This window comes from Bradyrhizobium sp. WSM1743 (assembly GCF_000473065.1).
Taxonomy (GTDB): Bacteria; Pseudomonadota; Alphaproteobacteria; order Rhizobiales; family Xanthobacteraceae; genus Bradyrhizobium.
The window spans coordinates 1-55,110 of sequence record NZ_AXAZ01000039.1; the positions used below are offsets into that span (position 1 = coordinate 1).

Sequence of the window (55,110 nt, forward strand, 5' to 3'; positions counted from 1 at the left end):
GACATCGTCATTCTCGATAATCTTGGAAGCCACAAGTCGAAAACTGTCAGGCAAATGATCCAGGCTGCTGGCGCCAGGCTGTGGTACCTGCCGCCATACTCGCCCGACCTCAACCCGATCGAACAGGCATTCTCCAAGATCAAACACTGGATGCGGCAAGCTCAGAAGCGCACCATCGAGGACACTTGGCGCCACATCGGTCACCTCATCCAGGACATCCAGCCTCGCGAATGCGCCAACTACTTCGCCAACGCCGGTTATGCTTCCGTCAAAATGTGAAACGCTCTAGGCCATGCGATAGTTCATACGGGCTGTGTCCCGGTTGTGCACCGGTCAGCGGCTCAATTCCCTACAATTTGAGCTATTTCGACCACTTGGGTCGGGGATGGTGCCCAGGAAAGGACTCGAACCTTCACGGCCGTTAAGCCACTGGCACCTGAAGCCAGCGCGTCTACCAATTCCACCACCTGGGCATGCCGTTTGGGGCACGGAGGCGGTTACTACGGTTCGGTGACGCCGTTGTCAATTCATGCTTGAGGCCCGTTTCGGGATGCCGATTGCGCATCGCAAACCGGCCCGATAAAAACCTGACAAGACGCACTCTTTTCCGCAGGATATGGACCCCCATGGCATCGAATCTGGACACGCTCGTCACGGTTTTCGGCGGATCGGGGTTTTTGGGCCGCAGCGTCGTCCGCGCGCTGTGCAAGCGGGATTACCGGGTCCGGGTCGCCGTGCGGCGGCCGGAACTCGCCGGATATCTGCAGCCGCTCGGCCGGGTCGGGCAGGTCCACACCGTGCAGGCGAATCTGCGCTATCCGGCCTCGGTCGAGGCGGCGCTGCGTGATTCGCATGTCGTGATCAACCTCGTCGGCGTGCTCACCGAGGGCGGTCAGCAGACTTTTGATGCCGTCCAGGCCAAGGGCGCCGAGACCGTCGCCAAGGCGGCGGCCGCCGCCGGCGCCCAGCTGGTGCATGTCTCCGCGATCGGAGCCGACTCCGAATCGCCCTCGCGCTACGCCAGGGCCAAGGCGGCCGGCGAAGCCGCGGTCCTGGCGGCGGTTCCCTCCGCCACGATCTTCCGCCCCTCCGTGATGTTCGGCCCCGAGGACCAGTTCACCAACCGCTTTGCCGCGCTGGCCCGGATGTCGCCGGTGCTGCCGCTGATCGGCGGGAGTACCCGGATGCAGCCGGTCTATGTCGGCGACGTCGCCACCGCGATCGCAGATGCTGCCGACGGCAAGGCCAAGGTGGGCGCGACCTACGAACTCGGCGGGCCGGAGGTGCTGACGATGCGCGAGATCATCCAGACCATCCTCGACATCACCGACCGGCAACGGATGCTGATCCCGCTGCCGTTCGGCCTCGCCCGCTTCCAGGCCAACTTCCTGCAATTCGCGCCGGGCGCGTTCAAGCTAACGCCGGACCAGGTCACGCTGCTCGAGCGCGACAATGTCGTGTCGGAGTCGGCGAAGGCCGCCGGCCTGACGCTGGAAGGCCTCGGCATCACGCCCGATTCGCTGGAAGCGATCGCCCCGCAATATCTCTGGCGCTTCCGCGCGGCCGGCCAGTTCCAGCGCATGAGCGTGTGAGGGTCTTCCTTCACCCGCGGCCCCTCTCACCTCTCCCGCTTGCAAGCGGGGGAGGGAGCGCACCGGCACCGCGGTTACAGCGCAAATCTCAGCTTCGTATCGAAGATCAGTGGCGTCGCCCGGCTGGAGCTTACTGTCCCAGCGCCAGCGCGATCAGGCCGAGCGTGCCGACGATGACGCGCCACCAGGCGAACAGCACGAAGCCGTGGCGGGTGACGTAGGTCAAAAACGTCTTCACCACGATGACCGCGGTGATGAACGAGACCACGAAGCCGATCGCAACGATGTTCATGTGGTCCATCGTCATCTCGGCACGGTTCTTGTAGAAATCGTAGGCGAACGCACCGATCATGGTGGGGATGGCAAGGAAGAACGAGAACTCCGCCGCCGCGCGCTTGTCAGCCCCCAGAAGCATCGCAGCGACGATGCTGGCGCCGGAGCGCGACACGCCCGGGATCATCGCCACGCACTGCGCGATGCCGATATAGAGATACATCAGCAGCGGAAACTTGGTGGCGTCGTGCTCGCGCGGCTTGAGATTGAGCTTGTCGACCCAGAGCAGGATGGCACCGCCGACGATCAGCGTGAAGCAGACGACCCAGGGATTGAACAGCAGGCTCTTGATGTACTTGCCGGCAACGAGGCCGACGATCACGGCCGGCAGGAACGCCACCAGCACGCCGATCACGAAGCGGCGCGCATAGGCATCGCCCGTGAACAGGCCGATCACGACGTCCCACAACTTCCTGAAATACAGCCCGACGATCGCGAGGATCGCGCCGAGCTGGATCAGAACCGTAAACGAATCCCAGAACGCGCCTTCGCCGAGATGAAAGAAGCGCTCCGCGAGCAAGAGGTGGCCGGTCGAGGATACGGGAAGGAACTCGGTCACACCCTCGATGATGCCGAGGATCACTGCCCGTATTGCATCTGACATATTTACGGTCCATTTCGGCTGGAAAAGCGGGGGCTCTTCTCGCCTATTCCCCTCCATGCCGCAATCGCAAAATGCGAAATCACGCCCTTGCTTCGCGGTTTTGAGGGACTAGTGTGGCGCCGCACAAACATTGATGGATTCTTAAGCACCATCAAATAGTCAAAGGCTTCATGTTTACGCTGTTTCATCATCCGTTCTGTCCGCATTCGCGCTTCATCCGCCTGATCGCGGGCGAATACGGGCTCGACCTGAAGCTGGTCGAGGAGCGCAGCTGGGAGCGGCGCGAGGCGTTTCTGCTGCTCAATGCGGCGGGCACGACGCCTGTCATGGTGGACGACGAGCAGCCGCCGATCCCGGGCGCGGCCATCATCGCTGAATATCTCGACGAGGCCTATGGCGGCGGGATGGGCGTGAAGCGCCTGATGCCGGAGACGCTTGCCGAGCGCATCGAGGTGCGCCGGCTGATGGCCTGGTTCAACGAAAAATTCTTCGAGGAGGTCTCGCATCCCCTCGTCACCGAACGCATTTACAAGCGTTTCATGAGCGAGGAGAACGGCGGCGGCCCCCCTTCGGCCGACGTGATGCGCGCAGCGAAAGCCAATGTGCGCTATCATCTGGCCTATATCGGCTGGCTGGCGCAGACGCGCAATTTCCTCGCCGGCGACCGGCTCACTTACGCGGATCTCGCCGCCGCGGCGCATCTCTCGGCGATCGACTATCTGGGCGACGTGCCATGGAGCGAGGACGACGCAGCAAAGGCGTGGTACGCGCGGGTGAAGTCCCGCCCGTCGTTCCGTCCGCTGCTGAGCGAATGGCTGGCGGGCGTGCCGGCGTCGCGGACCTATGTGGACCTGGATTTCTGAGCTCCGATCCGACTAAACTGAAGGCGGCGCTTGCGCGCGAAGCGCGCGCACTCGGCTTCGATTGCATCGGCATCACCGCACCCGGCACGATCGAGAGCGCCGGAAAGCACTTCCTCGAGTTCATCGCCTCCGGCGGATATGGCGACATGGATTGGCTCGCGGCGCAGCCGGAGCGCAGGGTCGATCCGCGCGGGTTGTGGCGCGACGTGCGCAGCGTGATCATGCTCGGCGTCAATTACGGCCCCGACTCCGATCCGCTCGCGATCCTGAAAGAGCGCACCCGTGCGGCGATCTCGGTCTATGCGCAGGGCGACGACTATCACGACCTCATCAAGAAGCGGCTGAAGGCGCTGGCGCGCTGGCTGGTTGCAACCGCGCCGTCGGCTGTGAAAGTGTTCGTCGACACCGCGGCCGTGATGGAAAAGCCGCTGGCGCAGGCCGCGCATCTGGGCTGGCAGGGCAAGCACACCAATCTGGTCTCGCGCGAGTTCGGCTCGTGGCTGTTCCTCGGCGCGATCTACACCACGCTCGATCTGCCGCGCGACGCTGCCGAAATCGACCATTGCGGCTCGTGCCGGGCATGTCTCGACATCTGTCCGACCGCAGCGTTCCCCGCGCCCTACAAGCTCGATGCGCGGCGCTGCATCTCGTATCTCACCATCGAGAACAAGGGGCCGATCCCGCACGAGTTCCGCAAGAGCATCGGCAACCGCATCTATGGCTGCGATGATTGCCTTGCCGCGTGCCCCTGGAACAAGTTTGCGCAAGAGGGACGCGAGGCAAAGCTCGCCGCGCGTGACGAATTACGCGCGCCTGCTCTTGCGGAGCTCGCACGACTCGACGACGCCGCGTTCCGCGCGCTGTTCACGAAGTCCCCGGTCAAGCGCATCGGCCGCGACCGGTTCTTGCGCAATGTGCTGATTGCGATCGGTAACTCGGGCGAGGTGGCGCTGGCGGAAGAGGCGCGGCGATTGCTGAATGACGAGAGCGCACTGGTGCGTGGGGCGGCGGTGTGGGCGCTGGGGCAGCTGATGTCACGGGAAGAGTTCGAGGCAATGAGGACGAGTGCCATCGCGCGCGAGCACGACGAGAGTGTTCGTGAGGAGTGGCGCGCCGCCTCCTAACTCGCGGCGTCATGCCCCGGCTTGACCGGGGCATCCAGTACGCTGCGGCCTATCGATCAAACCACAGCTGTCTGGGCGTAGTGGTGGTGCCGTAGTAGCGTTCGTTGTCATTCCGGGCATCGCGCAGCGATGAACCCGGAATCTCGAGATTCCGGATTCGATGCTTCGCATCGCCCCGGAAAGACAAGGTGGCGAGAGCTACGCCAGATGCCGCTGCATCTCCGGCCGCGCCTTCAGCTCGGCGCCCTGCCTGGCGACGATCTTCGCGATACGTTCCGGCGCGAACTTCAGGTCGACGAACGCCGGCGCGGTGTTGGCGACCTCGTGATAGCTCGCGATCTTGCCGCCCTTCAGCGTCATGATCGCCACGCCCTCGAACATCGCCCGCGCGCCGTTCGCTTCCGGCAGGGTCGATTTGTAGCTGAAGGTGTAGCGTGCATAGAGCGTGGCGCCGTCAGACACGGGATCGTGCATGTCCCAGCGGAAATCGGTCGCCGTGCGGTAGAACCAGTCGTCGATCATCGCGGCGAGCTTCTCGCGGCCTGCGAAGGCACCGTAGAACACGTCGTGATAAATACCGTCCTCGGTGAACAGCTCGGCGAAGGCACGGCCGTTGCGCTGCTCGACGGCGTCGCAGAAGGCGCGCAGCATGGCGGTGGTGGTCATTGGCGTTGCTCCTTCCCCGTTCTCCGTCATGCCCCGGCTAGACCGGGGCATCCAGTACGCCGCGGCTTCACAGCTCAAGCACGGCCGTCTCTGGAATACTGGATCGTCCGCCTTCGCGGACGATGACACCGAGTGCTGGGTGAGGATTTCACCCGATCTCCGCGACCGCGGCAAGAATGCGCGCGATGTCTTGCGGACGCGACAGGCGGTGGTCGCCGTCCTGGATCATGGTCAGGACGACGTCGTCGGCCGGCAGGCGGTGGGTCAGCGCAAATGCGTGCTGCCAAGGCACGTCGGGATCCTGCGCGCCCTGCAGGATGCGGACAGGGCAGCCGAGATCGATGGCGCTGCCGAGCACGAGATGATTGCGTCCCTCCTCGATCAGCTTCCGCGTGATCGGATAGGGCGAGCCGTCGCCATATTCCGATGGCCGCAGCCAGAAGCCTTTGGTCTCGATCTCCTCCTTCACCGCGGGCGAGAAATTCTTCCACATCAGTTCCTCGGTGAAGTCGGGCGCCGGCGCGATCAGCACGAGTCCGGCCAGCGACCCCTTGCTGCTCCGCTTCTTGATCTCGCGCGCGAGCAGCAGCGCCATCCAGCCGCCCATGGAGGAGCCGATCAGGACTTGCGGGCCATCGCAGAACCGCTCGAACACGGCGACGCTGTCCTCAAGCCAGCTTCCGATGGTTCCGTCGGCGAAATCGCCGCTGGATTCGCCGTGGCCGGAATAGTCGAACCGGACCACCGCGCGGCCGTTGTCTCTGGCCCAGGCGTCCAGCGCCACGGCCTTGCCGCCCTGCATGTCCGATTTGAAGCCACCGAGCCAGACGAGGCCGGGACCCTTGCCGGCGCGGTGGCGCACCGCGATCCGGCGCGCGGATGCGCCTTCGCCCAATTCGATGAACTCGAGCACGGCATCAGAAATTGCATCGGTCATGGAACGTTTACTCTGGCTGTGCGGTTTGAGCTGTCCGGGCTTATTCCGAAAGCACGCCTGATATCGGCATTGTCCCTTTGGGACGCTTGCGGAACAGAAGCAAGGTGTCTATGTCGAGCACCGTGCCGTCGGGCGTGACCAAAATGCCTCGCATTTGAGGGTTTTTCGCGTTTCGCACGAGCGACTTGCTTGCCGGCAAACGCATCTTCCTTCAAAATGGCCGCTTCCTTCACAACTTTGGAGAACCACCCATTCGCCGTCCTAATAAAGCTCCGCCCGCTGCCAGCAAAGACGGGCCACGCATCAATGATGATATCCGCAATGCGCAGATCCAGCTGATCGACCAAACCGGTGAGAACAAAGGCACGGTCGAGACCGTCGTCGCCATCCGGATGGCTCAGGAAGTCGGCATGGATCTGGTCGAGATTTCGCCGAATACCAGCCCTCCCGTCTGCAAGATCATGGACTACGGGAAGTACAAGTATTCCGCGCAGAAGAAAGCCGCGGAAGCCCGTAAGCGGCAGAAGACCGTCGAGATCAAGGAGATCAAGCTCCGCCCGATGATCGACGATCACGATTACGACGTGAAGATGCGCGCGATGCAGCGGTTCTTCGAAGAGGGCGACAAGGTCAAGATCACGCTGCGCTATCGCGGCCGCGAAATGGCGCACCAGGAGATCGGCACCAAGCTTTTGGACAAGATCAAGACCGACGTCGCCGAGCTCGCCAAGGTCGAGCAGGACGCGCGGTTCGAAGGTCGCCAGGTGGTGATGGTGCTGGCGCCGCGCTGACCCCGGCTCATTAGGACTAATAGTTCAACGGCCCGTCCGGATCTCCGGCGGGCCGTTTTGTTTTGGTGGAGGTGCAAGCCGCGAGCTCCGCTGCACCCTCGCCCGCTTGCGGGAGAGGGTGGCGCGAAGCGCCGGGAGAGGGCTATCTCCTCTCGGGGGTTCTCGCTTGCGGCGACACCCTCTCCCCAACCCTCCCCCGCAAGCGGGGGAGGGAGCGCACTGCCATCGTGGAGATGGCTCGCTCGAATTACGTCCTTATCGCCTGCCAGGTGCCGCTGCACTGGTCGCCGGAGATGATGCCCTTCCAAGAGCCGACGCCGTTCACGCCGGCGAGCCGGCCGCCGCCGCTGGCGTGGGAGGCGCCGACCGAGACCTGGACGGCGACGGCACCGGAGCGGTTGACCCGGCCGGAGACCCGGCCGCCGCCCGCGGACGAGACGCGGCTGCCTGTTACGGTGAAGGGAACGCTGTAGCCCGAGCTGCAATTGCCGCGGGTGGTGGCGAAGGTGACGTTCCAGATGCCGTCATAGCCGCCGGCGCGGGCGTCGGCGGCCTGTGGCAGCGCAGCCGTGGCGAGCACGGTGAGCAGCGCCAGATGGCGCGGGCGGGCGAAATTGGTCAGCGAAGAAAGAAATTGCGGGAAATGGGCCATTTTGGTCCTGCTTCAGGCGACAAGGCTTGGACATGAGGGTGGCAACCTCCAATAGTCGGCGGGCAGGTTTCGGCGGTTCATCGTTGCCAATTGGCTTGTCCTCTGTCATAAGCCCAGCCTTCATCGCCCGGCTGATTAAGGGCTGCCGTGGCGGTGTGTCGTGCGGGTTTCGCGTTTGTTCGCAAAACCTGAGCACAATCAACGCTCTAACGAGCATTTTTGACGGCCAGCCGCCTTCGCGGGCGGATCTCTATGGCCATTAGGAGAGCCAAATGCCCAAGCTGAAGACCAAATCGGGCGCTAAAAAGCGCTTCAAGGTGACTGCCACCGGCAAAGTGATGCACGCCCAGCGCGGCAAGCGTCACGGCATGATCAAGCGGACGAAAAAACAGATCCGTCAGCTCCGCGGCACCCGCGTGCTGTTCAAGACCGACGGCGACAACGTCAAGAAGTACTTCTTGCCGAACGCCTGATCGCGTCCACGATCACTGCCATCTGTGCCGCGCATCCCGCGGCAATCCGCTAACCAAAGTCATCTCTGAAGGATTTCGTCATGTCTCGCGTCAAACGCGGTGTGACCGCCCACGCCAAGCACAAGAAAGTCTACAAGGCCGCCAAGGGTTTCTACGGCCGCCGCAAGAACACCATCCGCGCCGCCAAGCCGGCCGTGGAGAAGGCCCAGCAATACGCCTTCCGCGACCGCAAGCGTCGCAAGCGCACCTTCCGCGCGCTCTGGATCCAGCGCCTCAACGCTGCCGTCCGTCCGTTCGGCCTGACCTACAGCCGATTTATCGACGGCCTTGCCAAGTCGGGCATCACCGTGGACCGCAAGGTGCTGTCGGATCTCGCGATCCGCGAGCCCGCCGCGTTCCAGGCGATCGCCGAGAAGGCCAAGGCCGCGCTGGCGGCGTAAGCTGCCCCACTGCGCGACTTGCGCAGCGTTCAGCTTGTGATGGCCCGGGCAGGGGCGCCTCTCGCGCTTTACTACCCAGGCCGCCACCTGTCGCGCAAACACACTTCTCCGACGTGGATGCCCGGCGCATCTAACGCGAAGACGCGCTTCGCGCTTTTGGGCCGGGCATGACAGGCTAGGATCATCGGCTCAGCATCCTGGCCAAAAGGGATTGCCATGACCGATCTTGCCCAGCTCCAAGCCCAGATCATCGCCGATATCGCCGCCGCCTCCGACGAGGCTGCGTTGGAAGCCGTGCGTGTTGCAGCCCTCGGCAAGAAGGGCTCGATCTCGGCGCGCCTCGCCACGCTCGGCAAGATGTCGCCGGACGAGCGCAAGACGCAGGGCGCCGCGATCAACCAGGCCAAGGACGAGGTCGGCCAGGCGCTTGCTGCGCGACGCGACGTGCTGAAGTCGGCGGCGCTCGATGCCCGGCTCGCCTCCGAGACCGTCGACGTCACCCTGCCGCTGCGCGATACGGCGGCTGAGGCCGGCCGCATCCATCCGCTGAGCCAGGTCTGGGACGAGCTGACCACCATCTTCGCCGACATGGGATTCTCGGTGGCCGAAGGCCCTGACATCGAGACCGACGATTATAACTTCACAAAACTGAATTTCCCGGAAGGCCATCCGGCGCGCGAGATGCACGACACGTTCTTCTTCCATCCGAAGCAGGACGGCTCGCGCATGCTGCTCAGAACCCACACCTCGCCGGTGCAGGTGCGCACCATGCTGAGCCAGAAGCCGCCGATCCGCGTGATCTGCCCGGGCCGCACCTATCGCATCGATTCGGACGCGACCCACACGCCGCAATTCCACCAGGTCGAGGGCCTCGTCATCGACAAGAGCTCGCATCTCGGCCACCTCAAATGGATCCTGCACGAGTTCTGCAAGGCGTTCTTCGAGGTCGACCACATCAACATGCGCTTCCGCCCGTCGTTCTTCCCGTTCACCGAGCCGTCGCTGGAAGTCGACATCCAGTGCCGCCGCGACAAGGGCGAGATCCGCTTCGGCGAGGGCGAGGACTGGCTGGAGATCCTCGGCTGCGGCATGGTGCATCCGAACGTGCTGCGCGCCTGCGGCATCGATCCCGACGAGTATCAGGGCTTCGCCTGGGGCATGGGCATCGACCGCATCGCCATGCTGAAATACGGCATCGCCGACCTGCGCCAGCTGTTCGACAGCGACGTCCGCTGGCTGTCGCACTACGGCTTCAAGCCGCTGGAGGTGCCGACGCTGGCGGGAGGGCTGAGCACGTGAGGCTCGGTCTCGAATGTGAGACTGCGACGTCTCTCTCCGTTCCCGTTGCGGAGACAACCCTCTCCCTGACACTCCCCCGCAAGCGGGGGAGGGAATGGATAGAGCGCGCGCGAGGCGACTGTCCCATGGATACGTATTCTCGGTCCGCCCGACAGGTCGAACCCCCTCCCCCGCTTGCGGGGGAGGGTTGGGGAGAGGGTTTCTCCACGATGGGGCTGCCAATGGTCGATCCCAAGCATCCGGACTGGAAAATATCGCCCAAGCTGCGCGCCAATGCGCGCGTGCTCAGGCGCAACTCGACTGATGCGGAGCGTATCCTCTGGTCAGAGCTGCGCGCCGGTCGTTTGAACGGCGCGAGCTTTCGCCGCCAAGTGCCCATCGATCACTACGTTGCTGACTTCGTCTGCCACGCGGCCAAGCTCGTCATCGAGCTTGATGGCGGCCAACACTTCTCGGATGAAGGCGAACGTGCCGATGCGCGTCGCTCTGCCGCGATCGAAGCGAAGGGTTTCAAGGTGCTCCGCTTCAGCAACCTCGACGTCATGACCAATCGTAGCGGCGTTCTCGAAACAATCGCGACCACCGTCGCGGAGAGAGCCCCCACCCCAGCCCTCCCCCGCAAGCGGGAGAGGGAGCAGACCGTCTCCGTGGAGAAAAAACAGCCATGAAATTCACCCTCTCCTGGCTGAAGGATCATCTCGAGACCGACGAGCCGCTGGACAAGCTCGCCGACAAGCTCACCATGATCGGGCTCGAGGTCGAGAACATCGAGGACAAGGCGAAGGCGCTGAAGCCGTTCACCATTGCGAAGGTGATCTCGGCCGAGCAGCATCCGAACGCGGACCGCTTGCGCGTCTGCATGGTCGACACCGGCGACGGTGGTGCGCCGGTGCAGGTCGTGTGCGGCGCGCCAAATGCGCGCGCTGGACTCGTCAGCGTGTTCTCAGCCCCCGGCACCTACATTCCCGGCAAGGACATCACGCTCGGCGTCGGCACCATCCGCGGCGTCGAGAGCCGCGGCATGCTGTGCTCGGCAGCCGAACTGCAGATCTCCAACGACCATGACGGCATCATGGAGTTGCCGGCGGACGCACCGATCGGCGCTGCTTACGCCGAATGGGCCGGCCTCGGCGATCCCGTGGTCGAGATCAATTTGACGCCGAACCGGCAGGACTGCACGGGCGTGCACGGCATCGCGCGCGATCTCGCCGCCGCCGACATGGGCAAGTTCAAGGACCCCACCATCAAGCCGGTCAAGGGCGAATTCCCGTGTCCCGTGAAGGTCGCGGTCGAGGACGCCACACTCTGTCCGGGCTTCGCGCTCCGCCTCGTGCGCGGCGTCAAGAACGGATCGTCGCCGGAGTGGCTACAGAAGCGGCTGACCGCGATTGGGCTGCGCCCGATCAACGCGCTGGTCGACATCACCAACTTCATGACCTTCGACCGCGCGCGGCCGCTGCACGTGTTCGATGCGAAGAAGGTGAAGGGCAATCTCGTCGTGCGCCGCGCGCACGAGGGCGAGAGCCTGCTCGCGCTCGACGGCCGCACCTACAATCTCGATCCCGCCATTTGCGTGATCGCGGACGAGCACGGCGTCGAATCGCTCGCCGGCATCATGGGCGGCGAAGCCTCGGGCTGCGACGAGAACACGACCGACGTGCTGATCGAATCGGCGCTGTGGAACGAGATCAACATCGCCCAGACCGGCCGCAAGCTCGGCATCAATTCCGATGCGCGCTACCGCTTCGAGCGCGGTGTCGATCCGGCCTTCATGGTGCCGGGGCTGGAGCTCGCGACCAAGCTGGTGATGGAGATGTGCGGCGGCGCGCCGTCCGAGACCGTCGTGGTCGGCAAGGCCTTCGGCGACGACCGCGTGATCGATTTTCCTGTCACCGAGGTCAAGCGGCTCTCCGGCATCGAGGTGCCGCAAGCAGAGATGAAGCGCATCCTGACCCATCTCGGCTTCATGATGGCGGGCCCCGGCCCGGTCGTGAAAGTCGCGGTGCCGTCCTGGCGCACCGACGTGCACGGCAAGGCCGACATCGTCGAGGAAATCGTGCGCATCTTCGGCGTCGACAAGGTGCCGGAGACGCCGTTCGAACGCGGCGAGGACGCGCGCAAACCCGTGTTGACGCCGCTGCAGCTGCGCACCCGCCGCGCCCGGCGCGCGCTGGCGAGCCGCGGCATGGTCGAGGCCGTGACGTGGTCGTTCATCGCCAAGCCTGCGGCAAAATTGTTCGGTGGCGGCCAGCGCGAGCTCGAAGTGGCCAACCCGATCGCCTCCGATCTCTCCGACATGCGCCCGACCCTGCTCGCGGGCCTGATCGCGGCCGCGCAGGCCAATGCCGATCGCGGCTTTGGCGATGTCGCGCTGTTCGAGGTCGGCCAGGTGTTCAAGGGCGATCGCCCGCAGGATCAGTTCATGGCGGCGAGCGGCGTGCGTCGCGGCCTTGCCTCGTCCGAGGGACTCGGCCGGCATTGGTCCGGTTCGGCGCAGGCTGACGTGTTCGACGCCAAGGCCGATGCGCTCGCGGTGCTCGCCGCGGCCGGCGCGCCGATGCAGGCGCTGCAAATCGTTTCCGGCGGTCCCGGCTGGCTGCATCCGGGGCGCTCCGGCACGATCCAGATCGGGCCGCAGAACGTGCTCGGCCATTTCGGCGAAGTGCATCCGCGCGCGCTCGAGGCGCTCGGCGCCGACGGCCCGCTGATGGTGTTCGAGGTGATCCTCGATCGCATCCCGGAGGCGAAGAAGAGGCCGACCCGCGCCAAGCCGCTGATCGAGCTCTCGGCCTTCCAGCCTGTTACGCGCGATTTTGCTTTCATCGTCGACCGCAGCGTGAAGGCCGGTGACATCGTCCGTGCCGCGCAAGGCGTCGACAAGAAGCTGATCACCGGCGTCAACGTTTTCGACGTCTACGAGGGCAAGGGCATCGACGACGGCAAGAAGTCGATCGCGATCGCGGTGACGCTCCAGCCGCGCGAGAAGACCCTGACCGACCTGGAGATCGAGGCCGTGGCCGCGAAGATCGTCGCAGAGGTGACGAAGAAGACCGGCGGCACCTTGCGGGGATGAGTCTCGCCGACTTTCTCCCGAAGGACGTCAGCCTCTCCATTGCGATGGCGCTCTGCGCCGTCGCTTTCGTTTCGGGCACTGCCCGCGGCTTCTCCGGCTTCGGCTCGGCGCTGATCTTCATGCCGCTGGCAAGCAGCATCGCGGCGCCGCAACTCGTTGCGGCCCTGCTGCTCGTGATCGATTTCGTCGCAGCGGCGCCGCTGCTGCCCGACGCATGGCGGAAGGCCGACCGCAAGGCCACCGCGGTGATCGTGCTGGGCGCACTGATCGGCGTGCCCGCCGGCACATACTTTCTCAGCGTGCTCGAGCCCGTCACCACGCGCTGGATCATCTCCTGTTTCGTCGCTGCGCTGCTGCTTCTGCTGCTGTCGGGCTGGCGCTATCGCGGCAAGGACCACGCCTGGCTCTCGGTCGGCATCGGCGGCCTCTCCGGCTTCTGCAGCGGCCTCGCGCAAACCGGCGGGCCGCCGATCGTCGGCTACTGGCTCGGCCGTCCGATCGCCCCGATCGTCGCGCGCGCCAACATCGTGCTGTTCTTCGGCGCGTCGGATTTCTTCTCGATGGTCAGCTATGCGACGACCGGCCTGATCAGCGGCGAATCGCTGGTGCTGTCGCTGATCGTCGGCCCGGTCTATGCGCTCGGCGTCGCCTTTGGTGCGTCGCTGTTCGGCCGCGCGAGCGAAAAGGTGTTTCGCGGCATCTGCTATGCGCTGATCGCGATGGCGGTGATCGCCGGGCTGCCGGTGCTGGATGGCGTGTTGCGCTGACAGTCTCAGCTGTCTTCCCGGACAAGCGTCAGCGCAACCCGGGACCATAACCACAGGAGGCGGTTTTGGCGAAGGCGGACAATTGCCAGCTCGCGTCAAACTCCATCCTGTGGGTATGGGTCCCGGATCTGCGCGCGCCTTAGGGCGCGCTTGTCCGGGACGACGGCGGAGATTGTTGCCGCTTGGTTGCCCTTACTGCCGTGGCGTCCGCCGCTTCTTCGTCGATTGCGTCGGCACGTCGGCGGGCTCGTCCTTCAGCGCGCCGATCTTGCGCAAGGCTGCATCCGCAGCACGCTCGCCGCTTTCCCAGGCGCCGTCGACGGTGCCCCACAGCGTCTCGTGCGTGGCTTCGCCGGCGAGGAACATGCTGCCGATCGGCTCGGCCAAGGTTTTTCGCGAGAGCTGGCCGCCGGGCGAAGCTGCCGACATCGCGCCCATGACATAGGGCGAAGCATTCCAGCGCGTCGCGCTGGTCTTTTGCACGGTGCCTGCGGCCTCGCTGCCGAACAATTTTGTGATCCACTCCTTGGCAAAGGCGACCATGGCCTTCTCGCCCTGCTCGGTGAGCTCGCGGCCGAACGAGCCGCCGACATCGATCGAGCACAGCGAGGAGCCGCTGATATTGGCGTACATGAGTGCCGTGCGCGTCGAATTGCTCTGCTCGATCAGGATGTCGTCGCGCGACAGGCCGAGCGGATTGCCCGGCAGTTGCAGCACGATGCGATCATAGCTGCCGAGGCTGAGCTTCGATGCCGCGTCCCATGTCCGCTTAGGCATGTCGGGCGCGAACTTGATCGCGCCCGATGTCAGCACATTGGTCGAGACCGTGACGATGGCGGCGCGCGCGGCGATCTTGCCGGCTTGCGTCTCCACGCTGACGTCGCGGTTGCTCCAGGCGATGCGGCTCGCCGGCGTCGACAGCGCCACCGGCGTCTGCTCGGCGAGCTTGGTGATCAGCGTGCCGAGGCCCTGGCGGCAGGCGATCGCCGCGTTGCGGTCCTGCGCGCGGCCCTTGTCGATCGCGGACAGCTCCTTCAGGTCCTTGCCGGCGAAGCTCGCGCCCAGCATGAACTCGGCCGCACCGGCCCAGTCGCCGAGATCCTTCGGCAGCACGGACGCGCAGGAGGTATCGAGCTTGCCGCGTGCGGCCTCGTCGATGGCGCGGTTGGCGCGCACCAGCGCGGCCAGGAACTGCTCGGTCTCGCCTGCACGCGCATTGCGGCGGCCGATGCGCATCTTCTGGCCCGATGGCGCCGGCAGCACGTCCAGCCCGACGCTGCGCGCCAGCCGGATCATCGGGTTGGTATCGGGATTGTGCATCCAGCGCGCGCCGCGGTCGAACGGCGTGTCGAAGGTCGTGCTATCCGTGATGCAGCGGCCGCCGACTTGCGATGCCGCTTCCACCACAATGACCCTGCGGCCCGTCGCCATGATGCGCCGCGCCGCGGCAATTCCCGCAGCCCCCGCACCGATCACGACGATGTCGGCCTCGCGCGGGAGGGACGCGGCGGATGCGCGCAGGACCGGCATCGCCGCAAGGGCCGCCGTCGCCGAAAGGAAACCGCGGCGCGTGATTGTCATGTCATGGTTTCCGGAGACTTGCGGCGAACGGGAACAGCCCGCGAACCTTGCCGCATCTGATGTTGCACAGCAACCGTCATGGTGAATCAACCGTGCTTGATCTCACAGAGTGATGAACCGAATTGCAACACGTTTCGACCATGATAGAGAGGGAAAAAGACGGCCGGAAAAGGCCGTGGGGGGAGTTCGACATGGGGACGGTCCTGGATTCATTCGGCAAGCTGATTGCCGCGTACCTCTCGAAGGAGGTGCCGGGCTACGAGCCGTTCACGCCGAGCGACCCGGAGCACCTGCGCGGCATCATCCAGCCCGGCGACGTGTTGCTGGTCGAGGGCAACAACCGCATCTCCGGCATCATCAAATATCTGACGCAGTCGACCTGGTCGCATGCCGCGCTCTTTGTCGGCCCGATCGAGGGTGCGGAAGAGCCCAACGGCGAGCCGCATGTGCTGATCGAAGCCAATATCGGCGAAGGCGTCACCTCCGCGCCGCTGTCGAAATATTTCCCCTATCACACCCGCGTCTGCCGCCCGGTCGGGCTGTCCCATGAGGACCGCACCACGGTCTGCCGCTATGCGATCAACCGCATCGGCTTCGGCTACGATACCAAGAACATCGTCGACCTCATGCGCTACCTGTTTCCCCTGCCGATACCGCAGCGCTGGCGACGGCGCATGATCGCGATCGGCTCGGGCGATCCGACCAAGATCATCTGCTCGGCGCTGATCGCGCAGGCCTTCGACGCCGTGCGCTATCCGATCCTGCCGAAGATCACCAAGGCCGGCAGCCGCGCCGCCCGCCGCGAGATCCTGCACATCCGCGATTCCTCGCTCTACATGCCCCGCGACTTCGATATCTCGCCCTATTTCGAAGTCGTCAAACCCACCATCGTGCACGGGTTCGACTACACGGCCTTGCACTGGGCCGACAAGCAGAAGCCGCTCGAGGAGGTAGCGGGCATGTTCAGTGTGTTTCCAGAAACGCTCCGTGCGCCGCCGCTCGTTCCTGAGGCGATTGACGAAGAGACGCCGGCTGAGATTTCGGCTGAAGAAGTGAGTGCAGAGCCTGCGGAGATGGTCGAGCATTTCCCGCTGCTGAAGAAACTCGTGATGTACCGCCCACGGCGCCGTGGTCGCAGGCGCGAGATTGCGGCGTAGTCCCGATGTCGTCCCTGCGAAAGCAGGGATCCATATCACGGAATCTATCGAGTGCGCGCGGTAGATATACCGAACAGCAACCACTCCCTGGGGTTATGGGTCCCCGCGCCCCGTGCGCAATTGCGCACTGGGCGGGGACGACAACTGTGAGTGTGGCGCGACCTCGCCTCAACAATCGTCATTGCGAGCGCGGCCAAGCAATCCAGACTGTTACCGCGGTGGCAGCCTGGATTGCTTCGTCGCAAGGGCTCCTCGCAATGACGATGGAGAGAGCTACCGCTCCGCCCGTCCGATCACCGCCATCAGCTCCGCGATCTTCTCGCGCTGGTCGGCCTTGTCACCGCTCGCGATGGCGTGCTCGACGCAATGGGCGACGTGATCCTTCAGGATCTCTTCCTCAACCCGGCGCAGCGCGGCACGCACCGCCGAAATCTGTGTGACGATGTCGATGCAGTAGCGGTCTTTTTCTACCATTTTCGACAGGCCACGAACCTGGCCCTCGATCCGGCCGAGACGTTTTCCGACAGATGTCTTGATGTCCTTGCGCATGGGGCCTATATACCCCTACCGGGTATAGGTTGCAAGACCAAGTACAAGCCCAAGCACAAGACCAGGCACAACGGCCGGAGCATGGCGATGAACAACAACGAGCACGGGCATCATCACGAGGCGGAAACGCATTCCGGATGCGGCTGTTCCGCGAAGGCTGCACCGCCCGCGGCGAAGCCCGCGACCTCCTCGTGCTGCGGCGGCCATGGCGATCATGCCGGCCATGCCCATCATCACGGCCACGGTGATGCCGCGACCCAGGTCACAGACCCCGTCTGCGGCATGACGGTCGATCCCGCGACCTCGAAGCATCGCTTCGAGCATCACGGCGAGACCTTCCATTTCTGCTCGGCCGGCTGCCGCACCAAGTTCGCCGCCGATCCCGCCAAGTATCTTGCGAAGGAGAAGGCGCCAGAGCCCGAGATGCCCGCGGGCACGATCTACACCTGTCCGATGCACCCGGAAATCCGTCAGGTCGGCCCGGGCACGTGCCCGATCTGCGGCATGGCGCTGGAGCCGGAGGTGGCAAGCCTGGAAACCGGACCCAATCCGGAGCTTGCCGACATGACGCGGCGGTTCTGGATCGGCGGCGTGCTGTCGCTGCCGCCGGTGGTGCTGGAGATGGGCGGCCATCTCGCAGGCCCGCACAACTGGATCGATCCGACGCTGTCGAACTGGATCCAGCTCGTCTTCGCCACGCCCGTGGTGCTGTGGGCCGGCTGGCCCTTCTTCGTTCGCGGCTGGCAATCACTGCTGACGCGCAATCTCAATATGTTCACGCTGATCGCGATGGGCACGGGCGTTGCCTATGTCTACAGCGTCCTCGGCACGGTCACACCACAGATTTTCCCCGCCACCTTCCGCGGCCATGAGGGCGCGGTCGCAGTCTATTTCGAGGCCGCCGCCGTCATCACCGTGCTGGTGCTGCTCGGCCAGGTGCTGGAGCTGCGCGCCCGTGACGCGACCTCGGGCGCGATCAAGGCGCTGTTGCAGCTTGCGCCCAAGACCGCGCGCCGCGTCGATAGCGATGGCAGCGAGCACGAGGTCGAGATCGACACGCTCCATGCCGGCGAGCGCTTGCGCGTTCGTCCCGGCGAGAAGGTGCCGGTCGATGGCATCATTCTCGAGGGACGCTCATCGCTCGATGAATCGCTCGTCACCGGCGAATCCATGCCCGTCACCAAGGAGACCGGCGCCAAGGTCATCGCCGGCACGCTCAACCAGTCCGGCAGCTTCATCATGCGCGCCGACAAGGTCGGGCGCGAGACGCTGCTGTCGCAGATCGTGCAGATGGTCGCGGACGCGCAGCGCTCGCGCGCGCCGATCCAGCGCCTGGCCGACCAGGTCGCCGGCTGGTTCGTGCCGGCCGTGATCGTCGTCGCCCTCGCCGCCTTTGCCGCCTGGTCGTGGTTCGGACCGGAGCCGCGGCTCGCCTTCGGTCTGGTCGCCGCCGTCAGCGTGCTGATCATCGCCTGCCCCTGTGCGCTGGGCCTTGCGACCCCGATGTCGATCATGGTCGGCGTCGGCCGCGGTGCGCAAGGCGGCGTCCTGATCAAGAACGCCGAGGCGCTGGAGCGGATGGAGAAGATCGACACGCTGGTGGTCGACAAGACAGGCACGCTGACCGAGGGCAAGCCCAAGGTGGTCGCGATCGTGCCGGCGTCCGGCTTTGCGGAAGACGACATCCTCCGGCTTGCGGCCACCGTCGAGCGCGCCAGCGAGCATCCCCTGGCTGACGCCATCGTACGCGCGGCCAGGGAGAAGCAGCTCGCTCTTGGCCAGGTCGAGCAATTCGATTCGCCGACGGGCAAGGGCGCGACCGGCAAGGTCGACGGCAACACCGTCGTGCTCGGCAATGCAAGATACCTGACGTCGATCGGCATCGGGACCAAGGCGCTCGACACCGAGGCCGAACGGCTGCGCGGCGACGGCGCCACCGTGATCAACATGGCCGTCGACGGCCGGCTGGCTGGCCTGTTTGCGATCGCCGATCCGGTCAAGGCCTCGACGCCTGAGGCGCTGAAGGCGCTCGCGGCCGAAGGCATCAAGGTCATCATGCTGAGCGGCGACAACCGCACGACGGCCGAAGCCGTCGCGCGCCGGCTCGGCATCGCCGAGGTCGAGGCCGAGGTGCTGCCGGACCAGAAGAGCGCGGTGGTGACGAAGCTGCAAAAGGCCGGCCGCAGCGTCGCGATGGCCGGCGACGGCGTCAACGACGCGCCGGCGCTGGCGGCGGCCGAGGTCGGCATCGCCATGGGCACCGGCACTGATGTGGCGATGGAGAGCGCCGGCGTCACCCTGCTCAAGGGCGACCTCGTCGGCATCGTGCGCGCGCGAAAGCTGTCGCAGGCGACCATGAGCAACATCCGCCAGAACCTGTTCTTCGCCTTCATCTACAATGCCGCCGGCATTCCGATCGCAGCCGGCATCCTCTATCCGGCGTTCGGCTTGCTGCTCTCCCCGATCATCGCGGCAGCGGCGATGGCGCTGTCCTCGGTGAGCGTGGTCGGCAATGCGCTGCGGCTGCGTGCGACGCGGCTGTGAGGCGAGCGAGTTGAAATCGTAGCCCGGATGCAGCGCAGCGAAATCCGGGTTCTGCTAACATGCCGCGCCGCCCGGATTGCGCTTCGCTCCATCCGGGCTACGCAGCAACGGATCGGGCAGGACGCGCGGAGAGGACCTGATGCAGCGAATTACGATCACGATCGAGGACGATCTGCTGACGGAGATCGACGCAGCGGCGAAAGCGCGCGGCTACCAGAACCGCTCCGAGATCATTCGCGACCTCGCGCGCGCCGGCCTGCAGCAGAGCACCGAGGACACGGCGCAGACCGGTCAATGCGTCGCCGGCCTCGTCTATGTCTACGACCACGCCGCGCGCGATCTGTCGAAACGACTGGTGCAGGAATTCCACGGTCACCACGACCTCGCGCTGGCGACGCTGCATGTCCATCTCGACGACAACAATTGCATGGAGATGACGGCGCTGCGCGGCAACGCCTCCGAGGTCAGGCATTTCGCCGACCACATCATCGCCGAACGCGGCGTGCGCTACGGCCGCGTGGTGATGATCCCGACCGGGGAAGGGAAGCAGGTGAAGGGGCGGAAGCACGGACATCGGCATGGCTAGACAGTAGCTCTCGTGCCCCGGACGCGGCGCAGCGCTCCTTCAGCGGCGCGCCGCGTCCGGGACACGGCCGCGCGTTAAGCCGCAGGCAGGAAGGTCAGCCTTGCCGAAATCGCCCTGCATCTCTACCTCTCGCGAAGTATCTATCTAAATGGGTGCCCCATGCTGGATGCCGCCATCAAGGCGCTGTCGCAAGTGATCTCGCCGCCGATGCGCTCGATCCTCTGGCGCTCGATCGGGTTGGCGCTGGTGCTGATCACCGTGCTGGCGATCGGTTTGCAGCGGCTGCTGAGCTGGTTTGCGACCTCTGGCGAGGTGTGGCTGGAGGGCCTGCTCGGGCCGGGCTGGCATTCATCGCTCGAAATTCTCTCCTGGATCGTCTCGATCGCGGCGGGCCTCGGCGTCGTGTTCGGCGGCATCTTCCTGACGCCTGCGATCACCTCGCTGGTGGCGAGCCTGTTTGTCGACGACGTTGCCGACATCGTCGAACGTGAGCATTACCCCGCCGAGCGGCCGGGCGTGGCGCTGCCGTTCAGCCAAGCGATCCTCGAGGGCATCAAGACCGCGCTGCTGACGATTTTGGTCTACCTCGCCGCGCTGCCGCTGGTGTTCTTCGCCGGCGCCGGCTTCCTGATCTTCTTCCTTGCCGCCGCCTGGCTGCTGGGCCGCGAATATTTCGAGCTCGCCGCGATGCGCTTCCGACCGCCGGAGGAAGCCAAGGCAATGCGGCGCGACAATGCCGCGACCATCTTCACCGCCGGCCTGTTCATCGCCGCCTTCGTCTCGATCCCGATCGTCAATCTGGCGACGCCGATCTTCGGGATGGCCTTCATGGTCCACATGCACAAGCGCCTGTCAGGCCCGCGGCCCGAGCTGATCGAGTCGGCCCGGCAGGTGCGGTGACGCTTCACTGCATGCCACAGCGGAGGTGCGCCCCCTCTCCCGCTTGCGGGAGAGGGTCAGGGAGAGGATTGCCTCCGCAACGGGACAATCCCCTAGAGGAGAGAGCCCTCACCCGGCGCTGCGCGCCGACCTCTCCCGCAAGCTGGAGAGGTGAACGACTCCCGCGGCGCGATCGAACGAGCCAATCTCCATCGCATTCACGTCACGCGCACCCCGCACTTGCGCAGCACCGTCTTCGCGAAACCGAACGGCGCCGGTGTGAACGGACCTGTCGGCGCGCGGGTGACCAGCGCGACGACGCCGAGTGCGGCCATCGCGAGCCAGAAGCACAGCCAGAAGCCGTCGATATAGGCGAGCACGTTGGCTTCGCGCTGCACGATGCCTGCCAGCGTGCCGACGGCGCGCGCCTGCGCCGATCCCGTGCCATGGGCGGCGAAATGATCGGCGAGCTGCTTCAGCCTCTGCACCACGTCGATGTCGCCGACCGCAAGGTTCTGGCCGAGATAAAAGGAATGGACCTGCTCCCGGACGCGCAGCCAGGTGCCCATCAACGCCACGCCGATCTCGGCGCCGCCGAGCCGCATGATCTGGATATAGGCCGCAAAAGAGGTGGCGCGGCTCGGATCGGAGTTGGAGAGCAGCGTGATGATCAGCGGCAGCAGGGTGAGCGACTGCCCGATCGCCTGCAGCAGCACGATGCCGACGAAATCCTCGCGCGCCCAGACATGGGTGAGCTGCGTGCCCCAGAGATTCGCCGCAGCGAAGCAGGCAAAGCCCACGACCACCACCGTCCGCGTATCGAAATGCCTGAGCAGCCAGATCGAGACCGGCACCAGCACGAACATCGGCAACGCGCCATAGGTGAGCAGCAGCAAGCCGCTCTGCTCGGGCCTGAGCAGCGCGATGGTGGCGAGGAAATTCGGCACCAGCGACGCGTTGGACAGGCTCGTCAGTGTGTAGAGCAGGATCAGGAGCAGCCCTAAACCGATGTTGCGCGAGAACAGCACATTGACATGTGCCCAGGGCTGACGCACCAGGGACTCGTTGACAAGGAAGGCCAGAAACAGCACCGCGCCGCTGGCGAGCAGCGCCATCACCGTGCCGGAGCCAAGCCAGTCCAGCCGGTTGCCCTGATCGAGCCCGGCATAGATCATCGAGACGGAGGCGCCGAGCAGCAGCATGCCGCCCCAATCGGCGTCGCGCAGCAACGCGCGGTTCACCGGCTCGTTCGGCGTGCCCAAGTAAACCATCAACCCCATCAGTGGCGCGATCACGACGCCCTGCCAGTACAGCCATTGCCAGCCGAGATGGTCGACATAGAAGCCGACCAGCGAGGTCGAAGTGTCCAAGGCGAAGCCGACGCGGATCGCATAGAGCGAGATCGCCGGCAGCCACCAGCGGATCGGCAGATTGCGGAAGATGATCATCAGCGTCGCCGGCACGAAGGTGCCGAGCAACAGGCCATGCACGACGCTGAGTGCAAGCAATGTGGGATAGTCGTGCACGAACGGAATGATGAACGAGACGGCCGCATAGACCAGGCTCGGGATGCCAAGCACGCGGCGTAGGCCGAACACGGTGGCGAGCCAGGCCACCGCGGGCGCGATGAAGATCTGCGAGCCGATGCCGGCGGTGGAGAGCCAGGCGCCCTCGTCGAAGCTGAGCGAGAACGCGCCGCGCAGGTCGGGCAGGCCGACCGTGGTCAGCCGGCTGTCGAAATTGGCGAGGAACGAGCCGAGCAGAACCGCCGCGACGGCAAACAGCGGCTGCGGCGCGACGCCGCCGCGCGAGACCGGCTCGCGGCTGGCATCGTCATTTTCCGCCATTTGCAGCCTTGGTGTCGATGCTGGTGACCACCGACATGCCCGGCACCAGCCGGGCCAGCAGCGGCTGGTTGTCATCGAATTGAATGCGCACGGGAATGCGCTGCACCACCTTTGTGAAGTTGCCCGTTGCATTGTCGGGCGGCAGCAGCGCCACCTGTGCGCCGGTCGCCGGCGCAATGCGCTCGACCTTGCCGTGCAGCCTCTCACGCGGGAAACTGTCGACGGTGATCTCGACCGGCTGGCCCGGTGCCACGTGCGTGAGCTGGGTCTCCTTGTAGTTCGCGATCACGTAGACCTTCGGCAGCGGCACTACATTGATGAGATTGGTGCCGATATTGACGTAATCGCCGGGCTGCACCTGGCGCTCGCCGACCACACCTTCGAACGGCGCCGTGATCTTGGTGTAACCAAGCTTGAGCTTCGCACCCGCCAGCGTCGCCCTGGCCGCCTCGACATCGGCCGCTCGCTGCTTCCTGGTGCCTTGCAGGACCTCGAGCTGATGCTGCTGGGCTGCGATCACGGCGCGGCTCGCGCGCACGTCGGCCTGCGCCTTGGCGTAAGCGGCCACCGCCTGCTCGAGCCGCTGGCGCGTGCCGGCATCGGTCTGCGACAGCGATTGCTGGCGCTCCTGCTCCTGCCGTGCCTCGACCTCCATAGCTTCCGCAGACAGCCGCGCGGCCTGCGCCTGCGCGATCGTGGCATATTGCAGCTCGATCTGATTGGCGAGATTGTCGAGGGCGGCCTGCACAGCGGCGACATTGGCCTCGGCCTGTGCGACTTGCGCCTCGTAATCGGCGGGATCGATCTGGATCAGGAGGTCGCCGGCCTTCACACGCTGGAAGTCGGTGACGCCTACGGTGAGCACTTCGCCGGAGACGCGGCTCGAAAGCCGCGTCAGATCGGCGCGCACATAGGCGTCATTGGTGACCTGGATCACCGCATTGCCGACCCATTCGTCGAAGCGCAGCGTCGCCAGCGCGACGAAGCCGAGCGCGACGATAACAGCAAACAGCGGGATCGCGAGCCGGCTCCAGAGCGGTGTGGCCGGCCGCTGCGTTGGCTTGGGCGACGGGGTTGGAGCGGCAGACGGTGATGAAACTTGTTCTTGTTGACTCACGACATCACCCCAAAAGCGCGCTCTCTCGTTCGCGTCATTCCGGAGCGATGCGCAGCATTGAATCCGGAATCTCGAGATTCCGGGCCCGGTCCTTTGGACCGTCCCGGAATAACGGGCATTGCCATCACACCGTCTTCTCCGGCCACCGGCAGAGATCGTTGATCAGGCAGACCTCGCAGCGCGGCTTGCGCGCGAGGCAGGTGTAACGGCCATGCAGGATGAGCCAATGATGGGCATGCAGCATGAATTCGGATGGGATGACTTTTTCGAGGCCGAGCTCGACCTCCAGCGGCGTCTTGCCGGGCGCAAGTCCGGTGCGGTTGCCGACGCGGAAAACATGGGTGTCGACCGCCATGGTGTGCTCGCCAAAGGCCATGTTGAGCACGACGTTGGCCGTCTTGCGCCCGGCGCCGGGCAACGACTCGATCTCGGCGCGCGTGCGCGGCACCTGGCCGCCGAATTCGCTGAGCAGCTTGGCCGACAGCGCGATCACATTCTTGGCCTTGGTGCGGTAGAGGCCGACAGTCTTGATGTATTCGCGTAAGGACTCCTCGCCGAGATCGAGCATCTTCCGCGGGGTGTCGGCGACCTCAAATAATGCACGTGTCGCCTTGTTGACGCCGGCGTCGGTCGCCTGCGCCGACAGCACCACGGCGACCAGCAGCGTGAACGGATTGACGTGCTCGAGCTCGCCCTTCGGCTCCGGATTGGCCTTGCGGAAACGGCTGAAGACCTCGCGGACCTCGGCCGGCGTCCAGGGTTTCGTGGCCTTGAGTGGCTTTTTCGCGGAGGATTTCGGTTTGGCCGCGACCGGCTTTGCCTTTTTCTTCGGCACGGCGGCTTTGCGCGGGACCGGCTTGCGGGTGATTTTCGCCATGATCGGGATATACTGATGGACGATGAGCACAGGCAACGAAATTGAGCGCGCCCGATCTGAAAGCGAGGACGAGCCTCAGATCTTCTCCGCGCTGCTGACGCCGCACCGCTCGCTGAACCGCACCGGCTTTCTCGCCGTGATGCTGTTCCTGAGCGCCGTCAGCTTCGTCACGGGCCTCGCTTTCCTGATGATGGGCGCCTGGCCGGTGTTCGGCTTCTTCGGTCTCGACGTGCTGGTGATCTGGTGGGCCTTCAAGGTCAATTTTCGCGCGGCGCGGGCCAGCGAGGAGATCATGGTGACGCCGTCGGAACTGCGCGTGCGGCGCATCAGCCATCGTGGCCAGGTTGCCGAATGGACCTTCAACCCGCTCTGGGTCCGGCTCGACCAGGAGGTCGACGAGGAATACGGCATCGAACATCTCTATCTGGTCTCGCACGGCCACCGGCTGCTCATCGCCGGCTTTCTCGGACCGGAAGAAAAAGCGAGCTTTTACAATGCCTTGGTCGGAGCCCTGAACGCCGCGCGGCGTGGTCTGACCTATAACCCGGTGACTTGAGCACAGTCGGAAATCGGGTGGTTTCGAGCACCCCCCTCTCCTACATTTCCGGTCATGATGACCCTCGCGATACATGACCAGCGCCTGGCCAAGCCGGGCCCCCAGAACGCCGCGTTGCGCGATTATGATTCGGTGCGGCGGGCGATCGCCTTCATCTCGGAGAACTGGCGCGCGCAGCCGACCATCGAGGCGATGGCGGATGCCGCCGGCGTCACGCCGGATGAGCTGCACCACCTGTTCCGCCGGTGGGCCTCGATCACGCCGAAGGCTTTCATGCAGGCGCTCACACTCGACCACGCCAAGAACCTGCTCAGGGATTCCGCCAGCATTCTTGACGCGGCGCTCGACTCCGGCCTGTCCGGGCCGGGCCGGCTGCACGATCTGTTCGTCACCCACGAAGCGATGTCGCCGGGCGAGTGGAAGAACGGCGGCGCCGGCCTCACCCTGCGCTACGGCTTCCACGCCTCCCCGTTCGGCACCGCGATCGTGATCGCCACTGATCGCGGCTTGTCCGGACTTGCCTTTGCCGATCACGGCGAAGAGAAGATCGCGCTCGCCGACATGACGCGGCGCTGGCCGAATGCCACTTATGTGGAAGATCACGACGGCACCGCGCCGCTCGCAGCGCGCATCTTCGACCCGAAGCTGTGGCGGCCGGACCAGCCGCTGCGCGTGGTCCTGATCGGCACCGATTTCGAGGTGCGGGTGTGGGAGACGCTGCTGAAAATTCCGATGGGACGCGCGGTGTCCTATTCCGACATCGCCTGCAACATCAACAGCCCGAAGGCCTCACGCGCCGTCGGTGCTGCGGTCGGCAAGAACCCGGTCTCCTTCGTCGTGCCCTGCCACCGCGCGCTTGGCAAGAGCGGCACGCTCACCGGCTATCATTGGGGCATCACCCGCAAGCAGGCGATGCTGGGCTGGGAAGCCGGGCGGGTGGGGATGCAGTAGGCAAGATGCAGTAGGGTGGGTTAGCCGAAGGCGTAACCCACCTTTTTTGGTTTCCGGGATGACAGAAGTGGTGGGTGACGTCGTCGACTGCGCTTCGCGCAGTCCCCGTCTAACCCACCCTACAGCAGCGCGTCTGCGGCGAAGACTACCCTGCCAGATCCAGCTTCGAGGCAACCGTCGAATCCGCATTGAGCCGGTAGATGATCGGCACGCCGGTGGCGAGCTCGCGCTTCAGGATGCCCTCCGGCGAGAGCTTCTCCAGCACCATGATCAGCGCACGCAGCGAATTGCCGTGGGCGGCAACCAGCGTGCGCTTGCCGTTGAGCACGCCGGGCAGGATCTCCTGCACGTAATAGGGCAATGCACGCGCGAGCGTGTCCTTCAGGCTTTCGCCGCCGGGCGGCGACACGTCGTAGGAGCGGCGCCAGACATGCACCTGGTCCTCGCCCCATTTCTTGCGCGCATCGTCCTTGTTGAGGCCGGAGAGATCGCCATAGTCGCGCTCGTTGAGCGCGAGGTCCTTCGAGGTCGGCAGACCCTCCTGGCCGAGCTCGCCGAGGATGAGATCGAGCGTGTGCTGCGCGCGCGTCAGCACCGAGGTGTAGGCGACGTCGAACACGAGACCCTGTGCCTTCAGCTTGCGGCCGGCTTCCTTGGCTTCCTTCACGCCGAGCTCGGTGAGATCAGGGTCCTTCCAGCCCGTGAACAGGTTCTTCAGATTCCATTCGCTCTGGCCGTGGCGCACGAGCACGAGGAGACGTTCGCTCATCAACTGCTTTCCGTGTTGTTCAGATGTCGGATAGGCCGAGCACGTCGGCCATGGAGTAGAGCCCCGGCGCCTTGCCGTGCGCCCACAGGGCCGCCTTGAGCGCGCCATGGGCGAACAGCATGCGGTCTTCGGCTTGATGCGACAGCGTCAGGCGCTCGAACGGGCCGAGAAAGGTCACGCTGTGATCGCCGGCCACAGTGCCGCCGCGCAAGGAGGCGAAGCCGATATTGCCCGGCCGGCGTGCGCCAGTGATGCCGTCACGGCCACGCTCGGAATGGTCATCGAGGGTGACGCCGCGGCCGCTGGCTGCGGCCTGGCCCAGCATCAGCGCGGTGCCTGAGGGCGCATCAACCTTCATGCGGTGATGGGTTTCGACGATCTCGATGTCAAAGCTCTGGTCGAGCGCCTTGGCGACGCGCTTGACCACGGCGGCGAGTAGGTTGACGCCCAGGCTCATATTGCCGGATTGCACCACCACCGCGCGATTGGTGACGCTCTTGATCACGGCATTGTCCGAGCCGGACAGGCCGGTCGTGCCGATGACATGCACGAGGCCGCGCTGGGCAGCGATCGCGACATTGGCGATGGTCGCCGCCGGCACGGTGAAATCGAGGATGCCGTCGGCATCCTTCGACATCGCCCAGAGATCGGCGGACAGCGTGATGCCGTTGGCCGGCAGGCCTGCGAGCACGCCGGCATCCTTGCCGAGCAGCTCGGAGCCCGGCGCCTCCAGCGCCCCCGCCAGCACCGCGCCCTTGCTCTCGGCAATCGCCCGCAGCAGCGCCCGGCCCATCCGGCCGCCGGCCCCAGCAACAATCAAGCGCATGTCAGACATGGTGTGATCCTCTTCGCTGCCGTTGTAGCGGGGGGATGCAGTTCCGGCAACCGAGGGGATCGGGGCGGCAGTGACGCCACGTTCACCGTCATTCCGGGGCGGCTCGCAGAGCCGAACTCTGGTGCGCACCTGAGAATCTCGAGATTCCGGGTTCGATGCTTCGCATCGCCCCGGAATGACGGCCTCCTCAGCCGTCCTGCGGCTGCGGGCCGTCGTAGCCCTCGATGATGATGAGGTCGGCGATCGAGTGCGGCTGGCGCACCTTGATGTTGGCCTGGTATTCTGGCGAATTGTAGCAGGCGAGCGCGGTCTCGTAGTCCGGGAACTCGATCACGACGTTGCGGTTGCGGCTGGCGCCTTCCACGGTGGTGAACTTGCCGGCGCGGACGACGAAACGGCCGCCCCATTTCCTGAAGATCGGACCGTTGGCGACGGCGTAGGGCTTGTAGCCCTCGTCATTGCTCACGTCGACACGCCCGATCCAGTAGCCTTTTGCCATTCTTGTTCTCCCTGTTGTTGGTGGTTAGCCGAGAGCTTGCGCGATCTCAGCGTGGATGGCGTCGGCGACAGCCTTCGGATCGGCGGCTTCCACCACCGGGCGCCCGACAACGAGATAATCCGCGCCCGCGGTGATCGCACGGCCCGGCGTCATGATGCGCTTCTGGTCACCGCTGGCGGCGCCCGCCGGACGAATGCCGGGGGTGACCAGGCTCATCTGGTGGCCGACGATCTTGCGCAGGCTGCCGACTTCCTCTGGCGAGGACACCAGGCCGTCGACGCCGATCACCTGCGCCTGCTGCGCGCGCGCCTCAGCTAACTCCGACACGCTGAGCCGATAGCCAGCCGCATGCAAATCATCATCGTTGTAGGAAGTCAGCACCGTGACAGCGAGGATCTTCAGTCCGGCACTGCCGCGGCCTTCGACGGCGCCCTTCATGGTCTGCGGATAGGCGTGGACGGTGACGAAGGTCGCGCCCAGCTTGGCGACGCTCTCCACACCACGCGTCACCGTATTGCCGATGTCGTGCATCTTGAGATCGGCAAACACCTTTTTGCCCCTGTCGGCGAGCTTTCCGATCAACGGCAGGCCGCCGGCATAAGCGAGCTGATAGCCGATCTTGTAGAACGAGACGCTGTCGCCGAGCTTCGCGATCATCGCCTCCGCGGCATCAACGCTCGGCAGATCGAGCGCAACGATCAGGCGGTCTTTCAGGGCGATCTCGGCTGGCGTCATGTCACCTCACATCATGCGTTGGGAAATGTCGATCAACTGCGCGACCAGCTCCTTCAACGCGGCGATATCGCCCTCGTTCTTCAGCCTGTCCATATCGTCATAGGCCTGGTCGGCAAAAGCGAGCGTGAGCTGGCTGGCAATCACATTGGCGTGGCAGGAGGAGAGGATCAGCCGCAAGGCCTGGAGCGCGCGGGCGGCACCAAGCCGGCTCTGCGAGGCGCCGGCGAGCGCGAAGACGCGGTTGCGGAACACCTCGCCGCGCGCCTCGTGCAGCTCGTGCACACGGCTGACCCAGTCGATCGCGTTCTTGAGAAGCGGCGGCACCGAGGCGTTGTATTCGGGTGAGACGATGAGGACGCCATGATGGGCGCCGATCATGCGCTTGAGATTGATGGCGTGCTTGGGCACGCCGGACTTGGCCTGGAGGTCGCCGTCGTAGATCGGCAGCGGAAAATCGGCGAGCGAGATCCGGGTGACGTCGACGCCGGCCTGAGCGAATTCGTACGCAGCCAGCGCCGCCAGCTTCGCATTGTGCGAGCCGGTGCGCAGCGAGCCGGGAATGATCAGGATCTTGGGTGCGGACATCCGGGCGGCGAACTCCGTTCACCTCTCCCGCTTGTGGGGGAGGTCGACGCGCGAAGCGCGGNGGGAGGGGGCTTTCTCGACTAGGGGAATCCCACCGTGGAGACACCCCCACCCCAGCCCTCCCCCGCAAGCGGGAGAGGGAGCGCACCGCGTTTGTGGCGACAGGTTAGTCCTTGCGATACACCCAGACGCGGGCCGGCGGAAGGTTCATCCAGATCCGTTCCGAGGCCTCTGTGGACACGCCGGGCAGCGATTTCGGGATCGGCGGCACCACCGCATAGGTGAACTGGATGAAGGGCGCACCGGGCGCGAGCGCGGTAAAGGCGTCGCGGATGAGCCGGAGCCGCGTCAGCATCGGTTTGGTGACGAGGGGCAGGCCGGAGACGACCGCGCTAGCCGGTGCGCTCAAGACGTTCCAGAGCGTATCGCGCAGGCGATAGGCATCGCCCTGCACCACCTTGGCCTGCGGGTAGCGGTCGCGCAGCAGCGCGCAGAAGCCGGGATTGTATTCGACGAGAACGAGACGCTTCTGGTCGACACCCCTCTCGATCAGCGCCGAGGTGATCGCGCCGGTACCAGGTCCGAGCTCCACCACCGGTGCGTCGGAATCGGGATCAACATAATGAGCCATGGTCCGCGCCAGCAGCTTGCCTGACGGCATCACCGCGCCCATGTGCAGGGGCTTTTCGATCCACGACCTGAGAAAGCGCACCTCGTCATCGAGACGAGGCTTCTTCAACGCACGCGCGGACGATGGCAATGGCATGTCGGGACCGGACGGGACCGCGGGACCGCGGCGTGTCAGAAAATGGTCATAAAGACGTATAGGCCGAAGGCGGCACGGTCAAGACGAGTCAATTCGCCCGATTACCGAAGAAATCCTTGACCTTGGCGAAGAAACCCTCGGATTCCGGCTGGGTGTTGCCGGAGGAGAGTTTTTCGAACTCGGCCAACAATTCCTGCTGCTTCTTGGTGAGGTTCTGCGGGGTCTCGACCACGACCTGAACGTACATGTCGCCCATCTGGCGCGACCGCAGCACCGGCATGCCTTTTGATGCAATGCGGAAACGGCGGCCCGATTGCGTTCCGGCAGGCACCTTCACCTTGGCCTTGCCCTTGTCGATGGTCGGCACCTCGAACTCGCCGCCGAGCGCGGCGGTCACCATCGAGATCGGCGCGCGGCAATGCAGATCGGCGCCGTCGCGCTGGAAAAACTGGTGCTGGGCCAGCGACAGGAAGATGTAGAGGTCGCCGGGCGGACCACCGCGGACCCCGGCCTCGCCCTCGCCGGCGAGCCTGATCCGTGTGCCATCCTCGACGCCTTGCGGAATGTTGACCGACAGTGTGCGCTCGCGGGTGACACGGCCCTGGCCAGCGCAGGATGGGCAAGCGTCCTCGATCATCTGGCCGCGGCCCTGGCAGCCGGGACAGGTGCGCTCGAGCGTGAAGAAGCCCTGCGACTGCCGCACACGGCCGGCGCCGCCGCAGGTCGAGCAGGTCTTCGGCTTGGTACCGGCCTTGGCTCCGATGCCCGAGCAGGCCTCGCAGGTGACCGAGACCGGGATCTCGATCTGCGCGGTCTTGCCGCCAAAGGCTTCCTCGAGCGTGATTTCCATGTTGTAGCGCAGGTCCGCCCCGCGCTCGCGGCCGCCGCGGCTGCGCTGTCCGGCCATGCCGAACAGGTCTTCGAAAATGTCGGAGAAGGACGAGGCGAAGCCCGCGCCGAAACCGGCAGCGCCGCCAAAGCCGCCGCCCTGCTCGAACGCGGCGTGGCCATAGCGGTCGTAGGCGGCGCGCTTGTCCTTGTCCTTCAGGACCTCGTAAGCCTCGTTGATTTCCTTGAACTTGACTTCGCTGGTCTGATCCCCCGGGTTGCGGTCAGGATGGAATTTCATCGCCAGCTTGCGGAATGACGACTTCAGCTTGCCTTCGTCGGCGTCGCGCTCGACTTCCAGGGTCTCGTAGTAGCAGCGCTTGGTGGACGTGGACATGTTGAGCTCGGTCTATCCAATCGCGATTCAAGTCGGAGCGAAACGACGCCGCCACGAAACGATATAGGCAGCCTTCCGCCTCGCGGCAGAGGACCGCGTGGCGGCGTCCAGCATAACGATAGGGAATTGATCGATCGTAACGGGCACTCGTCCCGTCGAGCCCGACACGACGGCCTCCCCCGCGAGGGAGAAGGCCGGTAGTGCGTGTGGGGTCCAAGCCGTCCGCATCGTCACCCTCTCGGGCTTATGCAGACTTCTTGTTGGTCTTGTCGTCGTCGACCTCGGTGAACTCCGCGTCGACGACGTCGTCCTTGGCCGCGTCCTTCTTGGCGTCGGCCTCGGCCTGCTGCTTGTACATGGCCTCGCCGAGCTTCATCGAAGCCTGGGCCAAAGTGTTGGTCTTGGCCTTGATCGCCTCGGCATCGTCGCCCTTCAGAGCTTCCTTGAGGTCGCTGACGGCATCCTCGATGGCATGGCGCTCGGTCTCGGAGACCTTCGAACCGTGTTCGGCGAGGGCCTTCTCGGTGGAATGCACCAGCGCGTCGGCATGGTTCTTGGCGTCGACCGCCTCGCGGCGTTTCTTGTCCGCCGCCGCATTGGTCTCGGCGTCCTTGACCATCTTCTCGATGTCGGCTTCCGACAGACCGCCCGAGGCCTGGATGCGGATCTGCTGCTCCTTGCCCGTGGCCTTGTCCTTGGCCGAGACGTTGACGATGCCGTTGGCGTCGATGTCGAAGGTCACCTCGATCTGCGGCATGCCGCGCGGAGCCGGCGGAATGCCCATCAGGTCGAACTGGCCGAGCATCTTGTTGTCGGCCGCCATTTCACGCTCGCCCTGGAAGACGCGGATGGTGACGGCATTCTGATTGTCTTCAGCCGTCGAGAACACCTGGCTCTTCTTGGTCGGAATCGTGGTGTTGCGGTCGATGATGCGGGTGAACACGCCGCCCAGCGTCTCGATGCCCAGCGACAGCGGGGTCACGTCGAGCAGCAGCACGTCCTTGACGTCGCCCTGGAGCACGCCGGCCTGGATCGCAGCGCCGATCGCCACGACTTCGTCCGGGTTGACGCCCTTGTGCGGCTCCTTGCCGAACAGCTGCTTGACGACTTCCTGGACCTTCGGCATGCGGGTCATGCCGCCGACCAGCACCACCTCGCCGATCTCACCGGCGGTGACACCGGCATCCTTCAGCGCCTTACGACAGGGCTCGATGGTCTTCTGCACGAGGTCGTCGACCAGCGCCTCGAACTTGGCACGGGTGAGCTTCATCGTCAGATGCTTCGGGCCGGTCTGGTCCGCCGTGATGAACGGCAGGTTGATCTCGGTCTGGGTCGTCGAGGACAGCTCGATCTTGGCCTTTTCAGCGGCTTCCTTCAGGCGCTGCAGGGCGAGCTTGTCGTTGCGCAGATTGATGCCCTGCTCCTTCTGGAACTCGTCGGCGAGATAGCCGACCAGGCGCATGTCGAAATCTTCGCCGCCGAGGAAGGTGTCGCCGTTGGTCGACTTCACCTCGAACACGCCGTCGCCGATTTCGAGAATGGAGATGTCGAACGTGCCGCCGCCGAGATCGTACACGGCGATGGTGCCGGCCTTGGTCTTGTCGAGGCCATAGGCGAGCGCGGCCGCGGTCGGCTCGTTGATGATGCGCAGCACTTCAAGGCCCGCGATCTTGCCGGCGTCCTTGGTCGCCTGGCGCTGGGCGTCGTTGAAGTAGGCGGGAACGGTGATGACGGCCTGGTCGACCTTCTGGCCGAGATGGGCTTCGGCGGTCTCCTTCATCTTCTGCAAGATGAAGGCCGAGACCTGCGAGGGCGAGTAGGTCTGGCCGTCGGCCTCGACCCAGGCGTCGCCGTTGGAAGCCTTCACGATCTTGTAGGGGACGAGCTTCTTGTCCTTCTCGACCATCGGGTCGTCGTAGCGGCGGCCGATGAGGCGCTTCACTGCGAAGAAGGTACGCTCGGGATTGGTGACGGCCTGGCGCTTGGCCGGCTGGCCGACGAGGCGCTCACCGTCATCCGTGACGGCGACGATCGAAGGCGTCGTGCGCATGCCTTCGGAATTCTCGATGACTTTGGCGTTCTTGCCATCCATCACGGCGACGCACGAATTCGTGGTGCCGAGGTCGATCCCAATGACCTTTCCCATGGTCCTGATATCCTTCTTTTTGCGGCAGGTTGGCTGGGCCCAGAAGGCACCCGAACCGAAACCCCCTAAGATCAAACATCCGCGATATTGCGATGATTGAGGCTCATATAGGAGGGGGGGAGGGGCCCGCAAGGACCGAAGCTACGTTTCTGCCGCGAAAACATTGGGTTTTGGAAGAAGATGTCCGGGCTCCACCGCCCTTGCGGGTGAGGAATTATTAACAGGTTCGCCGTTCGGCAAGCCCCCCGCGACCGCAACCGGCCCCGCCCTGTTGCGGCAAGGCCAAACCCGCTAAAAGGCGGACCGGCCGGACACCCGGCGCAGCTGCTTCGCGCGACAAAGCGGCCCGGTGGCCGACCATCGAACGGCCTCAATGTGAACCAATCAGAGTGCCCATGAAGCTGATCCGCCCCCTCGCCGCGCTCGCCCTCCTCGCCGCAACAGCGTTTCCGGCGTTCGCCGCCGACGCGGTTTTCCCACCTGGCTTGCGCCTCGGCATGGTGCCGTTGATCGGCCTCAGCACGGCCAAGACGTTTCCAGGCTTCGAGAGCGAGGACGGCAGCGTCAAGGTGCTGATCACCGAGCTGCCGCCGGCGGCCTATGGCGAGGTCGTGAGCGCCTTCAATTCCAACCCCGCCGGAGCCAATGGCGTCAAGCAGGACAAGATCGAGACCCCCGCGGGTCTTGCCTATTTCACCACCGAAAGCGGCAAGGCCGGCGACACCCCGGTGAAGCGCTATTCGATGATCGTGCCCGGCGCCGGCTTTTCCGGCTATGTCGCGGTGCAGATCCCGGAGAATGCGACCAAGATCTACACGGATGAAGCGGTGCGGCAGATGTTTGCGAGCGCCACCACCCGCAGGCAGGTCTCGGCCGAAGAGCAGATCGCGCTGATGCCGTTCAAGATCACGGATCTCGCCGACTTCAAGGACATCCGCACCCTGGCGCCGGGCTCGAGCATCATCCTGGCCGACGGCGACGAGAGCACGGGCTACGAGTCGCGGCCGTTCATGATCCTCGGCCTGATCGGCGCCACCCCGCAGCAAGCCGACGACCGCGCCCGCTTCGCCCAGGAGGCGGCACTCCAGATTCCCGGCGTGCGCGAGTCGCGCATCACCATGTCCGAGCCGATCCGCATCAATGGCCAGCAGGGTTTCGAGACCCGGATCGACGGCGTCAGCGGCAAGGACAAGGTCCCCGTGACCGTGGTGCAATGGATCCGCTTCTCGACCGGCGGCGCATCATTGCGCATCATCGCCAGCGCCCCGCGCGACAAATGGCAGGCCGCCTTCACCCGCTTCCGCGCCGTGCGCGACGGGATTCAGCCGAAGGGGTAGGCGAAGGGCGGCTCCACATCCTCGGTGTCGTCCCCGCCTAGTGCGCAATTGCGCACGTGGGGCGGGGATCCATACCGCGTGATCTCGCAGTTTTGGTCGGCCGCAGTACCAACGAAGAGCCTTCGCCAAACATCTCCTGGGGGTATGGGTCCCGGATCAGCGCGCGCCTAAGGGCGCGCTTGTCCGGGACGACAGTGGTGTTGGGGCGGCTAGCCCAACTCCTCACCAGAACCGGCTGCATTTTCGGGCTTCTGTTCGTATACGAACGGAACTAGGCTTCCCCCGTTGGATCATCCTAAGGGGAGGCGAATGATGCTGGATCGGCGACACGTCTTGGCAATGCTTGGAACGACGGCGCTGGCGACGCTGGCGCCAACCGCGCTGTTTGCGGCCGCATCGATCAAGCCGGACGATGCATCCGCGCTGCTCGTGATCGACGTGCAGAACTGCTTCCTGCCCGGCGGCAGCCTCGCCGTGAAGGAAGGCGAGCAGGTGGTGCCGGTCATCAACAGAATCGCGAAAGCGTTTTCCAACGTGGTGATGACGCAGGACTGGCACACGCCCGGCCACGTTTCGTTTGCGTCAGTCCACTCCGGCAAGAAGCCGTTCGAGACCATCGACCTGCCCTACGGCAAGCAGGTGCTGTGGCCCGACCATTGCGTGCAGGGCACCGACGGCGCGGCGCTGTCGAAGGACCTGTCGGTCCCGCACGCCGAGCTCATCATCCGCAAGGGTTTTCACAAGGACGTCGACAGCTATTCGGCCTTCCTTGAGGCCGACGGCAAGACCTCGACGGGGCTTGCCGGCTACCTGAAGGGCCGCAAGATCAAGCGCGTCTTCGTCGCTGGCCTCGCGACGGACTTCTGCGTCGCCTGGACCGCGCTCGACGCGCGCAAGGCGGGCTTCGAGGTCTATGTGGTGGAGGACGCCTGCCGCGGCATCGACACCCAGGGCTCGCTGGCAAAAGCCTGGACCGACATGGCGAAGGCCGGCGTGAAGCGGATTCAGTCCGGGGATATCGCGGCGAGCGCGTAAGGATTTTGCGCTGTCATTCCGGGCGGCTCGAAGAGCCGAACCCGGAATCTCGAGATTCCGGGTTCGATGCCTCGCATCGCCCCGGAATGACGTCGAAACCGTGAGACTCAGTTCGCGGCGTTGCTCGACTCGTTGTTGTTCGCAGCCGGCGCAGCCTTTGCGCCACCCTTGGCGACACCGACCAGCGCCGGGCGCAGCACGCGCTCGCCGATGGTGTAGCCGGCCTGCACGACCTGCACCACGGTGCCCGACGGCACCGACGCATCGGGCACTTCGAACATCGCCTGCTGGAAGTTCGGATCGAATTTCTGGCCCTGCGGATCGAACTTCTTCACGCCGTGCTTTTCCAGCGCGTTGAGCAGCGAGCGCTCGGTGAGCTCGACGCCTTCGATCAGCGAGATCAGGCCGGGATCGGCCGCGGCCCGCGCTTCGGCCGGAACAGCATCGAGCGCACGCTGGAGATTGTCGGCGATGTCGAGCACGTCGCGGGCAAAGCCGGTGATGCCGTAAAGGCGGGCGTCAGCGACCTCCTTGGTGGTGCGCTTGCGCAAATTCTCCATCTCGGCCAGCGTCCGCAACATGCGGTCGCGCGCCTCAGTGGCTTCATTCTGCAACGTCTCGACCGAACCGGGCTCGGGATCGTCGGGCATGATGTAGGGTTTCGACACCACGGGCTCGGCGGTCGGCTGGGTCGTGTCTTCGGGTTGCCGGTCTTGATCGCTCATCGGCTCTGTTCTCGAACTCGTCTGAAGGGATTGTTGGCCCGGATATCGTGCCTAAGCCCACGAAAATCAAGCGCCCGTGATCGGCGGAAACGCCGGTCAGCCCCCCAAAAGGCGGCTGACGATGCGGGCGGCGTAGTCCACGGTCGGGATCACGCGGGCATAATTTAGGCGCGTCGGGCCGATCACGCCGAGAACGCCGACGATGTGGCCGGCGGCATCCCGATAGGGCGAGATGATGGTGGAGGACCCCGACAGCGAAAACAGCTTGTTTTCACTGCCGATGAAGATGCGCACGCCCTCGGCGGTTTCGGCCCGGCCGAGCAGGTCGATCACGCCGCGCTTGGTCTCAAGATCGTCGAACAACAGGCGCACCCGTTCCAGATCCTCCAGCGCATGCAAATCTTCAAGCAGATTGGCGTGGCCGCGAACGATGAGCTGGCGGTCCTCGTGCTCGCCGCCGGACCAGCTGGCGATGCCGGCCGAGATCACCTTCTGCGTGAGCTGATCAAGCTCGGCACGGGCCTCGGCGAGCGCGGTTTCGAGCTCGAGCCGCGCCTCTGTCAGCGTGCGGCCGCGGATCCGCGCATTGAGGAAATTGCCGGCCTCGGTCAGCGCTGAGGAGGGAACTCCGGGCGGCAGCGTCAGCACGCGGTTCTCGACCTGACCGTCCTCGCCGACCAGGATCACCAGCGCTTTCTCTGGTTCCAGCCGGACGAATTCGATGTGCTTGAGCCGCGCATTGGATTTTGGTGTCAACACGACAGCGGCGGCCCGGGTGAGGCCGGAGAGCCGCATCAAGGCCTGGTCCAGCGCGGCCTCGACCGACTGCGCCTCGCCGACGGAGGAGAGCTGGCTCTGGATCGACTGCCGCTCGGCCTCGTTGAGGTCGCCGACCTGCATCAGGGCATCGACGAAGAAGCGTAAGCCTAGTTCCGTCGGCAGCCGGCCCGCCGAGGTATGCGGGGCATAGATCAGGCCGAGCTGTTCCAGATCCGCCATGACGTTACGGACCGAGGCCGGCGACAGCGGCATCGCGATCAGGCGCGAGATATTGCGCGAGCCCACCGGCTCGCCGGTCGCGAGATAGCTTTCGACAATTTGACGAAAGATGTCGCGGGAACGCTCGTTGAGCTGGGCGAGGCCTGCGCGCGGCGCGATCAGATGGATCGGATCGTGATGGGCCACAGACGGTAACTCCTCTCAGATGCTCATAATTTGTCCATCCAGGGCGCTTCTGACAAGCGTGGCGTTTGCGGTCTCGACATCAGGGGGTGAAAAAACCTTGCCGCCCACCCCTGCCCCACCTACAAGCACCGCGAGCAGCCTTTTCCCGTGAGTTTTGGAGGATTTCCCATGCGGCCAAGCCGCCGTGCGCCCGACGAATTGCGCCCCGTGACGCTGGAGCGCGGCGTGGTCAAATATGCGGAAGGCTCCTGCCTGGTGAAATTCGGCGACACCCACGTGCTGGTCACCGCCACGCTGGAGGATCGCCTGCCGCCGTGGCTGAAGGGCCAGGGCCGCGGCTGGGTCACCGCCGAATACGGCATGCTGCCGCGCGCGACCTCGGAACGGACCCGCCGCGAGGCCTCCGCCGGAAAGCAGAGCGGCCGCACCGTCGAGATCCAGCGCCTGATCGGCCGCTCGCTTCGCACCATCATCAATCTCGAAGCGCTCGGCGAACGCCAGATCACGGTCGATTGCGACGTGCTCCAGGCCGACGGCGGCACGCGCACGGCCTCGATCACCGGGGCCTGGGTCGCGCTCGCCGATTGCGTCAATTGGATGAAGGCGCGCAACATGGTGAAGGCCAACGTGCTGCGCGACAACGTCGCCGCGATCTCCTGCGGCATCTACAACGGCACGCCGGTGCTCGATCTCGACTATGCCGAGGATTCCGAGGCCGAGACCGATGCCAATTTCGTCATGACCGGCGATGGCCGTATCATCGAGGTGCAGGGCACCGCGGAACGCGAGCCGTTCACGGAAACCGAGTTCCTGGCGTTGATGGCGCTGGCCCGCAAGGGCGTCGCGCGTCTGGTGGACTTGCAGAAACTGGCTGTGGCGTAGTCAATAGGCCCATGCACCGCCGAATCACGGACAAGCTCGTCATCGCCACCCACAATCCCGGCAAGCTCGCCGAGATGCAGGAGCTGCTTGCGCCGTACGGCATCGCGGCGGTGTCGGCCGGTGAGCTCGGCCTGTCCGAGCCGGACGAGACCGGCAAGGATTTCCGCAGCAACGCCGCGATCAAGGCGATCGCGGCGGCGCGTGCGACCAAGCTTCCGTCCTTCGCCGACGATTCCGGCATCGTGGTCGACGCACTCGACGGCGCACCGGGTATTTACAGCGCGCGCTGGGCCGGTCCAAACAAGGACTTCGCAGCGGCGATGGCGCAGATCGAGCGGCTGTTGCAGGAACGCGGCGCCACGACGCCCGACAAGCGCAAAGCGCATTTCGTCTCCGCGCTCTGCGTTGCCTGGCCCGATGATCATCTCGAACAGGTCGAGGCGCGCGTCGACGGCACGCTGGTCTGGCCGCCGCGCGGGAATGCCGGCTTCGGCTACGATCCGATGTTCCTGCCCGATGGCCACAGCCGTACCTTCGGCGAGATGGAAAGCATCGAGAAGCACGGCCTGCCGCCGCTCGGTCTTGGCCTGTCGCACCGCGCCCGCGCCTTCGTGAAACTGGCGGAGATCTGCCTTGAGCCGCGCTAAGGAAGCCTTTGGCGTCTACGTGCACTGGCCGTTCTGTCTGTCGAAGTGTCCCTATTGCGACTTCAACAGCCATGTCCGCCACGCCGCGATCGACGAGGCGCGCTTCGCCTCCGCCTTCGCACGTGAGATCGAAACGACCGCACAGCGCGCGCCGAGCCGCGCGGTCACCTCGATCTTCCTCGGCGGCGGCACGCCGTCCTTGATGCAGCCTGCAACCGTCGGCGCGGTGCTCGATGCGATCGGCAAGCATTGGACCGTCGCAGCCGACGTCGAGGTCACGCTGGAAGCGAACCCGACCAGCGTCGAAGCCACGCGCTTCGCCGGCTATCGCGCCGCCGGCGTCAACCGCGTCTCGCTCGGCGTGCAGGCACTCGACGACGCCTCGCTGAAGGCGCTGGGACGCATGCACAGCGCGCGCGAGGCGCTCGATGCCGTCGCCATCGCACGCCGCTCGTTTGACCGCTATTCGTTCGACCTGATCTACGCCCGCCCCGACCAGACGCCGGCGATGTGGGCCGATGAGCTGCGACACGCGATCGATGAAGCGGCCGAGCATCTGTCGCTCTATCAGTTGACGATCGAGGAAGGCACGCCGTTCTTCGGCCTGCACCAGGCCGGCAAATTGAAGACGCCCGACGAGGCGGTCGCACGCGCGCTCTACGACGTCACGCAGGAGACCTGCGACAAGCTCGGCCTGCCCGCCTACGAGATCTCCAATCACGCGCGGCGCGGCGCAGAGTGCCGGCACAATCTGGTTTATTGGCGCGGCGAGGAATATGCCGGCATCGGCCCCGGCGCGCATGGCCGGCTCGACATCGACGGCGTGCGCCACGCCACCGCCACAGAGAAGCGTCCCGAGGCCTGGCTGATGCGGGTCGAGACGAACGGCGACGGCATCGTCACCGACGAGCTCCTCAACAGCGAGGAGCGCGCCGACGAATTCCTGCTGATGGGATTGCGTCTCGCCGAGGGCATCGACCCCGAGCGCTACAAGGCCCTCGCCGGCCGCTCGCTCGATCCCCGCCGCATCGCGCTCCTGCGCGAGGAAGGCGCGATCACGGTCGACGCGACGGGACGCCTGCGCGTGACGAGCAGCGGTTTTCCGGTGCTGGATGCGGTGGTCGCGGATCTGGCGGCGTAAGTCTCAGCCAAATTGGTGGTGCGCTCCCTCGCCCGCTTGCAAGCGGGAGAGGTGAACCAGCTACGCCCCAAAACTCTTCGGCGAGCCCGCGACCGCAACGCCGCCACCCTGCGTCACCTTCATCACGGCAAGGCCGCGCTCGTTCGTGCCGTCCGCGCGGAAGCGGAACAGGCCGTCGATGCCGGCGAAGCCAGAAGGATTCGTGAGCACATCGGAGGAGAAGCGTTGGCCGCCCTGCGTGCGCGCGAGCGCGGCGACGAGGGCGACCGCGTCATAGGCGAGCGTGGCGGTTCGCACCGGCTCGCCGCCATATTTGGTGCGGTAGCGGCCGGAGAAGGCGCGGAAGCCGGCCGGGTCGGGCGCGGCGTAGAGACCGCCTTGCAGCGCCGAGCTCGCATAGACGCGCGGATTGTCCCACAGGCCGGTGCCGAGCAGCTGGATGTTGCGCAGGTTCGCGCCCGCGGCCGTCATCGCATCCGCCACTGACACGACGGCGTCGCCGTCATCGGCAATGAACAGCGCATCCGCGCTGCCGAGCTGCTGCGCCACGGTGCGCGCCGGCGTGGCGCGATCGGCGCCGTATTTCTCGAAGGCGACGATGCGTCCGCCACGCCGCGGCACGGCCGCCTTCACCGCGGCCTCGACGACATTGCCATAGGCATTGTCGGGCACCAGCACAGCCACGGAGCGCTTTCCGATGCTGGCGGAATATTCGACGATGCGATTGACGTCGGACTCCGGCAGGAAGCTGAGCAGATAGACGCCGCGGCCCGCGATGCTGGAATCGGTCGAGAAGGCGATGACGGAGATGCCGCGCGTGCGCGCGACCTGCGCGACCGCCGGCACCGACTGCGCGAACAGCGGCCCCAGGATGATTTCGGCGCCCTCCTCGACCGCCTGCTGCGCGCCGGCTTGTGCGCCTTGCGGGCTGCCATTGTCGTCCTTGATCAGGAGCTGGATGTTCGGGTTCTGGAACTCGGCCAGCGCCATCTCGGCGGCGTTGCGCATCGATTGCGCGGCGAGGCCCGCATTGCCGGCGGCAGAAAGCGGCAAAATCAGACCGACCTTCACGCCGCCGGTGCCGGCGGTCGTCGCCTGTTGCTGGGGACCTGCCGGCTGGGCCGGCGGTGCGGAGCTCGAGAACGGGTTGGAGAACTGGCTGAGGCTTTGCTGCACACCGGCGCAGGCCGACAGCACCGGCGCACCGAGCAACAGGCCGAGCGCACTCCGGCGGGTTGCTCCCGAGGATCGGGACCCCAGAACGGGAGACTTTGGATGACGCGGGCCCACCATGGCAGCTTCTCCTGACCCGCCGTCGCCGGCTGGTCATGACATTCCTTCCGCGACACAAGCCGAGGATTCAGGCATATTGTCGGCAAATAGTTAACCAAAACAAAAGGATAACAACCGCTTAACGCGACCGCCTTCCCGTTCCGGCAGCTGTTCGCCGTCACTCATTCAGCATCAAGGCGGCGTTTCCGTCGTGAATATGGCGCAAGCGCCCTCATTCCCTCTCGACGCGATCCTGGATCGATCACATTCCCGTCCGTTCCTCCCCCTCACCTCGGCACGATCTTTTTCGGCCAGCCGGTTCCCAGCCCTGTGGATCGTGCCTAAGTTGACTTCATTATGCGCGCAAAGCCGGCCCCGATAAATACGCCTGAAGCTCAAGACGCCGCCTCGCGCGGTTTCTCCATCGATGCCCATCGGCTCGCGGCGCCAAAGGCCGCACCGGGCCTCTATCTGGTGGCGACTCCCATCGGCAACCTCGGCGACATCACCCTGCGGGCGCTTCAGACGCTCGCCGGCGTCGATGTCATCGCCTGCGAGGACACCCGCATCACGCGCCGCCTGACCGAACGCTATGCGATCGCAGCAACGCTCAAGCCCTATCACGAGCACAACGCGGAAACGGCGCGCCCGAAGATTCGGGAGGCGCTGGCGCAAGGCGGCTCGGTCGCGCTGGTGTCGGACGCTGGCACGCCGCTGATCTCCGACCCCGGCTTCAAGCTGGTGCGCGAGGTCTGCGCCGCCGGTCATCCGGTATATGCGCTGCCCGGCCCGTCCTCGGTGCTGGCAGCTCTGTCGGTCGCTGCGCTGCCGACCGACCGCTTCTTCTTCGAGGGTTTCTTGCCGGCGAAATCGGCGGCGCGCCGCGCACGCCTGGCCGAGCTTGCGCGCATCGACGCGACGCTGGTGATGTTCGAATCGGGCAATCGCATGCAGGCCACCTTGACCGATCTCGCCGAGATCATGGGTGAACGAGAGGCCGCGGTCTGCCGCGAGTTGACCAAGTTGCACGAGGAGGTCAGGCGTGCGCCCCTTGCCGAGTTCGCGCGGCAAGCCGACGCGCCAGAGACGCGCGGTGAATTCGTTCTGGTGATCGGTCCGCCTGCAGCCGACGCCGAGGTGCTGGCATCGGATGCGCTCGACGGTCTCCTGCGCGAGCAGCTTGCCACCAACAGCGTCAAGGATGCCGTGGCGCATGCGGTCGCACTGTCGGGCCGGCCGCGCCGCGAGGTCTATGCCCGCGCGCTCGAGCTCGCCAAGGACTTGCACAAGAACCTGCACAAGGATCTGCGAGGCGGCGATGGCGAAGATTGAGATCCCTGCAGAACCGAAAGTCGCCTCGCCCGAGCGCGTCGCCGCGTTCCGCACCGGCATCTCCGCGGAGAGCCGAGCCGCCGCCTATCTCATGGCCAAGGGCTACCGCATCCTCGCCAAACGCTACCGCACCCCGTATGGCGAGATCGACATCGTGGCGCGCCGCCGCAATTTGATCGCCTTCGTCGAGGTCAAGGCGCGGGCGACGCTGGACGACGCTGCCTTCGCCGTGACGCCGCGCCAGCAGCAGCGCATCATCGACGCGGCGCAAGGCTGGCTCGTAGCGCATCCCGAGCATGCCGAATTCGAATTGCGATTCGACGCCATGCTGATTGCGCCGCGCTCACTTCCGCGCCATGTGTTGGCGGCATTCGACGCCTCGACCTGAAAGGCAGACCATGAAACTGAACGTCGCCGTCCAGATGGACCCCATCGCCCGCATCAACATCAAGGGCGATTCCACCTTTGCGTTGCTGCTGGAGGCGCAGAAGCGTGGCCATGGCCTGTCCTACTACACGCCCGACAAGCTCTCGATGGTCGGCGAGGAGCTGGTCGCGCCGGTTCAGCTCCTGACCGTGCGCGACGAGCCCGGCGATCATTTCACCCTCGGCGAGCCCAAGCGCGAGGCGCTCAACGCTTTTGACGTGGTCCTGCTGCGCCAGGACCCGCCATTCGACCTCGCCTACATCACCTCGACGCATTTCCTGGAGCGCATTCATCCGAAGACGCTGGTCGTCAACGATCCCGCCTCGGTGCGCAACGCGCCGGAAAAGCTGTTCGTGATGAATTTTCCGCAGCTGATGCCGCCGACGCTGATCTCGCGCGACTTGGATGAGATCAACGCGTTTCGCGACAGGCATGGCGCCGTCGTCATGAAGCCGCTGCACGGTCATGGCGGCGCGGCGGTGTTCCGCGTGATGCCGCAGGACATGAATTTCGGCTCGCTGTTCGACATGTTCTCGGTGACGTTCCGGGAGCCTTGGGTGATCCAGCAATTCATCCCCGAGGTGAAGCACGGCGACAAGCGCATCATCCTCGTCGACGGCGAATTCGCCGGCGCGGTGAACCGCGTGCCGGCCACCGACGACCTGCGCTCCAACATGGTTCGCGGCGGCGCGGCGCAGGAGACCGAGCTCACCCCGCGCGAGCGCGAGATCTGCGCTACCGTCGGCCCGGCGCTGCGCGAGCGCGGCCTTTTGTTCGTCGGCATCGACGTCATCAACGGCAACCTCACCGAGATCAACGTCACCTCGCCCACCGGCATCCGCGCCATCTCGCGGCTCGGCGGCCCCGATGTCGCGGCGAAGATCTGGGACGCGATCGAAAAGAAGCGGAAGAAGTAGCTTCAGGCTACGCAGGCCTCAATTTATCATCGTCATCCTGAGGCGCTCGTCCTGCATGGCAGGACGGGCCTCGAAGGACGACGGCCCGGCTGCATCGCGGCCGTACATCCTTCGAGGCTCACCTTGCGATGCGTTGCATCGCAAGCCTCGCACCTTCAGCGACAATGGCTTCGCCATTGCGCGGGGATGACGGATCGCTAGCCCGTCGCGGGCGCACACTGCAATGGCGTGCGACTTCGAGCCTCTCCCTTCACTAACCACCCATTCACCATAGCAGCCCGCGCCGCATCCATGCGCCCTTCGCATTACGTGAATCTACGGTGGCGCTGGCCGACCGAATAACGCCACGTTCACCATCTGCCGAAAACCAGCGTCACGGCCGGCCATCGCGTTCGGCCTCGCAACACCCCTTATACTTTTACTCCCTACTCATCGACGCGGGGGAACACGCCAGGTGCGGTTCGAGTGCCCCGCGTAAGAGTACAAGCGTATGAATACCGCACGCATTGTCGTTCTCGTCATCGCGCTCGGCGCCGGCGGCGTCGCTGCGTATCTGGCGAGCGGCTATCAAAATGCACCCGCGCCCGTCCTGCCAGTCGCCGAGAAGCTACCGACGGTCGAGGTCCTGGTCGCGAAGAACGACATCCAGCTCGGCCAAGCCGTCAAGCCCGACGATCTGCAATGGCAGGCCTGGCCGGCGGCGACGGCGAGCAGCGCCTTCATCCGCCGCGACAGCAGGCCCGAAGCACAGACCCAGATCGCCGGCTCGATCGCGCGCGTGCCGTTGATGCAGGGCGAGCCGATCCGCGAGCAGAAGCTGGTCAAGGCCGAAGGCTCCGGCTTCATGGCCGCAATCCTGCCGTCCGGAATGCGCGCCGTCTCCACCGAGATTTCAGCCGAAACCGGCGCCGGCGGCTTCATCCTTCCGAATGACCGCGTCGACATCGTCCTGACCCGCCGCCTGAAGAATCCCGACGGCGGCAACACCAACGGTCCGACCGGCGGCAACGACCTCGTCCTGTCAGAGGTCATTCTCACCAACATCCGCGTGCTCGCGATCGACCAGGCACCGAAGGAAAAGGACGGCCAGAACGCCGTGGTCGGCAAGACCGTCACGCTCGAGCTCCGGCCCGACCAGGTCGCCACGCTCTCGGCCGCACGGCAGGGCGGCACCCTGACACTCGCGCTGCGCAGCATCGTCGATGCCAACGCAATCGACGGCACGCCCGAGGACCAAGCGATCAAGCGCCCGGGCGGCGTGAACGTGATCCGTTACGGCGTGCCGGCACGGCAACTGACGTCACAGAGGTGATGGGGACAGCATGAACTTCGGGGGTGATCGGACGGGCCTGCGCATTCGGGGGAAGCGCGCACGCTCGTTCTTGGCGGGGACGATGTTGATGCTGGGGCTGCTCGCGGTCCCCGATGTCGTCAGCGCAGCTGATGCGCCGGTCGGCGATCAGGCGCCGATGCAAGCGTCGGATCTCGACGTATCGCCGGTCGCGACGGTCGCACCGGCAAGGACGCGTTTCCTCTCTCTCGGCGTGGGCAAATCTGTCGTCATCGACCTGCCGCGCGAGGTCAAGGACGTGCTGGTGGCCGATCCCAAGATCGCCAACGCGGTGATCCGCTCGGCACAGCGCGCCTATATCATCGGCGGCCAGGTCGGCCAGACCAATGTCGTGTTCTTCACCGCTGACGGCCAGCAGGTCGCCTCCTATGACATCGCGGTGAAGCGCGACCTCAACGGCATGCGTGCGGCGTTGCGCCAGTCCCTGCCCGGCGTCCAGATCGAAGGCGTCGGCGACAGCGTGATGCTGACCGGCTCGGTGTCGAGCCCGGTCGAGGCCCAGCAGGTCGGCGACGTCGCCGCAAAGCTGGTCGGCGGCTCGGACAAGGTCGTCAACAACATCGTCGTGCGCGGCCGCGACCAGGTCATGCTTAAGGTCGTGGTCGGCGAGGTCCGCCGCGATATCGTCAAGCAGCTGGGCGTCGATCTCAGCGCCAGCCTGAACGCCGGCACCGCGGTGGTGAATTTCAACAATTCCAACCCGTTCTCGGTCTCCGGCGGACCGATCGTTGGCAGCAACGGGCTCGGCGTCGCCGGTCTCGCCAAGGGCGTCGCCACCGTCAGCGCGACGATGCGGGCGATGGAAAGCGCCGGTGTCATGCGCACGCTGGCCGAGCCGAGCCTGACCGCGATCTCGGGCGAATCCGCCACTTTCGTCGCCGGCGGCGAATTCCCGATTCCTGGTGGCTATGCCTGCGATCCGGTCACTCACGTTTGCACCACCCAGGTCACCTACAAGAAGTTCGGCATCTCCCTGAATTTCACCCCGGTCGTGCTCAGCGAAGGCCGCATCAGCCTGCGCGTGATGACCGAGGTCTCGGAGTTGTCGAACACCAACTCGATCACGTTGACGCAGGCCGTGTCCACGTTCGCGAACAACTCGATCACCATTCCTTCGGTGCAGACCCGCCGCGCCGAAACAACGCTGGAAATTCCGTCGGGCGGCTCGATGGCGATGGCCGGCCTGATCCAGCAGCAGACCAAGCAGGCGATCAACGGACTGCCCGGTGTCGACCAGGTGCCGATCATCGGCGCGCTGTTCCGCAGCCAGGACTTCGTCAACAACGAGACCGAGCTGATGGTGATCGTGACGCCCTATGTGGTGCGCGCGGTCGCCCAGAAGGAATTGTCCAGGCCCGACGACGGCTTCGCGCCCGCCTCGGACGCGCAGAGGGCGCTGCTCGGCCGGATCAACCGCCTCTACGGCATCGCGAGCCGTGTCGATCCGGTCGCCGGCACGCCCGGTGATTTCGGCTTCATCATCGACTGAGACGAACGGTTTGGGGACCGGGCAAGAAACAGGGCAAGAGGGGACGACGCGATGACGACAACATCAGCCGATCGACGTCGCAATGTGCGGATCGCGCTGGCACTGACGGGGCTCTCCGTCGTGCTCGGCGCCTGCAACACCACAGAGATCGTCACCCAGACGGTGCCGACCGACTATCGCCAGCGCCACCCGATCGCGGTGCAGGAAGGCAAGAAGTCGATCGTGATCTTCGTCGGCAAGGCGAGAGGCGGCCTCTCGGCTGCGCAGCATTCGGATGTCGCGGGCATCGCACGGGACTGGGTGCGCGAAGGCACCGGCTCCGTCGTCGTCGACGTGCCGGTCGACACCGCCAATTCGCGCGCGGCTGCCGCGACCTATCAGGAGATCCGCTCCGTGCTCACGTCCGGCGGCGTGCCGTCGCGTGCCATTGTCCAGCATCCTTATCGTCCTGACGATCCCGGACTGCTGCCGACCATCCGCCTGAGTTATTCGAAGATCGCGGCCGTCGCCGGCCCCTGCGGGCTGTGGCCGGAAGACGTCGGCCCCTCCATCCTCGATCCCGGCTACAACGAGAACCGGCCCTATTTCAATCTGGGCTGCGCCAGCCAGCGCAATCTCGCGGCGATGATCGACAACCCGGCCGACCTCGAGCAGCCGCGCGCGGAGACGCCCGCCTATACCGCACGGCGCGACATCGCCTTCGACCGTTACCGCAAGGGCACGACGACCGCGACCACCTATCCCGAATCCGACAAGGCCAAACTCAGCGATACCGGCAAATGACACGGCTTCACGACGAAGACGCGGACGACCTAGGGCACCCCGAGGAACACATCGCGCCGGTTCCTCGCATTTCGGTGCAAGCCTTTTGCGAGACCGAGCAGACGCTCAAGGCCGTGACCGCGGCGGGCGAGGATCGCCGGCTCGCCAAGGCCCACCTCACCGCCAGGGACGGTGGCCTCGCCGCCGCGATCGAAGCCTATGAATCGATGCCGACGCCGAACGTGATCGTCATCGAGTCCGACGGCACGCGCGACATCCTGGAGGGGCTCGACGACCTCGCCGGCGTCTGCGATCCCGGCACGCGCGTGGTCGTGATCGGCAGCCCCAACGACACCGCGCCCTATCGCGAGCTGGTGCGCCGCGGCGTCAACGACTACGTGGTCGGACCGGTCGAGACCCTCGACGTCGTCCGCTCGATCTGCAGCCTGTTCTCGGCCTCTGAAGCCATCATCACCGGCCGCGTCATCGCGGTGGTCGGCGCCAAGGGCGGCGTCGGCGCGTCCACCGTCGCGCATAATCTGGCCTGGACCATTGCCCGAGACCTCTCGCTCGATTCCGTCGTGATCGATCTCGACCTCGCCTTCGGCACGGCGGGCCTCGACTACAATCAGGATCCGGTGCAGGGCATCGCCAATGCGGTGCTGTCGCAGGACCGGCCGGACACGGCACTGATGGAGCGCCTGCTCGCCAAATGCACCGATCGCCTCAGCCTCCTCGCTGCGCCGGCCACGCTCGACCGCGTCTACGATTTCGGTGCCGAAGCCTTTGACGCGGTGTTCGACACGCTGCGCATGACCACGCCCTGCATCGTGCTCGACGTTCCCCATCAATGGTCCGGCTGGACGCGGCGCGCGCTGGTGAACGCTGACGACATCGTGATCGTGGCCGAGCCCGATCTCGCCAATCTGCGCAACACCAAGAACATGCTGAGCGTGCTGAAGGCGGCGCGGCCGAACGACCGGCCGCCGCTGTACTGCATCAACCAGGTCGGCATGCCCAAGCGCGCGGAGATCGAGGTCAAGGCCTTCGCCAAGACCATGGAGAGCCAGCCGATCGCGGTGATCCCGTTCGATTCGAAATTGTTCTCGACCGCGGCCAATAACGGCCAGATGATCGCGGAGGTCTCCAGGACCCACCGCACCACCCTTCTGTTCCAGAACATGGCGAACCGACTCGCCGGCCGCGGCGAGGTGAAGAAGCCGAAGCGCTCGCTGCTCGAGCCGCTCTTGAAGAAGCTGAAGGGCAAGTCGGGGCGCGGCTCAGCTCCGCATCGCAAGGCGTCGTAAGCGCAGCTTATTTGAGCATGATCTTTTCGGAAAACCGCTTCACACTTTTCCGGATCATGCTCTAGGGCGGATTACCTGTCCGCCCGCTGCTGCTTCTTCGCCAGCAGCTGCCTCAGCGCTGCGACCTTGGCCGCTGCCTGGTCCGGCGGCAAATCTGCCTTCACGAGGATTTCGGCCTCGGCCTCGCGGCCCTGCAATCCGAGCACGAGCGCCAGATTGGCGCGGACCCGCGCATCGTTCTGATTGCGCTGATAAGCGCGGCCGAGCACCTGTTCGGCCTTCGACAGATTGTTTTGCAGCATATAGGACAGTCCGAGATTGGACAGCACGGTCGGCTCGTTCGGGACGATCTTCAACGCCGCGGCGTAATATTGCTGCGCTTCCTCGTTGCGGCCGAGCTGATCGAGCGCCGCGCCCTGCGCCGACAGGATGCGCCAATCGGGATCCTCGGGCGAATGCGCGCGGCCGAGGACGTCGAAGGCCTGCTGGAAATTGCCGTTGTCGGCGAGCGCGCGGCCATAGCCGGCGAGCAGCGCCTTGTTGCTGGGATGGGCGAGCACGGCCTGCTCCAGCACCGCGACCGCCTGCGCACGCTGGCCGCCGTCGCGCAGCGCCTTGCCATATTCGATAGCAATTGCGGGATCGCTGGGCTTGGCGCGGTAACGCTCGCGAAGTGCGTCCATCTCCGGCCTGGCGTCGGCCTTGCTGTCGGCCTTGGCGACGGAGTCCTGCTTGCCGCCGAGCGCACCGGTGACGTCCTCAATGCCGGTGGTCTGACAGCCGCCGAGCGCGAGGATCAGAACGGCGGAACACAGATATCTCGCCGGGGGAAAAGCGAGGAACGAACGCGTGGACATACTCTGATCACTCGGCAACTGATCAGAGATGCTTACCGATTAACGCTAAAGTCCCGTTAAGGACGCGCCGCGCAGCAGCTTAATCGACGAACTCGGCACCGAACTCGCAGCCGATGCGCCAGCGCAGGCGGCATTGGCGGGAATAATCAGGCGCGAAGATGATGGTGAATTGCGGCGGCACTTCCAAAAATTCCGCCACCACTTTCACGCCGCCGTCCGAAATATCCGTGATCGTGCAATCCCGCGGCAGCGAGCCCGCGCCAAAATGGATCTTGGCGAGCCGGCTGCACACCCGACGTTCGCTTCTCCGGCGATTTGCAAGCATTGAACTGTTCACCCGTTAGACCACGGCCCATCCCGCAGGCCTAGGAGTAGCGGACATTCGTTGGAATGTGCTGAGGACAGAAGCTCGCATTCGAAGCGCAGTGTCGAGATCGCGTTTACGCCTGGTTAGGATTTGACCGGGCGCCAGGGGATTGTTCCCGTATTGTTCTTGCGAAAACCGCCGCGCTCTGCTACCCCTAATTGCAGGAGAGGGCAGGCTGGTTCGAGCATGGTTCAGCGGGTTTCTACCGTCGCCTTTGAGGGGATCGAGGCCCGCGCGGTCGACGTGCAGGTGCAGGTCGCGCCCGGCCTGCCGGCCTTCGCCATCGTCGGCCTTCCGGACAAGGCGGTGTCGGAGGCGCGCGAGCGGGTGCGCTCGGCGCTGATCGCCTCGGGGCTGGCGCTGCCGGCGCGGCGGATCATCGTCAATCTGGCGCCGGCCGACCTGCCCAAGGAGGGCAGCCATTACGACCTGCCGATCGCGCTCGGGCTGATGGCGGCGATCGGCGCGATCCCGCCGGATGCGCTGACCGGCTTCACCGTGCTCGGCGAGCTCGGCCTCGATGGCTCGATCGCGCCGGTGGCCGGCGTCCTTCCCGCCGCGATCGGCGCCAATATGCGCGAGGAAGGGCTGATCTGCCCGGCCTCATGCGGCTCCGAAGCGGCGTGGGCGAGCCCGGACATCCAGATCATCGCAGCAAGCTCGCTGATCCAGATCGCCAACCATTTCAAGGGCACGCAGGTGCTGTCGCGGCCCACGCCCAGGGTGCATGAGGCCGCCGCCTCCACGCTCGACCTGCGCGACATCAAGGGCCAGGAGAGTGCCAAGCGCGCGCTGGAGATCGCGGCCGCTGGCGGGCATCATTTGCTGAGGATGGGATACAAAGCTCAAGTAAATTGATGTCGTCGTATGTGAACCTGTGCGATTGAATACTTTCTGTGCGCATCGACACGACTCGGTGCCATCCGATTGAATTCACAGAAAATAATGCAGTTCGATCGATCACATCCGCGAGAGGTGCGCCAAAATTAGCCTCGTCCGCGGGAGAAGAATATTCTCAGATGCCCGTCGGCTGGTTGGCTTCCGAATATCGCCAGAGGGCGCGGTCGAGCGTTCGCAGGTCTACGCCGGCGCCGGCGGCGATGGCGCGGCAGGCGGCGAGATACCCGAGATAGAGAGTCACCGAATAGTAACCACGCCGTTCGATGCCGAGGCTCCATAGGGCGCGGAAGTCGATCACGGTGTACCGCTGCGGCGCCACGGCCGTCATCACCGCGGAGGCCACCGCGACGTCGACGCCCGATAGCCCGGTCAGGACCGCGATGGCGGCCCGCTCGGTGCGGGCGGCCAATGCCAGGTCCAGTGCATCGGCGATCTCGCCGTCGTTGTTCAGGGCAGGCCGAGACCGGCCGCGGCCCCTAGTCTTCCATTCGAAGATGGTCAGGAAATCCTGAGCGGTGCGTCCGCCGGCAGCGATCCGGTGGCCAGCGGCGAACGCCGCCGCCTCGCGCGCGTCGACGTGGCTGGCGGCCAGCTCCGGGATCATGCGGATTGAAAAGCGCGGCACGAAGTGGAGCGCCTCCAGGGGCCGCCGGCGCCGACCGGAAGGCCGGTCAGCGGCCCCACCGTCCTCGATCATCATCTGCTCCGTATATCCAGTACCGCGGCGGTGCATGCCGCAACGGCGGTTCTAAACCGGATCATGCCCCCCGATTGCGACCGTGCGGAAATCGTGCCGCACAGCCTGATTTGAGCTCCTTGGGTTCGATTTTGGTGGCCTGAGCCGGCACGGGTTGCTTGAAAATCCGCGGTTTTTAAGAAAGTGGACAAAGAAGTTAACCTCCGTCGTCTCGCGTTCCGGAAGGAGGAGGCACCCGGCGGCGAGGCCCGTCGCATATGGCTCGGCGGCGTGGTCGGTGGCGGGCCGCCGCGGGGGGTGCCGTGCGGAAATCGTGCGGACCGGCCCCGCCGGCCCGCGAAAAAGGGCGCCGGCGCGTGCCGACCACCCTCGTTTTTGCCGCGGCTTCTCGCCTTCAGGCGGCCAGCCTGGACGCCCTGAGGACGTACATTGCCCCCGAGGAGAAGAACCACCTCCTGGGATCGAGCCGGCGTTTCCCGCTCGGGACCCAGCCGCGCGGGGCCAGCATGTCGGCGACCCAGGCCCCGATGTTCTGCTTGGCGGTGTCGTCGATTTCCCGCTTGAGCTCGTCGGTCAGCCGCTTGGCGACGGCGCAGACCGGCGGAAGGCGGTAGCCGTTGATGACGATCATCTCGTCGATGACCGCTTCGTCCTCGATGAGCGGACGAAGCTTTCCGCCGAGGGGGCTGTTCTTGAAGTTCTCGAGGGCGGTCGGATGCGGCATGGGCGGCTCCCTTAACATGCGAAAATCGATTGTGATGACCCTACATAATTGCACCTAATTGGAAGTGCAAGCTTCTTCCTCGAAATTCGACCCGCCGTCGCCGGCGGCGCCGAACCCGCTGAATGGTAGAATTCGACCGTGGCGAGGAGCAAAAAAAAGCGCCGCCGGCGCGATGCCGGCGGCGCTAGGCGGTCGAAGGGCGAGGGCGATCAGTCCGTCATCATGGACGCCATGGCACCGTGCGCCAGATGCTGCACCGCGCGGCGGATGACGTGGGCGTAGCGGCGGAGCATGGTCTCGAGCGAGATGCTGGCGACCGCCGCGACCGCCACGGGCTCGGTGCCCTTCGTCAGCGCCCAGGTGATGAAGGAATGGCGGAGCACGTGGCCCGTGACGCGCTCGATCCCGAGCGCCTTCATCTGGGCCTTGAAGACCTTCTGCTGCTCGCGCTGCGACAGCGGGTCGCCCGTCAGGGTGCGGAAGACCCAGGGATTTCCGCGGGCCTCCGCCTTCCAGCGGCGCAGTTCGGGGAGGACCTCGGGCGGGATGTCGACCGGGTCGGCCAACTTGTTGCCCGGCGTCTCGGTGCCCGGCGGCACGCGGTGGAAGACGGCGCCGTCGAGGTCGAGCCAGCCCCCCTCGTCGTGCTGCTCATAGGACAGCTTCGCATAGGCGCCCGGGCGCGAACCGAAGGTCATGCCGAGGAAGAACTCCATGTAGGCGACCTCGGCGTCGCGGCGCTGCTTGGCGGTCATGCCGCTGTTCGGGTCGTGGGCCGCGGCGTAGCGGGCCTTGACGCGTTCGCGCTCCGACTTGGTGACGACGGTGGTCCGGCCCTTGGGCCGGCGGGGCGGGTCGTACGGCAGCCAGGTGGCCCCGTGCTCCTTCCGCGTGTACTTGCGGATGGCGGTCGCCAGATACCGCGCGGCGTTGACGTAGTATTCGTGGACGTAGCCCTCCGCGACCATCGCCTCGCCGATCTCCTCCATCTTCTCGTCGGTCAGATGGCGGAGCTGCAGGTCCTTCACGTGCGGCTCGATCGCCTTCAGCGTCGAGGCGATCACCTTGCGCCCCTTCAGCTTGTGCTTCTCGACCGCCTTCTTGCGCTGGGCAATCACCACCTGGACGGAGGTGCGGCGGACATCGAGGATGCCGTCCAGCTTGGCCTCCTGCTGCCACTTCATGTCCTCGAGCCAGTTTTCGGCCAGCGGGAGGGTCGGGCAGCCGGTAGTGCCCCAGTAGGCGCCGTTCAGGTACGCCCTGACGTTGCCGTCCTTGCGCTCCTGCAGCTTCCAGACGTCGGTTCCGATCATCTTCTCGCCTTCGGCGAGCTGAGGCTGATGGGCCGCCACCTCCATCCGGAGGCGGCGCATTTCCCTGTCGACGTAGTTCATGCTAGGATGTCTCCTCGGAGTGACGGAACGGCTTGCTTCTCAGGGCTAGGACCGAACCGCCGCTCTCCTCTGAGGCCCCGTCGAGAGATCGGCGGGGCCTTGGCCTTTTCCGAACGTCGTCCCCGACGGCGTATCCGCTGGGGTCGTCCGGATCGTCTCGCGCCTCCCGCCCGCGGACCGGGCGGAGGCGCGGCTCAACCGATTCATCATTTCCGCCCGCGAGTCGAGACACCCGCAGTTGCCCCGACGGGGTCCGAAAAAAGGGTCCGACCCGTCACGCGGGCGCTTCCAATACTTGCGCATGCTTGGCCGATACTTGGCCGTCCGGCTCAGGTGCGCGCCTTGTGGCGGGCGGCTTCCAGCATGGCGTCGATGGCGGCAAGGGTGGTCAGCCGTTTCCGAGCGATCATCACCGTCTCCAACAGTCCCGCCGCCTGCGCCGTCCTGAGCGAGGAGGCAGTCAACGGCGAGCCCGAAGGCCAGAGGAGAGCCGCAGCCTCCGCATATGAAAGCACTTCGGTGCGACTCCAGTCCTTCAAATTCGG

55 protein-coding genes, 1 tRNA gene and 1 pseudogene (1 of these 57 only partly in view) are annotated in these 55,110 nt (G+C 65.4%); 30 read left to right on the plus strand and 27 right to left on the minus strand.

Annotation, left to right across the window (positions count from 1 at the left end):
- The coding region (locus tag YU9_RS0122185) for an IS630 family transposase (protein ID WP_027572662.1) at nt 1-279 on the plus strand (279 nt) is incomplete at its 5' end.
- 107 nt (nt 280-386) lie between these two features.
- Here YU9_RS0122185 and YU9_RS0122190 read toward each other — a convergent pair.
- A tRNA-Leu gene (locus YU9_RS0122190) sits at nt 387-473 on the minus strand.
- A 153-nt stretch (nt 474-626) separates the two neighbouring features.
- On the opposite strand from YU9_RS0122190, the gene YU9_RS0122195 reads away from it, so the two are divergent.
- Entirely contained in the window at nt 627-1,592 is a 966-nt protein-coding gene (locus YU9_RS0122195) for a complex I NDUFA9 subunit family protein (RefSeq protein ID WP_027574763.1), read from the plus strand.
- Nucleotides 1,593-1,722: 130 nt separating this feature from the next.
- On the opposite strand, the gene YU9_RS0122200 is transcribed toward YU9_RS0122195, so the two are convergent.
- Entirely contained in the window at nt 1,723-2,529 is an 807-nt protein-coding gene (locus YU9_RS0122200) for an undecaprenyl-diphosphate phosphatase (RefSeq protein ID WP_027574764.1), read from the minus strand.
- Between the two features lie 170 nt (nt 2,530-2,699).
- Here YU9_RS0122200 and YU9_RS0122205 point away from each other — a divergent pair, with 170 nt between their 5' ends.
- Both YU9_RS0122205 and queG read left to right on the plus strand, forming a co-directional pair.
- On the plus strand, nt 2,700-3,392 hold the full coding sequence (locus YU9_RS0122205) for a glutathione S-transferase family protein (RefSeq protein ID WP_027574765.1): 693 nt from the start codon (nt 2,700-2,702) through the stop codon (nt 3,390-3,392).
- Entirely contained in the window at nt 3,341-4,516 is a 1,176-nt protein-coding gene (gene queG / locus YU9_RS0122210; protein WP_027574766.1) for a tRNA epoxyqueuosine(34) reductase QueG, read from the plus strand. Before YU9_RS0122205 ends, queG begins: the two co-directional genes overlap by 52 nt.
- Before the next feature lie 198 nt (nt 4,517-4,714).
- On the opposite strand, the gene YU9_RS0122215 is transcribed toward queG, so the two are convergent.
- Nucleotides 4,715-5,182: a nuclear transport factor 2 family protein gene (locus YU9_RS0122215; protein WP_027574767.1), complete on the minus strand. Its 468-nt coding sequence runs from the start codon at nt 5,180-5,182 to the stop codon at nt 4,715-4,717.
- 148 nt (nt 5,183-5,330) lie between these two features.
- Complete coding sequence (locus YU9_RS0122220; protein ID WP_027574768.1) at nt 5,331-6,119, minus strand: carboxylesterase; 789 nt, start codon at nt 6,117-6,119, stop codon at nt 5,331-5,333.
- 251 nt (nt 6,120-6,370) lie between these two features.
- On the opposite strand from YU9_RS0122220, the gene infC reads away from it, so the two are divergent.
- Nucleotides 6,371-6,910, plus strand: a complete 540-nt coding sequence (gene infC, locus YU9_RS0122225) for a translation initiation factor IF-3 (RefSeq protein WP_027574769.1) — start codon at nt 6,371-6,373, stop codon at nt 6,908-6,910.
- Between the two features lie 247 nt (nt 6,911-7,157).
- Here infC and YU9_RS0122230 read toward each other — a convergent pair whose 3' ends face one another.
- Complete coding sequence (locus tag YU9_RS0122230; protein ID WP_027574770.1) at nt 7,158-7,562, minus strand: hypothetical protein; 405 nt, start codon at nt 7,560-7,562, stop codon at nt 7,158-7,160.
- Nucleotides 7,563-7,834: 272 nt separating this feature from the next.
- On the opposite strand from YU9_RS0122230, the gene rpmI reads away from it, so the two are divergent.
- The 6 genes from rpmI to YU9_RS0122260 all read left to right on the plus strand — a co-directional run bounded on the left by rpmI (nt 7,835) and on the right by YU9_RS0122260 (nt 13,614).
- On the plus strand, nt 7,835-8,035 hold the full coding sequence (gene rpmI / locus YU9_RS0122235) for a 50S ribosomal protein L35 (RefSeq protein WP_008539890.1): 201 nt from the start codon (nt 7,835-7,837) through the stop codon (nt 8,033-8,035).
- 80 nt (nt 8,036-8,115) lie between these two features.
- A complete protein-coding gene (gene rplT, locus YU9_RS0122240; RefSeq protein ID WP_027550107.1) occupies nt 8,116-8,475 on the plus strand; it encodes a 50S ribosomal protein L20 in 360 nt (119 codons plus the stop codon).
- Between the two features lie 216 nt (nt 8,476-8,691).
- Nucleotides 8,692-9,774 carry a phenylalanine--tRNA ligase subunit alpha gene (pheS, locus tag YU9_RS0122245; RefSeq protein ID WP_027574771.1) on the plus strand — a complete coding sequence of 361 codons (1,083 nt, stop codon included), beginning with the start codon at nt 8,692-8,694 and terminating at the stop codon, nt 9,772-9,774.
- Nucleotides 9,775-9,995: 221 nt separating this feature from the next.
- Nucleotides 9,996-10,442, plus strand: coding sequence for an endonuclease domain-containing protein (locus YU9_RS0122250; RefSeq protein ID WP_027574772.1), 447 nt, complete (start codon nt 9,996-9,998; stop codon nt 10,440-10,442).
- Nucleotides 10,439-12,847 carry a phenylalanine--tRNA ligase subunit beta gene (pheT, locus tag YU9_RS0122255; RefSeq protein ID WP_027574773.1) on the plus strand — a complete coding sequence of 803 codons (2,409 nt, stop codon included), beginning with the start codon at nt 10,439-10,441 and terminating at the stop codon, nt 12,845-12,847. The genes YU9_RS0122250 and pheT overlap by 4 nt, the downstream gene beginning before the upstream one ends.
- Nucleotides 12,844-13,614, plus strand: a complete 771-nt coding sequence (locus YU9_RS0122260; RefSeq protein ID WP_027574774.1) for a sulfite exporter TauE/SafE family protein — start codon at nt 12,844-12,846, stop codon at nt 13,612-13,614. The genes pheT and YU9_RS0122260 overlap by 4 nt, the downstream gene beginning before the upstream one ends.
- Nucleotides 13,615-13,806: 192 nt before the next feature.
- Here the strand turns inward: YU9_RS0122260 and YU9_RS0122265 are convergent, their stop codons facing one another.
- Nucleotides 13,807-15,195 (minus strand): NAD(P)/FAD-dependent oxidoreductase, encoded by a 1,389-nt coding sequence (locus YU9_RS0122265; protein ID WP_027574775.1) that lies wholly within the window; start codon nt 15,193-15,195, stop codon nt 13,807-13,809.
- A 191-nt stretch (nt 15,196-15,386) separates the two neighbouring features.
- On the opposite strand from YU9_RS0122265, the gene YU9_RS0122270 reads away from it, so the two are divergent.
- Complete coding sequence (locus tag YU9_RS0122270) at nt 15,387-16,352, plus strand: YiiX/YebB-like N1pC/P60 family cysteine hydrolase (RefSeq protein WP_027574776.1); 966 nt, start codon at nt 15,387-15,389, stop codon at nt 16,350-16,352.
- A 273-nt stretch (nt 16,353-16,625) separates the two neighbouring features.
- Here the strand turns inward: YU9_RS0122270 and YU9_RS0122275 are convergent, their stop codons facing one another.
- The gene (locus tag YU9_RS0122275) at nt 16,626-16,901 is read right to left on the minus strand and encodes a metal-sensitive transcriptional regulator (protein WP_027574777.1); all 276 of its coding nucleotides are present in this window, start codon (nt 16,899-16,901) and stop codon (nt 16,626-16,628) included.
- Between the two features lie 87 nt (nt 16,902-16,988).
- Here YU9_RS0122275 and YU9_RS0122280 point away from each other — a divergent pair, with 87 nt between their 5' ends.
- From YU9_RS0122280 to YU9_RS0122290, 3 genes are all read left to right on the plus strand, one after another.
- Nucleotides 16,989-19,445, plus strand: a complete 2,457-nt coding sequence (locus YU9_RS0122280; protein ID WP_027574778.1) for a heavy metal translocating P-type ATPase — start codon at nt 16,989-16,991, stop codon at nt 19,443-19,445.
- Between the two features lie 139 nt (nt 19,446-19,584).
- Nucleotides 19,585-20,031 carry a nickel-responsive transcriptional regulator NikR gene (nikR, locus tag YU9_RS0122285; RefSeq protein ID WP_027574779.1) on the plus strand — a complete coding sequence of 149 codons (447 nt, stop codon included), beginning with the start codon at nt 19,585-19,587 and terminating at the stop codon, nt 20,029-20,031.
- 159 nt (nt 20,032-20,190) lie between these two features.
- Entirely contained in the window at nt 20,191-20,931 is a 741-nt protein-coding gene (locus YU9_RS0122290) for a sulfate transporter family protein (RefSeq protein ID WP_027574780.1), read from the plus strand.
- 197 nt (nt 20,932-21,128) lie between these two features.
- Here the strand turns inward: YU9_RS0122290 and YU9_RS0122295 are convergent, their stop codons facing one another.
- From YU9_RS0122295 to nth, 3 genes are all read right to left on the minus strand, one after another.
- Nucleotides 21,129-22,757 carry an MFS transporter gene (locus YU9_RS0122295; protein WP_027574781.1) on the minus strand — a complete coding sequence of 543 codons (1,629 nt, stop codon included), beginning with the start codon at nt 22,755-22,757 and terminating at the stop codon, nt 21,129-21,131.
- Nucleotides 22,744-23,874 (minus strand): HlyD family secretion protein, encoded by a 1,131-nt coding sequence (locus YU9_RS0122300; protein ID WP_027574782.1) that lies wholly within the window; start codon nt 23,872-23,874, stop codon nt 22,744-22,746. The genes YU9_RS0122295 and YU9_RS0122300 overlap by 14 nt, the downstream gene beginning before the upstream one ends.
- A 124-nt stretch (nt 23,875-23,998) precedes the next feature.
- Nucleotides 23,999-24,751 carry an endonuclease III gene (nth, locus tag YU9_RS0122305; RefSeq protein WP_027574783.1) on the minus strand — a complete coding sequence of 251 codons (753 nt, stop codon included), beginning with the start codon at nt 24,749-24,751 and terminating at the stop codon, nt 23,999-24,001.
- A 22-nt stretch (nt 24,752-24,773) separates the two neighbouring features.
- Here nth and YU9_RS0122310 point away from each other — a divergent pair, with 22 nt between their 5' ends.
- The gene (locus tag YU9_RS0122310; protein WP_027574784.1) at nt 24,774-25,307 is read left to right on the plus strand and encodes a DUF2244 domain-containing protein; all 534 of its coding nucleotides are present in this window, start codon (nt 24,774-24,776) and stop codon (nt 25,305-25,307) included.
- Nucleotides 25,308-25,361: 54 nt separating this feature from the next.
- The gene (locus tag YU9_RS0122315) at nt 25,362-26,258 is read left to right on the plus strand and encodes a bifunctional helix-turn-helix domain-containing protein/methylated-DNA--[protein]-cysteine S-methyltransferase (protein WP_027574785.1); all 897 of its coding nucleotides are present in this window, start codon (nt 25,362-25,364) and stop codon (nt 26,256-26,258) included.
- 145 nt (nt 26,259-26,403) lie between these two features.
- Here YU9_RS0122315 and YU9_RS0122320 read toward each other — a convergent pair whose 3' ends face one another.
- The 8 genes from YU9_RS0122320 to dnaK all read right to left on the minus strand — a co-directional run bounded on the left by YU9_RS0122320 (nt 26,404) and on the right by dnaK (nt 33,818).
- On the minus strand, nt 26,404-27,027 hold the full coding sequence (locus YU9_RS0122320; RefSeq protein WP_027574786.1) for a 2,3-bisphosphoglycerate-dependent phosphoglycerate mutase: 624 nt from the start codon (nt 27,025-27,027) through the stop codon (nt 26,404-26,406).
- Between the two features lie 19 nt (nt 27,028-27,046).
- Nucleotides 27,047-27,862, minus strand: coding sequence for a 4-hydroxy-tetrahydrodipicolinate reductase (gene dapB, locus YU9_RS0122325; protein WP_027574787.1), 816 nt, complete (start codon nt 27,860-27,862; stop codon nt 27,047-27,049).
- Between the two features lie 187 nt (nt 27,863-28,049).
- Complete coding sequence (locus tag YU9_RS0122330) at nt 28,050-28,361, minus strand: DUF1330 domain-containing protein (RefSeq protein ID WP_027574788.1); 312 nt, start codon at nt 28,359-28,361, stop codon at nt 28,050-28,052.
- Nucleotides 28,362-28,385: 24 nt separating this feature from the next.
- Nucleotides 28,386-29,096: an orotidine-5'-phosphate decarboxylase gene (pyrF, locus tag YU9_RS0122335; protein ID WP_027574789.1), complete on the minus strand. Its 711-nt coding sequence runs from the start codon at nt 29,094-29,096 to the stop codon at nt 28,386-28,388.
- A 6-nt stretch (nt 29,097-29,102) separates the two neighbouring features.
- Complete coding sequence (locus YU9_RS0122340; protein WP_027574790.1) at nt 29,103-29,681, minus strand: NADPH-dependent FMN reductase; 579 nt, start codon at nt 29,679-29,681, stop codon at nt 29,103-29,105.
- A 166-nt stretch (nt 29,682-29,847) separates the two neighbouring features.
- On the minus strand, nt 29,848-30,447 hold the full coding sequence (locus YU9_RS0122345; RefSeq protein ID WP_027574791.1) for a class I SAM-dependent methyltransferase: 600 nt from the start codon (nt 30,445-30,447) through the stop codon (nt 29,848-29,850).
- Between the two features lie 88 nt (nt 30,448-30,535).
- Nucleotides 30,536-31,672: a molecular chaperone DnaJ gene (gene dnaJ / locus YU9_RS0122350; protein ID WP_027574792.1), complete on the minus strand. Its 1,137-nt coding sequence runs from the start codon at nt 31,670-31,672 to the stop codon at nt 30,536-30,538.
- A 244-nt stretch (nt 31,673-31,916) separates the two neighbouring features.
- The gene (dnaK, locus tag YU9_RS0122355) at nt 31,917-33,818 is read right to left on the minus strand and encodes a molecular chaperone DnaK (RefSeq protein ID WP_027574793.1); all 1,902 of its coding nucleotides are present in this window, start codon (nt 33,816-33,818) and stop codon (nt 31,917-31,919) included.
- Between the two features lie 395 nt (nt 33,819-34,213).
- Between dnaK and YU9_RS0122360 the strand changes: the two genes are divergently transcribed.
- Together YU9_RS0122360 and pncA are read left to right on the plus strand one after the other, a co-directional pair.
- Nucleotides 34,214-35,155 (plus strand): hypothetical protein, encoded by a 942-nt coding sequence (locus tag YU9_RS0122360; RefSeq protein WP_027574794.1) that lies wholly within the window; start codon nt 34,214-34,216, stop codon nt 35,153-35,155.
- 312 nt (nt 35,156-35,467) lie between these two features.
- Nucleotides 35,468-36,190, plus strand: coding sequence for a bifunctional nicotinamidase/pyrazinamidase (gene pncA / locus YU9_RS0122365; RefSeq protein ID WP_027574795.1), 723 nt, complete (start codon nt 35,468-35,470; stop codon nt 36,188-36,190).
- A 107-nt stretch (nt 36,191-36,297) separates the two neighbouring features.
- On the opposite strand, the gene grpE is transcribed toward pncA, so the two are convergent.
- Nucleotides 36,298-36,915, minus strand: coding sequence for a nucleotide exchange factor GrpE (grpE, locus tag YU9_RS0122370; protein WP_027574796.1), 618 nt, complete (start codon nt 36,913-36,915; stop codon nt 36,298-36,300).
- A gap of 96 nt (nt 36,916-37,011) precedes the next feature.
- Nucleotides 37,012-38,100, minus strand: a complete 1,089-nt coding sequence (hrcA, locus tag YU9_RS0122375) for a heat-inducible transcriptional repressor HrcA (protein WP_027574797.1) — start codon at nt 38,098-38,100, stop codon at nt 37,012-37,014.
- 168 nt (nt 38,101-38,268) lie between these two features.
- Here hrcA and rph point away from each other — a divergent pair, with 168 nt between their 5' ends.
- From rph to hemW, 3 genes are read left to right on the plus strand one after another with little or no spacing between them, the layout of a single operon-like run.
- A complete protein-coding gene (gene rph / locus YU9_RS0122380) occupies nt 38,269-38,982 on the plus strand; it encodes a ribonuclease PH (protein ID WP_027574798.1) in 714 nt (237 codons plus the stop codon).
- Between the two features lie 11 nt (nt 38,983-38,993).
- Entirely contained in the window at nt 38,994-39,629 is a 636-nt protein-coding gene (gene rdgB, locus YU9_RS0122385) for an RdgB/HAM1 family non-canonical purine NTP pyrophosphatase (protein WP_027574799.1), read from the plus strand.
- Nucleotides 39,616-40,770 carry a radical SAM family heme chaperone HemW gene (gene hemW / locus YU9_RS0122390; RefSeq protein WP_027574800.1) on the plus strand — a complete coding sequence of 385 codons (1,155 nt, stop codon included), beginning with the start codon at nt 39,616-39,618 and terminating at the stop codon, nt 40,768-40,770. Before rdgB ends, hemW begins: the two co-directional genes overlap by 14 nt.
- A 60-nt stretch (nt 40,771-40,830) precedes the next feature.
- Here the strand turns inward: hemW and YU9_RS0122395 are convergent, their stop codons facing one another.
- Nucleotides 40,831-42,063: a penicillin-binding protein activator gene (locus tag YU9_RS0122395; RefSeq protein ID WP_027574801.1), complete on the minus strand. Its 1,233-nt coding sequence runs from the start codon at nt 42,061-42,063 to the stop codon at nt 40,831-40,833.
- A gap of 336 nt (nt 42,064-42,399) precedes the next feature.
- On the opposite strand from YU9_RS0122395, the gene rsmI reads away from it, so the two are divergent.
- The 7 genes from rsmI (at nt 42,400) to YU9_RS0122435 (ending at nt 49,626) form a co-directional block, all read left to right on the plus strand.
- A complete protein-coding gene (gene rsmI / locus YU9_RS0122400; RefSeq protein ID WP_027574802.1) occupies nt 42,400-43,374 on the plus strand; it encodes a 16S rRNA (cytidine(1402)-2'-O)-methyltransferase in 975 nt (324 codons plus the stop codon).
- The gene (locus YU9_RS0122405; RefSeq protein ID WP_027574803.1) at nt 43,361-43,762 is read left to right on the plus strand and encodes a YraN family protein; all 402 of its coding nucleotides are present in this window, start codon (nt 43,361-43,363) and stop codon (nt 43,760-43,762) included. Before rsmI ends, YU9_RS0122405 begins: the two co-directional genes overlap by 14 nt.
- Before the next feature lie 10 nt (nt 43,763-43,772).
- Nucleotides 43,773-44,717, plus strand: a complete 945-nt coding sequence (gene gshB / locus YU9_RS0122410; RefSeq protein ID WP_027574804.1) for a glutathione synthase — start codon at nt 43,773-43,775, stop codon at nt 44,715-44,717.
- Nucleotides 44,718-45,207: 490 nt separating this feature from the next.
- Complete coding sequence (cpaB, locus tag YU9_RS0122420; protein ID WP_027574805.1) at nt 45,208-46,029, plus strand: Flp pilus assembly protein CpaB; 822 nt, start codon at nt 45,208-45,210, stop codon at nt 46,027-46,029.
- A 10-nt stretch (nt 46,030-46,039) separates the two neighbouring features.
- Nucleotides 46,040-47,557, plus strand: a complete 1,518-nt coding sequence (locus YU9_RS0122425; protein ID WP_027574806.1) for a type II and III secretion system protein family protein — start codon at nt 46,040-46,042, stop codon at nt 47,555-47,557.
- 51 nt (nt 47,558-47,608) lie between these two features.
- Nucleotides 47,609-48,340 carry a CpaD family pilus assembly protein gene (locus YU9_RS0122430; protein ID WP_027574807.1) on the plus strand — a complete coding sequence of 244 codons (732 nt, stop codon included), beginning with the start codon at nt 47,609-47,611 and terminating at the stop codon, nt 48,338-48,340.
- Nucleotides 48,337-49,626 carry an AAA family ATPase gene (locus tag YU9_RS0122435; RefSeq protein WP_027574808.1) on the plus strand — a complete coding sequence of 430 codons (1,290 nt, stop codon included), beginning with the start codon at nt 48,337-48,339 and terminating at the stop codon, nt 49,624-49,626. Before YU9_RS0122430 ends, YU9_RS0122435 begins: the two co-directional genes overlap by 4 nt.
- Before the next feature lie 71 nt (nt 49,627-49,697).
- On the opposite strand, the gene YU9_RS0122440 is transcribed toward YU9_RS0122435, so the two are convergent.
- On the minus strand, nt 49,698-50,483 hold the full coding sequence (locus tag YU9_RS0122440) for a tetratricopeptide repeat protein (protein ID WP_027574809.1): 786 nt from the start codon (nt 50,481-50,483) through the stop codon (nt 49,698-49,700).
- A gap of 79 nt (nt 50,484-50,562) precedes the next feature.
- Entirely contained in the window at nt 50,563-50,808 is a 246-nt protein-coding gene (locus tag YU9_RS0122445) for a PilZ domain-containing protein (protein WP_018644993.1), read from the minus strand.
- 228 nt (nt 50,809-51,036) lie between these two features.
- Here YU9_RS0122445 and YU9_RS42255 point away from each other — a divergent pair.
- Nucleotides 51,037-51,687 (plus strand): annotated as a pseudogene (locus tag YU9_RS42255) (magnesium chelatase domain-containing protein); the annotation flags it as partial.
- 178 nt (nt 51,688-51,865) lie between these two features.
- On the opposite strand, the gene YU9_RS44690 reads toward YU9_RS42255, so the two are convergent.
- From YU9_RS44690 to YU9_RS42265, 4 genes are all read right to left on the minus strand, one after another.
- A complete protein-coding gene (locus tag YU9_RS44690; RefSeq protein ID WP_156952050.1) occupies nt 51,866-52,447 on the minus strand; it encodes a hypothetical protein in 582 nt (193 codons plus the stop codon).
- A gap of 394 nt (nt 52,448-52,841) precedes the next feature.
- Nucleotides 52,842-53,171, minus strand: coding sequence for a hypothetical protein (locus tag YU9_RS0122460; RefSeq protein ID WP_027574810.1), 330 nt, complete (start codon nt 53,169-53,171; stop codon nt 52,842-52,844).
- Between the two features lie 209 nt (nt 53,172-53,380).
- Nucleotides 53,381-54,565 (minus strand): tyrosine-type recombinase/integrase, encoded by a 1,185-nt coding sequence (locus YU9_RS0122465; protein ID WP_027574811.1) that lies wholly within the window; start codon nt 54,563-54,565, stop codon nt 53,381-53,383.
- Nucleotides 54,566-54,894: 329 nt separating this feature from the next.
- On the minus strand, nt 54,895-55,110 hold the 3' portion of the coding sequence (locus YU9_RS42265) for a hypothetical protein (protein ID WP_051380479.1). It continues 36 nt past the right edge of the window; the window shows 216 of its 252 coding nt (coding positions 37-252); the start codon falls outside the window, past its right edge; the stop codon is at nt 54,895-54,897.

Excerpts from the sequence above, each read along its gene's own strand:
- nth (WP_027574783.1), bottom strand. The coding sequence starts at position 24,751 with ATGGCGAAAATCACCCGCAAGCCGGTCCCGCGCAAAGCCGCCGTGCCG.
- YU9_RS0122220 (WP_027574768.1), bottom strand. The coding sequence starts at position 6,119 with ATGACCGATGCAATTTCTGATGCCGTGCTCGAGTTCATCGAATTGGGC.
- YU9_RS0122330 (WP_027574788.1), bottom strand. The coding sequence starts at position 28,361 with ATGGCAAAAGGCTACTGGATCGGGCGTGTCGACGTGAGCAATGACGAG.
- dnaK (WP_027574793.1), bottom strand. The coding sequence starts at position 33,818 with ATGGGAAAGGTCATTGGGATCGACCTCGGCACCACGAATTCGTGCGTC.
- YU9_RS0122340 (WP_027574790.1), bottom strand. The coding sequence starts at position 29,681 with ATGTCCGCACCCAAGATCCTGATCATTCCCGGCTCGCTGCGCACCGGC.
- YU9_RS0122315 (WP_027574785.1), top strand. The coding sequence starts at position 25,362 with ATGATGACCCTCGCGATACATGACCAGCGCCTGGCCAAGCCGGGCCCC.
- YU9_RS0122445 (WP_018644993.1), bottom strand. The coding sequence starts at position 50,808 with ATGCTTGCAAATCGCCGGAGAAGCGAACGTCGGGTGTGCAGCCGGCTC.
- YU9_RS0122440 (WP_027574809.1), bottom strand. The coding sequence starts at position 50,483 with ATGTCCACGCGTTCGTTCCTCGCTTTTCCCCCGGCGAGATATCTGTGT.
- pyrF (WP_027574789.1), bottom strand. The coding sequence starts at position 29,096 with ATGACGCCAGCCGAGATCGCCCTGAAAGACCGCCTGATCGTTGCGCTC.
- queG (WP_027574766.1), top strand. The coding sequence starts at position 3,341 with ATGGCTGGCGGGCGTGCCGGCGTCGCGGACCTATGTGGACCTGGATTT.
- YU9_RS0122425 (WP_027574806.1), top strand. The coding sequence starts at position 46,040 with ATGAACTTCGGGGGTGATCGGACGGGCCTGCGCATTCGGGGGAAGCGC.
- YU9_RS44690 (WP_156952050.1), bottom strand. The coding sequence starts at position 52,447 with ATGATCGAGGACGGTGGGGCCGCTGACCGGCCTTCCGGTCGGCGCCGG.
- YU9_RS0122295 (WP_027574781.1), bottom strand. The coding sequence starts at position 22,757 with ATGGCGGAAAATGACGATGCCAGCCGCGAGCCGGTCTCGCGCGGCGGC.
- YU9_RS0122405 (WP_027574803.1), top strand. The coding sequence starts at position 43,361 with ATGGCGAAGATTGAGATCCCTGCAGAACCGAAAGTCGCCTCGCCCGAG.
- YU9_RS0122200 (WP_027574764.1), bottom strand. The coding sequence starts at position 2,529 with ATGTCAGATGCAATACGGGCAGTGATCCTCGGCATCATCGAGGGTGTG.
- YU9_RS0122430 (WP_027574807.1), top strand. The coding sequence starts at position 47,609 with ATGACGACAACATCAGCCGATCGACGTCGCAATGTGCGGATCGCGCTG.
- grpE (WP_027574796.1), bottom strand. The coding sequence starts at position 36,915 with ATGAGCGATCAAGACCGGCAACCCGAAGACACGACCCAGCCGACCGCC.
- YU9_RS0122205 (WP_027574765.1), top strand. The coding sequence starts at position 2,700 with ATGTTTACGCTGTTTCATCATCCGTTCTGTCCGCATTCGCGCTTCATC.
- rsmI (WP_027574802.1), top strand. The coding sequence starts at position 42,400 with ATGCGCGCAAAGCCGGCCCCGATAAATACGCCTGAAGCTCAAGACGCC.
- YU9_RS0122320 (WP_027574786.1), bottom strand. The coding sequence starts at position 27,027 with ATGAGCGAACGTCTCCTCGTGCTCGTGCGCCACGGCCAGAGCGAATGG.
- YU9_RS0122250 (WP_027574772.1), top strand. The coding sequence starts at position 9,996 with ATGGTCGATCCCAAGCATCCGGACTGGAAAATATCGCCCAAGCTGCGC.
- YU9_RS0122275 (WP_027574777.1), bottom strand. The coding sequence starts at position 16,901 with ATGCGCAAGGACATCAAGACATCTGTCGGAAAACGTCTCGGCCGGATC.
- dapB (WP_027574787.1), bottom strand. The coding sequence starts at position 27,862 with ATGTCTGACATGCGCTTGATTGTTGCTGGGGCCGGCGGCCGGATGGGC.
- YU9_RS0122215 (WP_027574767.1), bottom strand. The coding sequence starts at position 5,182 with ATGACCACCACCGCCATGCTGCGCGCCTTCTGCGACGCCGTCGAGCAG.
- pheS (WP_027574771.1), top strand. The coding sequence starts at position 8,692 with ATGACCGATCTTGCCCAGCTCCAAGCCCAGATCATCGCCGATATCGCC.
- rdgB (WP_027574799.1), top strand. The coding sequence starts at position 38,994 with ATGCACCGCCGAATCACGGACAAGCTCGTCATCGCCACCCACAATCCC.
- YU9_RS0122260 (WP_027574774.1), top strand. The coding sequence starts at position 12,844 with ATGAGTCTCGCCGACTTTCTCCCGAAGGACGTCAGCCTCTCCATTGCG.
- dnaJ (WP_027574792.1), bottom strand. The coding sequence starts at position 31,672 with ATGTCCACGTCCACCAAGCGCTGCTACTACGAGACCCTGGAAGTCGAG.
- YU9_RS0122360 (WP_027574794.1), top strand. The coding sequence starts at position 34,214 with ATGAAGCTGATCCGCCCCCTCGCCGCGCTCGCCCTCCTCGCCGCAACA.
- rplT (WP_027550107.1), top strand. The coding sequence starts at position 8,116 with ATGTCTCGCGTCAAACGCGGTGTGACCGCCCACGCCAAGCACAAGAAA.
- YU9_RS0122230 (WP_027574770.1), bottom strand. The coding sequence starts at position 7,562 with ATGGCCCATTTCCCGCAATTTCTTTCTTCGCTGACCAATTTCGCCCGC.
- rpmI (WP_008539890.1), top strand. The coding sequence starts at position 7,835 with ATGCCCAAGCTGAAGACCAAATCGGGCGCTAAAAAGCGCTTCAAGGTG.
- YU9_RS0122290 (WP_027574780.1), top strand. The coding sequence starts at position 20,191 with ATGCTGGATGCCGCCATCAAGGCGCTGTCGCAAGTGATCTCGCCGCCG.
- gshB (WP_027574804.1), top strand. The coding sequence starts at position 43,773 with ATGAAACTGAACGTCGCCGTCCAGATGGACCCCATCGCCCGCATCAAC.
- nikR (WP_027574779.1), top strand. The coding sequence starts at position 19,585 with ATGCAGCGAATTACGATCACGATCGAGGACGATCTGCTGACGGAGATC.
- pheT (WP_027574773.1), top strand. The coding sequence starts at position 10,439 with ATGAAATTCACCCTCTCCTGGCTGAAGGATCATCTCGAGACCGACGAG.
- YU9_RS0122265 (WP_027574775.1), bottom strand. The coding sequence starts at position 15,195 with ATGACAATCACGCGCCGCGGTTTCCTTTCGGCGACGGCGGCCCTTGCG.
- YU9_RS0122395 (WP_027574801.1), bottom strand. The coding sequence starts at position 42,063 with ATGGTGGGCCCGCGTCATCCAAAGTCTCCCGTTCTGGGGTCCCGATCC.
- YU9_RS0122460 (WP_027574810.1), bottom strand. The coding sequence starts at position 53,171 with ATGCCGCATCCGACCGCCCTCGAGAACTTCAAGAACAGCCCCCTCGGC.
- YU9_RS0122345 (WP_027574791.1), bottom strand. The coding sequence starts at position 30,447 with ATGCCATTGCCATCGTCCGCGCGTGCGTTGAAGAAGCCTCGTCTCGAT.
- rph (WP_027574798.1), top strand. The coding sequence starts at position 38,269 with ATGCGGCCAAGCCGCCGTGCGCCCGACGAATTGCGCCCCGTGACGCTG.
- cpaB (WP_027574805.1), top strand. The coding sequence starts at position 45,208 with ATGAATACCGCACGCATTGTCGTTCTCGTCATCGCGCTCGGCGCCGGC.
- YU9_RS0122465 (WP_027574811.1), bottom strand. The coding sequence starts at position 54,565 with ATGAACTACGTCGACAGGGAAATGCGCCGCCTCCGGATGGAGGTGGCG.
- YU9_RS0122195 (WP_027574763.1), top strand. The coding sequence starts at position 627 with ATGGCATCGAATCTGGACACGCTCGTCACGGTTTTCGGCGGATCGGGG.
- YU9_RS0122280 (WP_027574778.1), top strand. The coding sequence starts at position 16,989 with ATGAACAACAACGAGCACGGGCATCATCACGAGGCGGAAACGCATTCC.
- YU9_RS0122310 (WP_027574784.1), top strand. The coding sequence starts at position 24,774 with ATGAGCACAGGCAACGAAATTGAGCGCGCCCGATCTGAAAGCGAGGAC.
- YU9_RS0122435 (WP_027574808.1), top strand. The coding sequence starts at position 48,337 with ATGACACGGCTTCACGACGAAGACGCGGACGACCTAGGGCACCCCGAG.
- YU9_RS0122270 (WP_027574776.1), top strand. The coding sequence starts at position 15,387 with ATGGGGACGGTCCTGGATTCATTCGGCAAGCTGATTGCCGCGTACCTC.
- pncA (WP_027574795.1), top strand. The coding sequence starts at position 35,468 with ATGCTGGATCGGCGACACGTCTTGGCAATGCTTGGAACGACGGCGCTG.